The organism is Labrenzia sp. THAF187b, assembly GCF_009363375.1.
GTDB classification, from domain to species: domain Bacteria; phylum Pseudomonadota; class Alphaproteobacteria; order Rhizobiales; family Stappiaceae; genus Roseibium; species Roseibium algicola.
The window spans coordinates 970,662-1,027,414 of record NZ_CP045344.1; the positions used below are offsets into that span (position 1 = coordinate 970,662).

Genomic DNA, 56,753 nt, shown 5'->3' on the forward strand with positions numbered 1-56,753 from the left:
TGGAAAGGGGTTATGAAAAAAATTTGGATATTTTTTAGTCAGGCGCCGACTTAATATTTTGCAGCGCAGTATGAAGCCGTATTTTTTACTCAAGAAGAAGCGCCCGAAGAAAGAAATATCTTTCTCCGGGTTCGGCAATCTTTACTACACAACGATGTTCTTTGTTGTGCCTCTAGAAGAGTTTCGCGCAAGCCAACTTGCGCCAATAGCCGTAGAACGTCACGGAATGCTCTGGCTGCGTCATGCGAAAAATAGCGCGACAAGAGAGCCGCGTGCACCGCGCGGGCAACAAAAAACCCCGCCCGGCAACTGCCGGACGGGGCCTGACGCAAAGCATCAACCTTGCAGCGTATACGGCTTATTTGTAGTCGTACTGGCCGTCTTTCCACTCGTACCAGACGTAGCCCGGCAGGGTGACGTCGCCCTTGTCGTCAAAGGAGAGGTCGCCGAGAACGGTCTTGAAGTCGCCGTCGTTCAGGGCGCCGACAACGTCGTCATACTCGGTGGAGCCGGCAGCTGCGGCAGCTGCTGCCCAAGCCTGGATGGCGGCGTAGGTGTAGAGCGCGTAGCCTTCAGCGGTCTTGCCGGCGTCTTCAAGTGCCTTCACGACCGGAGCAGCTTCCGGGTTCTTGCGCGGGTCCGGAGAGAAGGTCATCAGAGTGCCTTCGCCAGCCGGGCCGGTGATCGACCAATATTCGTCGGTCACGAGTGCATCGCCGGAAACGAGAACGGTGCTCATGCCCTGGTCGACCATCTGACGCTTCATCAGGCCGGCTTCGGTGTGGTAACCGCCGACGTAGAGAACGTCGATGTTTTCCGACTTCAGCTTGGAAACCAGCGCGGTGTAGTCCTTTTCACCGGCGGTGTAGGCTTCGTAGAGGGTTTCGTTCTTGCCGGCAGCGTTCATGACTTCCTTGGTGGCATCGGCGAGGCCTTTGCCATAGGCAGTCTTGTCGTGAACGATGGCGATGTTCTTGTCGCCGAATTCCTCTGCCAGATAGGTACCGGCAACCTGACCCTGCTGGTCGTCACGACCGCAAACGCGGAAGGTGCCCGGGCCAGGACGTTCGTCGGTGAACTTCGGGTTGGTGGAAGCCGGAGAAATCTGGACGATACCTTCTTCCGCGTAAACGGCGGATGCCGGGATGGAAGAGCCCGAGCAGAAGTGACCGGCCATGAAGACCACGCCCTTGCCGACCATCTGGTTGGCAACGGCAACAGCCTGTTTCGGGTCGCAGGCATCGTCGCCCACTTCCAGCACCAGCTGTTCACCATTGACGCCGCCAGCTGCGTTGATGTCCGCCACGGCCTGCTCGGCACCGGCTTTCATCTGCGCGCCGAAGGAGGCGTACTGGCCGGTCATCGGGCCTGCAGTTGCGATCACGATGTCTGCAAAAGCGGCGGTGGACATGGCCACACCGGCAACTGCAGCAACGCTAGCCAAAAGATACTTTTTCATCATCAACTCCCCTGGTTCCAGTTATCTGGACCACTTGGAATGGAAGCCCGTGCTTCCGTTTTGGCCGGGCCAGGGACGATTCTTGTTGTTTTTCGTCCATTCCCAGCCGGTTCCCCATCGGCGCGGAAAACGCACCTCCGGAATTCTCAATCCTTGGCGTATTTGTCCGTCTGGCCGGTCTTCAACCGCCAACTGAAGGGACTCGTCTTTTCGTAAAGCCAGACATACTGCGTCGTCATCTGGTTGGTGCGTGTATACCGCCATCCCGCCAGACCGATTGCAAGCAGAATGAGATAGTCTACAACCAGATAGTGCACCGACAGTAGCGTTCCGTCGAACAGGGCGAAGGTCAGGAACCGGATCGCCAGGCTCAACAGGAACACGAACCAGAACAGCACATAAAGCGGCCGCCAGGTGTTGGCACAGGCACGTCCCGTCATCCAGGCCGCGCCGCCGCCAAGGCAGCACAGCAGGACGAGAAACACGCCGAAACTGGTCTGATAAAGAATACCCATAGCGCGCTCCTAGTGTCTTCCGCCTTCGAGGTAGGCCGCCTGCACGTCCTCGCGGGCAAGCAGTTCCTTGCCGGAACCCGACATGGTGATCTTGCCGTTCACCATCACGTAGGCCCGGTGTGCCAGTTTCAGCGCATGATAGGCGTTCTGTTCCACCAGGAAGACGGTGAGACCGTCGCTCTGGTTGAGGTCCCGGATAGCGTCGAAGATCTGTTTCACGATCAGCGGCGCAAGGCCGAGAGACGGTTCGTCCAGAAGCAGAAGACGCGGGTTGGACATCAGGGCCCGGGCGATCGCCAGCATCTGCTGCTCACCGCCCGAAAGCGTGCCACCGCGTTGGTTCCGGCGCTCCTTGAGGCGAGGAAACAGGTCGAAGGCGCGCTGAAGTCCGGCTTCCAGATCGTGGTTGCCGGCCATTTCCGCACCCATGATCAGATTTTCCATCACGCTCATGCGCGGGAAGATCCGCCGCCCTTCCGGAGACTGCGCAATCGACTTGCGCATGATCTGGTGGGTGGGCATGCGGGTGATGTCTTCGCCATCGTAGATGACCTGGCCGGAGCTGGCCTGCGGCGTGCCGCAGATGGTCATCATCAACGTCGACTTGCCGGCGCCGTTGGCCCCGATCAGGGAGACGATCTCGCCCCGGTCGACGGTCAGATCGACACCGCGCAGCGCGATGATCTTGCCGTAGTGGGTCTCGACGTTCCTGACTTCCAGGAGGTGGTTGGAGGTTGTCATATGCCGACCTCCTCTTCCACGGCGTCGACTTCCTCGTCCGGTACGCCCAGATAGGCGGCGATCACCTTCGGATCGTCCTTCACTTCAGCCGCCGTGCCGTCGGAGATCTTCTCGCCATAGTCCAGAACCACGACATGATCCGAAATTTCCATCACAACGCTCATGTCGTGTTCAATCAGAAGGATAGAGGTGCCGTGCTCCTTGCGGATGTACTGCAGGAGCGCGTTCAGTTCGCCACTTTCCTTGGGGTTCAGACCGGCAGCCGGTTCGTCCAGACACAGCAGCTCCGGACCGGAGCACATGGCCCGGGCAATTTCCAGACGGCGCTGGTCGCCGTAAGGCAGGTCAGCGGCCGGGGCGTCCGCCCGATCGATGAGCGCGGTCTTTTCCAGCCAGTAACGTGCCTTTTCGACTGCCTGACGCTCTGCCTTGCGGAAGGTTGCCAGACCGAAGATACCCGCAAGCGAATAGCCCGAAGCCAGCATCAGCGGATTGTGCTGCGCGACCATCAGGTTCTCCAGAAGGGTCATGCCGCCGAACAGGCGGATGTTCTGGAAGGTACGGGCGACCTTGGCTTTCGCAGAGATCTGGAAGTCCGCCATGCGCTCAAGCAGGTAATGCTCGCCGTTGGTGCGGTTCATCACGACCCGCCCTTCGGTCGGCTTGTAGAAGCCGGTAACGCAGTTGAAGACGGTGGTCTTGCCGGCGCCGTTCGGGCCGATCAGGGCAGTGATGTCACCGCGCCCGACATTGAACGACAGATCGTCGATGGCGACCAGACCGCCAAAGCGCATGGTCAGATGCTCGATCGTCAGGACGGGGTTTGTATCCCAGGAGCTCATCCGTGGCCCTCCTGAACGAGGTCGGCACTGATGCCCTTGGCCTTCTTGCCGCTGAGGGTTATCGACGGCATGCGGGTGGAGATAAGGCCGCGCGGTTTCCAGACCATGATGACGACCATCAGGAGCCCGAACACCAGCATGCGGTATTCTTCCAGTCCGCGGAAGAACTCGAAACCACCGATCATCACGACCGCGGCGATCACGACGCCAATCTGGCTGCCGAGACCGCCGAGAACGACGATCGCCAGGATGACCGCAGATTCGATGAAGGTGAAGCTCTCCGGCGAGATGAAGCCTTGCCGGGTGGCGAAGAACGAGCCCGCGAAACCGCCGAACATCGCACCGAGCGCAAAAGCGGTCAGCTTGGTGTTGGTGGTGTTGATGCCGAGCGAACGGCAGGCGATTTCATCCTCGCGCAGGGCTTCCCAAGCCCGCCCGACCGGCAGCTTGCGCAGACGCATGGTCACGAAGTTGGTGACCAGAGCCATGATCAGGATCAGGTAGTAGAGGAAGATGATGCGGTGAATGGAATTGTATTCCAGACCGAAGGTGTCGGCGAATCCGCCCGGGCCGCGCTCGAATTCGATACCGAAGAAGCTCGGCCGCGGAATGCCGGAGATACCGTCCGGACCACCGGTGAAATCGTACCAGTTGAGCAGGACCACCCGGATGATTTCCCCGAAGGCCAGCGTCACAATGGCAAGATAGTCCCCCCTGAGACGCAGCACCGGGAAGCCCAGGATGATACCCCAGAAAGCGGCCAGGATGCCGGCGAGCGGCAGACAGATCCAGAAGGAGAAGCCGAAATACTGGGCCAGCAGCGCGTAGGAATAGGCACCGACCGCGTAGAAGGCGACGTATCCCAGATCAAGCAGGCCGGCGAGACCGACCACGATGTTCAGGCCCCAGCCGAGCATCACGTAGGTGGTCACCAGAATGGCAAGGTCGAGATACTGGCGCGACCCGCGCGAGCCATAGGCCGACATCAGCAGGAACGGCAGGACCACAGCCAGGATCAGAAACACCGGCATCGCGAACTTGCCGAGTTTGGCCAGGGGCCTGGCGCTCGGCAGGAAACCTTTCGCCGTTTCGGTGACCGGCTTGTCGGCCTTCCAGACGAACAGGTTGAGGAGCAGCCGCCCGCCGAAGACGATGGCGACAGCTATGGCAACGGCTGCCCAGCGGTATTCAATGCCGAGCTGACCGCCAAGGCCGCTTGCGACCTCGGCTTTCATGCCGATCAGGACACCGAACAGCGCAAGCGCGATCGCACCCCCGGCCGCCGCATCCTTGAGCGACACCATGAAGAGGTTCTCAGATTTTGCTGACATGGATCAGACCTTCTCCACTTCCGGCTTGCCGAGCAGGCCTTCGGGCATGAAGATCAGCACGATCGCCAGGATCGAGAAGGCGGCAACGTCCTTGTACTCTACCGAGAAATAGCCGGACCAGAAGGTCTCGATGAGGCCGATCAGCAACCCGCCGAGCATGGCACCCGGCAGCGAGCCGATACCGCCAAGAACCGCAGCGGTGAAGGCTTTCACGCCGGCCAGGAAGCCGATGTAGAAGTCGATCACGCCGTAGTAGAGCAGGAACATCAGACCTGCGACGGACGCAAGGCCTGCACCCATGACGAAGGTCAGCGAGATCGTCCGATCGACGTTGACACCGACGAGCGACGCCATCTTGCGATCCTGCTCGCAGGCGCGCTGCGCACGGCCCAGAGAGGTCTTGTTGATCAGGAAGGTGAAGCCGACCATCAGCACGACGGTCACCACGATGATCAGGATCTGCGTGTAGGACAGCTGCACGATGAAGCCGGTTCCGTCCGGTCCGCCGTCGCTCAGCGTGAAGCCGCCGGAGATCAAGGGCTGCAGAGGCTTGTTGCGCGCGCCCTGCGAGATCTGAACGAAGTTCTGAAGCGTGATGGAAGCGCCGATCGCGGTGATCAGCGGTGCCAGGCGGAAGGAGCCGCGCAGAGGGCGGTAGGCGATCCGCTCGACCGTCCATCCCCAGGCCGCCGTCAGGGCCATCGAAATGACCAGGACACCGATCAGCGCCAGAATGAGGAGCGCCACTGGCAGGCCTGCCGTGATGCCGAAAGCGACGATGAAGATCAGCGCGATGAAGGCGCCGACCATGAAGATGTCACCATGGGCGAAGTTGATCATCCCGATGATGCCGTACACCATCGTGTAGCCAATGGCGATCAGGCCGTAGATCGACCCTAGCGTCACGCCGTTGATCAGCTGCTGTAGAAAGTAATCCATATTCTTTTTGTTACCCCCGGAAGCCATTGCTGCTTCTTTGAACGAGGCATTTTTGCCTTCATTAAAGCTTCATTAGCAAGTCACGCGAGGTGAGACAATTCCTCTCGTATCCGGCAAAAGATAAAAATAAAAGATTTCCTCTTTTCGAACTTTGAGGAAATTTATTCCACTTTTTAAAAAATCAGGTCAGAAAAATCCGGCCCGGGCGGTACGGTTTCCTTTATCCGTCAAACCGACCAGACGAAGTCTTTCCGGACAGTCTTGTCTCTCCGGAAGTTCCTCCGATAATGTCCCTCGAATCAATCATGGGCAACACCTTGCACGACACCGGCACACAGCAGCTTCAGTTCTTGACCACGAAGGAAGTGGCCGACCTTTTGCGGGTCAAGGAACGCAAGGTTTACGACCTTGCCGCCGCCAACGAGATCCCGCATCGGCGAATCACGGGCAAACTCCTGTTTCCCGCAGCCGAACTGCGGTCCTGGATCGAAGGTCCGACTGCCGCCGCGACACCGGAACGCCCGGGTGTTCTGGCCGGATCACACGACCCCCTGCTGGACTGGGCGGTTCATGCTTCCGGATGCGGACTGGCCATGCTGTGCAACGGCAGCGCGGACGGTCTGAACCGCTTTGTCGCCGGAGACGCCGCCCTTGCCGGCCTGCATCTGCCGGAAGAAAACGGCTGGAATATCGCGTCAATCAGCGAACTGGGCCTGAAGGACGCGGTCTTGATCAGCTGGGCATCCCGCAAACGCGGTCTTCTGGTTTCCCGGGAGGCTGCACCGACTGTTCGATCCGTTGCCGATCTGAAAGGCAGGCGCGTTGCCATGCGCCAGCCGGGCACCGGCACTGCCCTCCTGTTTTCCAGATTGCTTGCCGATGCCGGCCTGAGCGAAGCAGATCTGACCACCGGCCCTGCCACCGCCCACACGGAAAACGATGCGGCGTCGGCCGTTGCCGCCGGTGAAGCCGATGCTGCGCTCGGCATCGAAACCGCGGCAAGACCTTTCAAGCTGGCCTTCGTGCCGCTGGCCGAGGAATGCTTCGACCTGCTTATCGACCGGCGCTCCTTTTTCACCCCGCCGGTTCAGATGCTGTTCGAATTTGCACGAACGTCAGAGTTCCGGGACAAGGCCGCGGCGCTCGGCGGTTATGACCTGGCCGGCCACGGCGCCGTCCGCTGGTTGTCCGCTTGACCCGCGCCGCCTTCAGTGTTCCGGCATACATTCAGGAAAGACAACGATGAGCGATATCCGCCCGCATGAAATTTCGGTTCCGATCCAGGAACCGGACGATGCAAGGCTCTTCTTCATCGGCAGGATCCACACCCCTTGGAAGGACCGCAAGGATTGCCCGCGCCAGGGCAAGGTGGACGGACCGGAGTGCCGGATCGAGATTTTCGAGCCCTGGGTCCCGGCACTGAAGGGCATCGAAGAATACGACAAGATTGAACTGCTTTACTGGCTCGACAAGGCCCGGCGGGATCTCATCGTCCAGAACCCGGCACATAGCGACAACATTTTCGGTACCTTTGCCCTGCGCTCACCCGTCCGGCCGAACCCGATCGGTACCGTTCTGGCAAAACTCGTTTCCGTCGATGGTCCGAACCTGATCGTGCGCGGGCTTGACTGCCTCGACGGCACCCCGCTTATCGACCTGAAACCTGACCGCTGTGCTTTCACACCGAAAGCACCGCCCAAGGACTGAACACTTCACTTGCCCTCTTCGGTCACCTTGACAAGCTCTGCCCGGACCTGACAATCCGGCCCAAAATTCGCGCCCCGACTGGCGCACTGGGAGGAATTCATGCCTACGGAAACCCCTGCCGGCGAAACCGGTATCAACGACGTCGTCTCGATCGAGATCAACGGCTCTGTCGGCCTCATCGCTCTCGACAATCCGCCGGTGAATGCTGCCTCCCACGCGATCCGCTCCGGCTTGTGGCAGGCAGTGGAAACCCTGCAGCAGACCGACGGCATCGAGGTGATCGCGCTTTATGCGAAGGGACGGACCTTCATTGCCGGTGCCGACATTCGGGAATTCGGCAAGCCGCCGCTCGACCCGTGGCTGCCCGAACTGTGTAACTTCATCGAAAGCGCCTCCAGGCCGATCGTCTGCGTCCTGCACGGCACCACGCTTGGTGGCGGCCTGGAAGTTGCCATGTCGTGCCACGCCCGCGTAGCCTTGACGGGATCCAAGGTGGGCTTGCCGGAAGTGACGCTCGGCATTCTGCCGGGCGCCGGCGGCACCCAGCGTGCCCCCCGGCTTGCCGGCATCGCGACGGCTCTCGACATGATTACCAGCGGCAAGCCTATGGGTGCCGACGAGGCCCTGGCCAACGGCCTGATCGACCGGATCGTTGAAGGCGATCCGCGTGACGTTGCCGTCTCCTCCGCCAAGGATCTTCTGGCCGGTAATCTGCCGAACCGCAAGACGGGCGATCTGACCGCCGAACCGAATCCCGCCGCCATTGAGGCGATGCGGGCAAAGCTTGCCAAAAGCCAGCCGCTGCTGTTCTCGCCGCACAAATGTGTCGATGCCGTTGAAGCCTGCCACCTGCCGATCCGCGACGGCATGAAGGAAGAGCGCCGGCTCTACGAGGAATGCATGGCAAGCCCGCAGCGGGCCGGCCTGATCCACGCCTTCTTTTCCGAACGCGCCGTCACCAAGATCCCCGAAGCCACCGCAACCGCGCGCGAGATCAACTCTGTCGGTGTCATCGGCGGCGGCACCATGGGCTCCGGCATCGCAACTGCCATCCTGCTGGCCGGCCTGCCCGTAACCTTGACCGAACGCGACCAGGACGGACTTGACCGCGGTGTCGCGACGATCACCAGGAACCTTGACGGTGCGGTCAAACGCGGCAAGCTTTCGGAAGCTGGCCGCGACGACATTCTGGCCGCAAAACTCAGCACCTCGACGGATCTTGGTGCGTTATCGGATGCAGATCTCGTCATCGAGGCCGTTTTTGAGGACATGGGTGTCAAGCGCGACATCTTCCAGACGCTGGACAAGGTCTGCAAGGCGGGCACCGTGCTTGCGTCCAACACCTCCTATCTCGACATCAACGAGATCGCCGCGACGACCTCCCGTCCGCAGGATGTCATCGGCCTGCACTTCTTCTCGCCCGCCCACGTAATGCGGCTTCTGGAAGTGGTGGTTGCCGACAAGACCGGCGACGACGTGGTTGCGACCGGCTTCGCACTGGCCAGGAAACTGAAGAAGATCGCCGTGCGCTCGGGCGTCTGCGACGGCTTCATCGGCAACCGCATCATGACCTTCTACAAGAAGGTAGCCGATTACATGATGATGGATGGTGCGTCGCCGGAACAGATCGACACCGCCATGCGCGGCTTCGGCTTTGCCATGGGGCCTTACCAGGTGGCCGACCTTGCCGGGCTCGACATCAGCTGGGCAGCCAACAAGCGCCGCGCCGCCACCAGACCCGCCGAGGAACGCTACATTCCGATTGCCGACCGTCTTTGCGAAAACGGCTGGTTCGGACGCAAGACCGGTCAGGGTTTCTACATCTACGATGATAAGGGTTCCCGGCCGAACCCGGAAGCCCTCGCGATCATCGACGCGGAACGGGAGAAGGCCGGTGTCACACCGCGCAACTTCACGGAAGATGAAATCGTCAGCCGCTTCATGACCGCGATGATTTCCGAAGCCGTGCGCGTTCTGGAGGAAGGCATCGCCCTTCGCCCCATAGACATCGACGCCGTCTTCCTCAACGGCTACGGCTTCCCGCGTTTCCGCGGCGGCCCGCTGCACACGGCAGATGTCATCGGCGCGGGTGAACTGGTTCGCCGGATCGAAGAGTATGCCAGGGAAGACGCCTACTACTGGAAAGTCCCGGCTCTCCTGCGGCAGATCGCCGAAACTGGCGGAACCTTTGCGGAGATGAACGCGAAGGGGTGACCAAGAGCGGCAAGCCGCGCCGCTGCGCGTGGTGTTGATGGGTAAAAGCATACGCCACCACACAAGATGTCACCCCGGACGAGCTCTTGCGGCTTTCTGGAAGGTGTCTAGCCTTGTCGGGCCGCCTTCAAGCCGCCAGCGGCGTAGTGCGGAACGCTCTCGCCCAGCTTCAGGCCGAGCTCCGGATTGGAGGCATTTCCGTCGAGGGCGCGTTTCTTGACGCCCTGAAGGATCGCCCCCATGCGGAAGAAGGCGAAGGCCAGGTAGAAACCGAAACCCGGAATGCCGGTGAGCCCCATGCGGGCGCAGTAAGCGTCGATGAAGTCCTGGTCTTCCGGAATGCCCAGCGGCTTCCGGTGAACGCCGGCCAGCCCCCGGCCTTCGGTGCCGGGCGGGTGCTGCCACTGCATGATCAAGGCTGCCAGATCCGCAAACGGATGACCGATGGTCGACAGCTCCCAATCGAGCACGGCAACGCAGGCTGGCCCATCTACCGCGAACAAGAGGTTGTCGATGCGATAGTCGCCATGCACCAGTGTGCGCCGTCCATCGTCTTCGGGCACATTGGTGTCTAGCCAGGCGATGAGTTCGTCCATCGCGGGAATAGGGCCGGTTTCACTTGCCCGGTATTGCTTGGTCCAGCGGTCGATCTGGCGGCGGTAGTAATTCCCGCCGGGGCCGTAGTCGGCAAGCTCGCGCGCTTCCAGATCAATGCCATGGATGGCCGCCAGGACGCGGTTCAGCTCGTCATAGATGCCGCGCCGTGTTTGCGGATCCAGATCCGGCAATCGCGGTTCATCGAAATTCCGGCCCCGGACGAGATCCATGACGTAGAACGCAGACCCGATCACGCTGTCGTCCTCGCACAGAACATGCATGCGGGCGACCGGCACATCCGACCCGGCCAGCGCCTTTTGCACGCGGAACTCACGCTCGACGGCATGCGCTGATTTCAGCAGCACACCGGGTGGTTTGCGGCGAAGGACATAGTCACCAGACGCTGCGCTGAGCCGGAACGTGGGGTTGGACTGCCCCCGGTTGAACTTCTCGGCCTTGAGCGGGCCCCTGAAGCCGGGAAGGGACCGTTCCAGCCAGCTACTTAGGGCCGTGAGGTCGAGGTCCGTGCCCGGGGTCATGAGCGGGATGTCCGTGTGGTGAAACCCATTCCTTGAACCAGTCCATCGGCCGTTGTCTTCCTCACCTCCTCATCCTGAGGAAGCGCGCAGCGCTGTCTCGAAGGATGGGCGGCAAACACTGGAGCAAGGGGCCCATCCTTCGAGACGCCGCAAGGGCGGCTCCTCAGGATGAGGAAAGGGGTGGACGGGGTCTCTGTTTCGGAGAGCCGCTTCACCTGCAGCGGACACTCCATCCTCACAGCTTCCCGTTGGAATATTTCCGCAGCTCCGTGCGCGCAACCTGGCGACGGTGGACGGCGTCGGGACCATCGGCAAAGCGCAGGGTGCGCAGGTGGGTCCACATGGCCGCCAACGGAAAATCCTGGCTGATGCCGGCGGCGCCATGCACCTGCATGGCCTCGTCGACAACCTTCAGGGCGGTGAGCGGCGCCACCACCTTGATCTGGCTGATCCATGGTTGCGCGGCGCGGGTGCCCTGCGTGTCCATCACCCAGGCTGCCTTGAGGCAGAGCAGACGGGCCATTTCAATTTCCATGCGCGCATTGGCGATGATGTCGTAATTGGCGCCAAGATCCATCAGCTTCTTGCCGAAGGCCTCCCGGCCCATGGCTCGCCTGCACAGAAGTTCCAGCGCCTTTTCCGCCTGGCCGATGGCCCGCATGCAGTGGTGAATGCGGCCCGGACCAAGGCGTCCTTGTGCAACCTCGAAACCCCGACCTTCGCCCAGCACGAGGTCTTCCTGCGGCACCCGCACATTGGTGAAGCGGATGTGCATGTGGCCGTGCGGCGCATCGTCGGCGCCGAAGACATGCATCGGCCGCAGCACTTCAATGCCCTCGGCATCCGCCGGGATCAGGAACATGGAATGGCGGCTGTGCTTGTGGGCGTCCGGATCGGTTGCGGCCATGACGATATAGAGCGCGCAGCGCGGATCGCCCGCACCCGTTGCCCACCACTTGTCGCCATTCAGCACCCAGGCATCGCCATCGCGCACAGCCGTCAGCGCGATGTTGGTGGCATCCGAGGAGGCAACATCGGGCTCTGTCATCAGATAGGCCGAGCGGATATCGCCCCGAAGCAGAGGCTTCAGCCACTTTTCCTTGTGCGCCTCGGTGCCGTAGCGCTCCAGCACTTCCATATTGCCGGTGTCGGGGGCATTGCAGTTGAAGACTTCCGCGGCAATGCCGACCTTGCCCATTTCCTCGGCCAGATAGGCATATTCCACGGTCGTCAGGCCGAAGCCCTTTTCGCTGTCCGTCAGCCAGAAATTCCAGAGCCCGCGTTCCTTGGCCATGGCCTTGAGGCTGTTCAGAATTTCAAGCTGGCGATCCGTCATCCGGAACCGATCACCGGACGGGTGACGCCCGACTTCCTCGTGATATTCCCGGTCGAGAGGAGCGATTTCGGTTTCCACCATCTGGCGCACCTGCTCGATCAGCGGCCGCACCCGGTCGGTCATTCCAAGATCCATCACTTCCCCCTAACAGATATCGGCGCGCAGCCGCTCAATGGCGGAGCGGTATTCGGTTTCCAGGCGCTCGACCACGGCGGCTGCCGGCCCGACGGACTTGATCGCTCCGATGCCCTGGCCAGCGCCCCAGATTTCCCGCCAGGCCTTCGGCTTGGGACTGTCGTCCGGCACGACGCTGACATCCCACTCGTCCGGCAGATGATCGGGATCAAGACCGACCTTGCGAATGGAGCCTTTCAGGTAGTTGGCAGGATGCCCGGTAAAGAGCGAAGATGTCAGCACGTCCTCGGCCCCGCCTGCGACCATCATCTCCTTGTAGGTCCGGTCCGCGTTGGCTTCCTCCGTCGCAACGAAGGGCGAGCCGACATAGCCGAGATCGGCGCCCAGAACGCGGGCCGCCAGCAGGGCTTCGCCGGTGGAGATGGCCCCGCCCAGAAGCAGCGGACCGTCGAACCATTCCCGGATCTCGCGCACCAGCGCGAAAGGCGACTGCGGTCCACCGTGGCCACCCGCCCCTGCCGCGACCGCAATCAGCCCGTCGGCGCCTTTTTCGACGGCCTTTTTTGCGTAGGTGTTGTTGATGACATCATGCAGGGCGATACCGCCGCAGGAATGGGCCGCCTCGTTCACTTCGACCCGCGCGCCCATGGACGTGATCCAGACAGGCACCTTCCACCGCGTGCAGATCTCGACATCCCGCTCCAGCCGCTCGTTGGACCGATGGACAATCTGGTTGACCGCAAAAGGCGCGGCAGGCCGATCCGGATTTTCCTGGTTGTGCCGGTCCAGCTCTTCGGTGATCTCCTTCAGCCAGGCTTCCAGAACCACCGGGCCGCCGGGCTCGTCGCGCGCGTTGAGCGCCGGAAAACTGCCGACAATGCCGGCCTTGCACTGGGCAATCACCAGTTTCGGACAGGACACGATGAAAAGCGGCGCCGCGACGGCCGGAAGCCTCAGGTCCTGCAGCGCCTTGGGAAGGGATCTTGCCTTCAACATGATTTGTCTGCCTCTCCTTCCAGGTAGAACCGGTTGAGCCATTCGGCGACCAGCGCAGGCCGCTTGCCGTTCTCGATCTCCACCGTCGACTGCCAGACGATATCGACCTCCTGCGGTTTCGGCCTTGAAAGACGGGCGAGGACAAACCGCCCGCGGACCCGGCTGCCTGCTTTGACGGGCGCAAGAAAGCGCACCTTGTCGAAACCGTAATTGATGCCCATCGTGGCGCCTTCGATCTTCGGCTGGGCTTCGACAGCCATCGCGGAAAGCAGCGACAGCGTCAGAAAGCCGTGCGCAATGGTGCCGCCGAACGGTGTTTCCGCCGCCCTTTCAGGATCAACATGGATGAACTGGTGGTCCTGCGTCACTTCGGCAAAAGCGTCTATCCTGGCCTGGTCGATCAGGTACCAGGAGGACACGCCAACCTCCGTTCCGACAAGCGTTTCCAGCTCGCTTGCGGCAAGGGTGCGTGGCAACGTATCAGCGCTCACTCAATAGGCCTCCTGGAAGAGGTCAGGCCCGGTTTCCACATTGATGCCGCCGCTGATGGGCAGAATGGCACCGGTGATATAGGCCCCGCCTCGCCCACACAGATATTGCATGGCGGCTGCGATATCCTCCGGTCGGCCGACACGGCCGAGTGGCACCTGGGCTCCCACGCGCGAGCGAACATCCTCGTCCGCCGTTGCAAAGGCCGTCATGTTGCTGACGAAAGGTCCCGGGGCCAGCGCATTGACTGTGATGCGCCGTGCCGCCAGCTCCTTGGCGAGGATCCGCGTCAGATGATGAACAGCAGCCTTGGAGGCCGCATAGCTGTAGGCCCTGTCGCCATGGGCCGTTTCCCCCATGACCGAGCCGACGTTGACAACCCGTGCAGGATCGTCGTCGCTCGCGCCAGCTTCCAGAAGCGGCAAAAGGCCTTGCGTCAGCTGGAACAACCCGGTGACATTGACCCGCATCACCCGTTCCCAGGCATGATAGGGAAAGTCGCCAAGCGGCTGGCCCCAGCTTGTGCCGGCATTGTTCATCAGAATTTCCAGACTGCCTGCGCGCTTGCCGATTTCGCCCACCAGCGCTGCAACACCTTCTTCCGTTGCAACGTCTCCGGCAAAGCCTTCCGCCTTTCCGGAATAGCCGAGCGCGTTCAGCTCTTCGGCAGCCGCTTGGCAGGCTTCCGGCTTGCGGCTGGCGATCATCACCCGTGCACCGGCTGCTACCAGCCCCTCGGCGGCCATGCGGCCGACCCCGGTCGCGCCGCCCGTGACCAGTGCCGTTTTGCCGCCAAGGCCGAACAAGCGATCAGGCGTCATGCGGTGCCTCCGGAAACTGTTTTCTTAAAGTAAGTTTCGACACCTTGCCCGTTGCCGTCATCGGCAACGCATCGACGAAGACGACGTCATCCGGCACCTGCCATTTTGCGACCCGTTCCGCCAGATGGCAGAGGATCTCCTCCTTCTGCGGCTGCGCTTCGTCCGACGGCTGAACGATGAGCAGCGGACGCTCGTCCCACTTGGCGTCGGGTACCGCGATCACCGCGCAATTCGCCACGCCCGGATGGGACATGACGATGTTTTCCAGATCGAGCGAGCTGATCCATTCGCCGCCCGACTTGATGAGATCCTTGGAACGGTCCGTGATCGTCAGGAAACCCTCGGGACTGATGGCGGCGATATCGCCGGTGCAGAACCAACCTTCCTTGTCGAACACGGGTTTCGAGGCTTCCGGATCCTCGTAATAGCCGGAAGTGATCGTGTTGCCGCGCACATAGAGATGGCCCGGGGTCGTTCCGTCATGCGGCAGGCGATTGCCGGCATCATCGACGATCTTCATGTCGACACCAAAGATCCGCCGCCCCTGGCTCTGCTTCCTGTCGATGCGCTGGTCGAACGGCAGATCCGCCATCTCCGGCGGCAGGTTGCACTGGGTGCCGAGCGGGCTCATTTCCGTCATGCCCCAGGCATGGCAGACGTTGATGCCCTGTTTTTCGAAGGCCTCGATCAGAGAGCGCGAGGCAGCCGATCCGCCAACGACGATATCGCCGAAGCCTTCGGGAATGCGGCCGCGCTGGCGGATCTCGTTCATGAGACCTATCCAGACGGTCGGCACACCCCAGGCGGAGAAGACCTTTTCGCGGTCCATCAGGTCGAACAGGCTTTTGCCGTCCAGTGCGCCGCCCGGAAAAATCAGGCTGGAGCCGGAAAGCGGCGCGCCATAAGGCAGGCCCCAGGCATTGACGTGAAACAGCGGCACCACCGGCAAGATGCGCGAGCCCTCGTTGAGGACCCGGGGAATGGTGACGCACATGTCGTAGGCATGCAGCACCGTGGAGCGATGCGAATAGAGCGTGCCCTTCGGATTGCCCGTGGTGCCGGACGTGTAACAAAGCCCGGCGGCCTGGTCCTCGTCGAAATCCGGCCAGTCCATTTCACCCGGCTGTCCGTCAAGAATTTCCTCGTAACAGAGCACACCTTCCAGTGTCGTTTCGGGCATATGCGCACGATCCGTCATGATGACGATGCGCAGATCTGCCGGAAAATGCGGCCGCAGCTTTTCCACGATCGGCACGAAGGTGAGATCAACGAACAGCACCCGGTCCTGGGCGTGATTGACGATATAGATCATCTGTTCCGCCGAAAGACGCGGATTGATGGTGTGGCAGATGGCGCCGATGCCGGAAATTGCATAATAGAGCTCGAAATGGCGGTAGCCATTCCAGGCAAGTGTCGCCACCCGGTCGCTTTCAGCGATGCCGAGTGCCTTCAGGCCATGAGCCAGCCGGGCGATCCGGCCGGCGGTTTCCTTGTAGGTGGTGCGGTGAATATCGCCTTCCGTCCTCACGGACACGATCTCACCGGCCGGATAGGTATCCGCTGCAAAGGTGATGAGGTCCGCGATTTTCAGCGGACGGTGCATCATCATTCCCTTCATGTGTTTCCTCCCAGAACACGGCCGCTTCATACGGTCCCTCAAAGGGTTGAAGGGGAAGCCTAGCGCGCGGCTGACGCGCTGGAAAGGTCAATTTCCTCAGATGGCTTTTCCCGAAACCCTTTGACAGCGGCAGGCACATGCGCCAAACCCTGCCCAACCCAAGAGGAATGGTTGAGACCCCTTCATGACCCAGAAACTGGTCATTGCCGTTTGCACCGCGCAGCGGCCGAAAATGCTGCAGGCGTGCCTGGATAGCCTCGACAATCTGATCGCGCCCGCGAACACGCAGATGGCGATCGTCGTTGTGGAAAACGATCCCGTGCCGCATTTCACAGGTGCTGCAGCAGAAGATGTGAAGAAGAGGCTGTCTCTACCGGTTTTCTTCCATCACGAAAAACGCAAGGGCATTCCCTTTGCCCGCAACACGGCCTTGGACGCGGCGCTGGAACACAATCCGGACTGGGTGGCGCTGATCGATGACGACGAACGCGCAGAACCGGACTGGATCGAAAAACTTCTGGCCGCCTGCCTGGAACACAAGGCCGAAGTCGCCAACGGGCCCGTGCGCCGAATTTATGAAAAGCCGGCCCCGCACTGGTGGAAATCGCAGCTCCTGAAGCCGCGGCCGACCGGCTCGATCATCACCGAAGCACCGACCAACAACGTTCTGCTGAGCGGCCGTATCATCGCGCGGGACGGCCTTGGCCTGCGGTTCGACGAACGCCTGACCTTCGGCAGCGAGGATATCGACTTCTTCCGCCGCACCCATGCGGCCGGCGCAAAGATGATCTGGGTGGATGATGCCTTTGTCGAAGAGGACATTCCGGCCTCGCGCGTCACCACCGGCCGCCTGCTGAGCCGCATGCACATGGCGGCAACTTCCGGCGCGTTCAACATCGTGCTGCGCGAAGGCCGGCTGAAGGCCGCCCTGCATTTCATTCCCAAAAGCCTGCGGCGCATGTTCTTCGGCCTGCTGGCGACAATCGTCGGTTTCGTCTTGAAACCCTTCGCCAGAAAGCGCGGCGAGAAACTCTTCTACTATGGCCTGATCCGTCTCATGAAAGGCTCCGGCAACCTGCGCGGACTTCTGGGCCGGGCGCATAACTACTACGATGTGATCGATGGTCACTGACACGCAGATGCAGCCGAAAAAACTCGCCCATATTCATCTTGGCGTTGATGGCGGGGCAGAACGGTTCTTCGTGCGCCTGACAGGCGCCCTTGCCCGGCGGGGCGTGGAGCAGATCGCCTTCATTCGAAAGGACCGGCCCTGGCGCGATGACCTTGCCAGACACTGTGATGTGCGCGAGATGACCTTCAGCCGCTCGCACCTGAAACGCCATGTCATCCGCTGGGACATTGCCCGCCAGATCAAGGCATTCGGTGCGCGTACCACCATGGGCTGGATGAGCCCGGCCAGCAAATGGATGCCGAAACCCGGCCCCAGCATGCGCACCTTCCTGCGCCTTGGCGACTGGCCGGACGGCTTCCACACCTATGGCAATGTTGAGGACCTGATCGGCAACACGCCGGAGATCATCCGCCAGGCCATCGAAATGGGCTGGCCTGCGGAACGTGCCCATGTGATCAGCAACTTCGTCGATCCGTTGCCCGCGGATCTGAAGCCGGTCAACCGGGCGGACCACAACACGCCGGAAGACGCCACGGTGCTGATCCACCTCGGCCGTTTCGTCGAACGCAAGCGCTTCGACCTTGCCATTCAAACGGTCGCCGGCCTGCCGGAGACCGTTCATGCCTGGCTGATCGGCGACGGTGAGCTGATGTCCGACATGAAGGCACTGGCATCAAACCTCGGCGTTCAGGACCGCGTCCACTTTCTCGGCTGGCAACGCGACCCCTCGCCTTTCCTGAAAGCTGCCGATATCCTGCTGTGCCCGACCGACGAAGAACCGCTCGGCAATGTTGTCCTGGAAGGCTGGACCGCCGGGCTGCCCGTTGTCGCCACCGCCTCGCCGGGCCCAAGCTGGCTGATCGACCACGGCAAGACCGGGCTATTGTCCCCCTGCGGGGATGTTGACGGGCTGGTGGGGTCGGTCAAACAGCTGCTCGGCAAGCCGGATCAGGAAAATGCATTGGTTGACGGTGGCAAACGCCGCCTTGAAGGCCAGTTTTCCGAAGACGCCATTTGCGAGACCTATTCCACACTGCTTTTCGAGAGCTGATACCGATTACCGCAAGGCAACCCACGCAGGCGCGAACATGAAAAAGAAAAAAAGATTATACAATTTCATCGTCCGTCACCCGAACCGGCGCACCTTCGCGAAGCTTTTCAATTGGTATGTCACCTTCTCGAATGCGCTGCGGAGCAAGAAGCGCTGGAACATCAAGGTTGTTTCAGATGAGCCGGTCTTCCGCGTTCGGGACGACAAGGGCCAGGAGATCTCCTTTCTTCATAGCGAGCGCGTCGGCTTCTACCGTTACGGTGTTCAGCCGAGAACCAAGGGCCTTCTGGACGACTATTTCATCGACCCGGCAACGATTTCAGACGGCGACGTGGTCATCGATTGCGGTGCGAACATAGGCGAAATAGGCCTCGGATTGCGCCTTGAAGGCAAGTCCATCCGCTACATCGCCTTCGAACCCGGCCGGGACGAGGCAGCCTGCTGCCAGCTCAACAACCCGGATGGCGTTGTCGAACAACGGGCCCTCTGGCACGAAAAGACGACGCTCAAATTCTACGAAAAATCGGACACGGCCGATTCCTCTCTGATCGAGTTTTCAGGCTACGGCTCTGTTGTCGAGGTCGAAACGACCACACTCGACGACTACTGCGAAGAAAATGACATCCGTTCAATCAAACTGCTGAAGATCGAAGGCGAAGGGGCAGAACCCGAAATTCTCAAAGGTGCTGCAAAGATCCTGGACCGCGTCCAATACATCTGCGTCGACTGCGGCCCCGAACGCGGCCTCACCAAAGAACCCACACTGCCAGCCGTGTGCCATTTTCTGGTTGAGCGGGGGTTCAGGTTTGAAAAGATTTCAACGAAGAGACTGACGGCGCTGTTTGTGAGACATTAGCATTAAGATAAATAGATATTGAAGTATACAGTAGAAATGACATCTGATCTAAAGGCGTTCCCAGCCAGCTGGGATCAAGTCTATGGTTTTCATCGATTGGGAGTTAAACCATTTGTTAGGCACAATTACGCGCTTATCCTTATTAGGGTTTAGCCACGCGCCCCACCAGCTGAATGTACTATTTGCAGTAATGTGGTTTTGGCAGACTGACATTAGGTACATGTCCTCGAAGTCATGACCGTCTTCATCGGGCTCAACCCAAATGACATTGCAATCTAATTCAATATTTTTCTTAACCCAATCAATGTCATCGGAAAAAACAACTGGTGTAATCTCCACTGAATTTTTTCTAATTTCTTGTATTGCCTTAGCGTACCATTCAGGTTCGCACGTTCCATGAAATGCGTTTGCCTTCGCGTTGCTAACGTAATCACCCCGTCTAACGTGAATAGAGACAGGTTTTCTGGAGGCCAGTATTTCTTTAAAGATTTTCTCTCGGCTTTGAGCAAGTTCTTTTTTAAGCACAAACTCCTTTCGGATATGGGTTTCGATATTTTTAAAATATTTCTCACTTTGCCAATATCCAGAAAAATAAGTCGATGTTTTCAATTTCAACACTTCGGGATTGAATGTGAAGCCCTCTTCTTTCACATAATTTATTGATCTGCGATTTGTAAATGGAAACTTAAATTCTCTCTTTTTCTTTTTTACTTGATTAATTTCTTCTCTGGAAGCAATCTCAGCTTTTATGTTTAACCTATCAAGTAAAAATGAATGAGGTTTATAATTCTCGTAACTTGAAATATCCAATTTCAATGGCATGCTAGACTGCTCAGACAGTGATCGTCCCATAGCATACTGAAACATCTGATTGCCAAGGCCACCAGTTATTTGAACAATAATCAACTGACTTATACTTTCCTTGATACGTCTCTTTCCAGATATTTAGAAAAACTATTTATGTTTCCAACGGCCTATATATGGAATGTTTACAAAAAATCGCCACAAAGAGTCATTCAAACGAATGAAGCGAGTATTTTTCTTAAATTCTTTTGGACGACTACCGCGCCGTTTTCCTTGCCAAATTTCGGAGTCAACCTCCGAAGTAGCACCGTGCGAGACAGGGAAGGGTTGAATCCCGAAACTCTCAACGCCGTGACTCCAAAACCTATCCAAATGAACATCAACCGGTTCGTACCAAACTTCAGCCTTACTAATCAGCTTCTTTGCAGCAAGTGGTGAAAGAGCATATGACGATGTCCCGTGCGGACCTCGCTTAAAACGAACGATTTTCAGTTCTCCTATTTGCTCGCAGATCGCATATTTTCTGATTTTGTGTCCGGAAAAACGGAGGAGACCGTATTCGTGAATTTTTTGAACAGCAAGCTCATATGCTGAATTGAAATTAAAGTTGAACTCAATGTCATCTTCTAAAATCAGAATTGGCTTATCTTTTTCAACGCAGAGCTGCCAAAGAAGGAAATGACTAGCATAACAACCAAGTTCCCCAGGTGCGAGTTCGAACCCATAATGCTTTAGCGCAGAACGCTCACTATATCTTACAAACAGGGGGTGATTTTCGATTCGACCATCAACCGCATCAAAAAACTCGTAGGGAATGTTCAATGCATCAAGTTTCGTAGACATTTCAGATCTACGTTTTTCTGATCGCTCCAAGTTTACAACATATGTGTCTATTGTTTTGGGCTGTTTCATTCGATGCGACCGTGCCATTTCGTTAATTGCTACCAACTAATACCTGTCGACAACGGCTCATACATACCACTTTCTTCACACAAAGGTTACACTGAAATATGGATGTCACCAAATAGCGTTCGTATCCGAAACATTTGTTGAAAACGCCATTTTAACGTGTCGGAGAATGGATAGTCGATCATATTTCTTGGTTTTGTATAAAATTTGCAGTCGCGCTAAGGCCTAGTCTAGGAAATTGCTTCAGGCGTTAGTTGTGTGTAATCATCCTCCAATAATAACATCAAGCTCAACGCTAGGAAGATTTTTCGCAATGCTAAGCTGGATAAAACGTCTATTTCTTATTCGTAAACAATCTTCACTTCAAAACTCGGAGAATGAAGCGCCGCTTACAGAAGTAAAACGGTGGTTTCGAGATAAGGGAGATGAGACATTGAGATTATCATATCCACTTAATGAGGATTCAACCGTATTTGATTTGGGAGGGTTTCAAGGTGACTTTGCAAACCAAATCAACATTCGGTACCGTTGCTACGTTTATTTGTTCGAGCCTAGTGTTGAGTTTTTTGAGAAATGTGAAAAAAGGTTTACTCAAAACTCAAAAGTACATTGTTTTAATTTTGGACTATCTGACGAGAACGGTCGATTTAACCTCTCCAATGAAGGTGACGGCTCATCCATACTACATAGATCTGACGCGAATGGCATCGAAACTGTGACTGTTAAGAAATTTTCAGATGTTTTCGACTCTTTACATATCAAGAATGTCGATCTTATCAAGATAAATATAGAAGGCTCTGAATATCAACTCCTAGATCACATGATCTCGTCGGGATTGATTGGAAAATTTGAAAATATACAAGTACAGTTTCATGACTTTGTAGATAATGCAAAAGAACTGCGGAACACGCTCACAGAGAAACTTTCGAAAACACATCATAGAACATGGTGCTATGAGTTTGTTTGGGAGAATTGGCAGAAAAATTCCAACTAATCCAATCGAACTGTTTTTCTGTAAACAACAATTGGCTACTCGCCTAATAAATTTACAATCCTACGCGATAGGCGTTTACGATATCGTTTGAGAGTTGAGGTATTCTTTATGAAAAACTTTTCCGACTCAAGTTTTTTGTAACCTCCGGATTCATCTTGATTTAAAGAGATAGCTATCTTTGCCAGAACAGAAAACAAATTGTGTTCAAACAAGACTCTTCGCCTACTTTCTTTTAATAGATTTTCGGATTCTTCGGCTAAACTCGAGTTAATAATACGCTCTATTTTCGAAATAGATTCTTCCGTATCTCGAATGTCGATTTTTGATAGTGCGCCTTCTGGGAAGTAGTTATCTACGTTTGGACAACCGTGATATATTGGGTATGTCAGAGTTAAGAAAGGGTCTGAGAGTTTTTCGGTCCAATAATCTAAGATTGCGCAGTTTTCTAATGAGATATGATATTTATACTGTGAAAGAGCTTCCATTTTATCTGTAAACGAGCAAATGTTCCGGCCAAAATAGTCAATTCTATCTCCGAAATGAGACTTAAGAGCGTCCACAAAGCGCAATCTCGCTCTATGTTCCTCCGTAAACGCCTTATCTGACGAAATTACAGAGATCAATTTAGATTTCTTAGGTTGGTAGTCACTGAAAAAATCGAAGGTAAGTGGAACATTACTTAATCGGTTGAATTCGCTCCAAACACCAACATGCCAAGGCAATCCAGGCTGCTGATAGACAGCATTTGGGTGTTGGCTAGTCTTGTCAGTCGTCACGATGAGATCAAATTGTCTCAAAAAATTTGAAGAATATACTTTCACGTTCTGAGGTTCTGAAGCTATAAACACGCATTTTCGAGCTTTAATTTTACCGCAATATTTTATTGGCAATGCATCAAACACAAAAAGTATATCACAATTTTCCAAATTATTGGAAAAATCAAAATAAACATTGTTCCAGATTGGTTCTAGATTGGGAAATTGACGCGTCCAAACCCATTTTTCCGACGAAGACACAAAAGCTGCTTTTATCAACAATATCTCCGCAAAAGTTTGAGGACAAAACCGCTACGATAGTTCGCGGACACTTCGATTAGCTGTTTAATATTACGATTCTCAAAAATATCTAGAGAACCAAATCTCATTTCTTGAATTGCAAATTACAACCCTCTGCAAGAATAAACTAAATTTGACCGTTAACAACCGCAGTTAGAACCCGATCCAAGACTTCAAATTCATCCGATAGCGAGAAGTGATGATTCCCAATGAAGAAACCATTTTGGTCAAGATCATTTGCATTTTTGAGCTCGCCATGAATTGAATAATCAAACCACTTCATCGTTTGGTTTTTTGTAAAATTACCGGCGACGATAGGGCGTACTTCGATACCTGACTTGTTCATTGCAGCAATGATCTGCCCTCTATCATAGCCCATGTCTGATTTGACGGTGAATGCGAACCCAAACCAGCTGCTCTGGCCAATTTCCCGTTGAATTCTCAGGAATGGGTATTTTTCCATCAAATCACGAAACTTTTCAGCATTCCTCCGACGCTCAAGCACCATATCTGGAAGCTTCTTAAGTTGTTCGAGCCCTATTGCGCCACTCATCTCCAAAGGGCGTACATTGTAACCAGGTAAAATGAACCGGAACGATTCCTCGAAAGGATTATCGCTCATTGGGGCGACATGATTTTCTTTAGGTAAGTTACGCGTCCAACCGTGTGCACGAAGGCAAAGAAGAATATGATACAATTCTTCGTCGTCGGTTGTGATCAAGCCACCTTCCATTGTGGAGATGTGATGGCTGAAGAACGAACTGTAACTTCCCATTAGTCCGAACGTACCAGCTTGTTTACCGTCAAACAGTGCACCTAAAGACTCGCAGTTGTCCTCTAGTAGCAAGATGTCCCTGCCTTCGACAATTTTGTTTATAGCTGCGAAGTCATTGGGATTTCCGAGTAGATTTACAACCATGATGACTTTAGTTGCGGGCGTGATTGCCTCTTCCAACTGTGCCAGGTCGTAATTTAGAGTTTCGGCATCGACGTCAACGAACCTAAGTTTCAGCCCATACTGATAAAGGGGATAATAGGTGGTACTCCAGGACACTGCGGGGACAATTACTTCCGTGCCCGGCAGAATGGGTGCGTTCGACCTATATCGCAACGCTGCAACCATGAGCAAATTTGCAGAAGAGCCGGAATTGACCATGACTGCATGATTGCTGCCTACAAACCTTGCAAATTCCTGTTCAAACTCAGCGACTTTCTTCCCCATTGTGAAAATGCCGGACTCAATTACTCGCTGAAGCGCCTCATATTCACGCTCGTCCCAAGTTGTACTTGCAAGTGGGTAATTCATTTCATTCTCCAAGGGACAGGAAATATTCGTAGGCCTGGCGAATACCGTCATTCAGGCTCGTCCTGGGCTTCCAGCCCATTTCGGACTGCAGGCTGACATCTAGCAATTTTCGCTTCATGCCTACCGGCTTGGTCAGATCATGCGTAAATTTGCCGGAATAGCCTATAACATTAGATGCTATTTCGTAGTATTCATTAATGGTGAAGTCTTTTCCAACACCAACATTTGCTACCGTTGGCAGCTTCTCAAACTTCCCCAAGAAGAAAACGATTGCGTCCGCCAAGTCCTCTGCAAACATGAATTCTCTGCGCGCTTCTCCTGTTCCCCAGATCTCAACCGTTTTGTTTTTGGCAAGTGTTGCCTGATGAATTTTGCGTATGACAGCAGGAACCAAATGGGAGACAGCAGGATCAAATTTATCGAAGCGTCCATACAAGTTGCATGGAATTATTGTTTTATATTGAAACTCTGGCGTTTCACGAACGATGTATTCGCAGAGCCTTGCAACGGCACACTTGGCAAGAGCGTAGCCCTCGTTGGTGGGTTCCAATGAGGCGCTGAGAACTTGAGATTCTTTGAGGGGCGCGTCCTGATCCTTGGGATACATACAAGAACTGCCGATATTCAGGAGTTGAGGAACCCCTGCAGACCGAGCAGCCGTAACCAAGTTGCTGCCCATATTCCAATTGTCGGTCAAAAAGCGGACTGGGCTCGCGATATTGGCTTGAATCCCGCCAACGACGCCGGCGGCGTGCACAATGATGTCCGGCTTCTCTCGCTTCAGAAAAGCTTCGGTTTGGTCGAAATTCAGAAGATTGAGTTTCGAGCTGTCGGGAGCAATAAATTCAAAGTTGTCGAGGCGCTCATGTGCGAGCAAATTCTTCCCAACCATACCGGAACCGCCGGTCAGCAAAACTCTTGGCATTATAATCCGAATCCCTGAAGCATTTAAGGCTAAGGCTTCATTTCCCGCAGATCGCTTGTAACCATTTCCGAAATGAGATCGCGAACACTTCGATCATGCTTCCAGCCCAGTTTTTCGAATGCTTTCGTGGCATCACCAAGCAGTAGATCGACTTCGGTCGGACGGAAGTACCGAGGGTCGATCTCAACAACAACCTTTCCGGTTGCCGCATCGACCCCTTTTTCATCTACCCCGGAACCTTGCCAATCTAACGCAATATCCACTTCAGAGAATGACCAATTAACAAAATCACGCACCGAGGTAGTCTTGCCCGTCGCCAGAACATAATCATCCGCCTTGTCCTGCTGCAGCATCAGCCACATGCCACGAACATAGTCTTTGGCGTGTCCCCAGTCGCGTTCGGCGTCCAGGTTGCCGAGGTAGAGCTTGTCCTGTAGGCCCAGTTTGATCGCGGCGGCAGCGCGGGTGATCTTGCGGGTCACGAAGGTTTCGCCGCGGATCGGGCTTTCGTGGTTGAAGAGAATGCCGTTGCTGGCGTGCATGCCGTAGGCTTCGCGGTAGTTGACGACGATCCAATAGGCGTAAAGCTTTGCCGCGGCATAGGGGCTTCTTGGATAAAAGGGAGTGGTCTCCGACTGCGGAACTTCCTGTACCTTGCCGTAGAGCTCAGACGTGGATGCCTGGTAGAAGCGCGTTTTCTCGCTCAACCCGAGAAGCCGGATGGCCTCAAGCAGGCGCAGGGTACCGAGGGCATCCGCGTTTCCCGTATATTCCGGTGTTTCAAAGGATACCTGAACGTGGCTCTGCGCGGCGAGGTTATAGACCTCGTCCGGCTGCGTTTCCTGCATGATGCGGATGAGGTTGGTAGAATCCGTCATGTCGCCATAGTGCAGATGCAGCTTCACATCACGGTCGTGCGGGTCCTGATAGAGATGATCGATCCGTCCTGTGTTGAACGACGACGACCGTCTCTTGATGCCGTGAACCGTATAGCCTTTCTCGAGCAGCAGTTCTGCGAGATAGGCGCCGTCCTGGCCAGTAATCCCGGTGATGAGAGCTGTTTTTTGCATCGGACTCTTTTGTCTCAATCCAGTTCCGTTAGAGCTTCTTCAAGAAGCAATGCGGACGGAGTTTCATTTTTGCGGCGCAAGTGATTGGCAGTGTTGGCAACCGGTGGGTCATTCGCTGGCGTCCGACCGGCACCTCAATTCGCACCGAAGATTCCGGCGTTATAGTCGGTTCCAAAATCAAAAGAAAGAGAACCCTGACCTCCGAGTGCTTTGAACATGTACTGGCAACAGCAAAAGTCATAATGATATAGCGGCGCGCAGATCAAAGATTGCTGGCGTTCAGGCTGATGGCTTGGCATAACCGCGGCGGCAACGAACCGCCAGGTGCATTCAGGCGATTTCAAGCACGGGTGGATTATCGGTGGTCACTTCCGGCTTCATTTGCAGACAGGTTTGATGACAGACGCAGTGAAAATCGACGTACTCCTCGTTTCGGGGGCAAGGCCTGCTCTGTTGGAGAAAACTCTTGCAAGCTTTTCACAGCGATTGTTCAGGCATTTCGAGATCGGCACGCTTTACGTCAACATCGATCCCTTTGAAGGCGGACCGGTGGAGGTTGAGGCCTGCAAGGAGATCTGCAAACAGCATTTCGCCAATGTCGTCGTCAATAAGCCGGAAACGCCCCATTTCACCAGGGCGATCCGCTGGCTCTGGCGACAGCCGGCTGCGGACTGGTGCTTCCACCTGGAAGACGACTGGGTGCTGAACCGGGAGGTTGGCCCCGAAGAAGTCAGTAAGGCAATGACACGCAACGTTCGCCAGATCAGCCTGATGACGCGGGAAAAGAACTGGGGCTACCGGTCCTTCTATCATTATGAACCCGGCCGCAGGACATTCCTCGGAATGGATCTTGGCAAGGGTCTCAACAAGAAGCGGCCGATATTCGGAACCAGCCCCTCCTTCCTGCGCAGCGATTTCGCCGCAAGATGTGCCGAACTGATGGATGAGACACTCGATCCGGAAAAACAGCTGAACTACATGAACCCAGACCTGAATGCCTTTACCGCTCAATTCAGGAACAGGTTCATTGGCGCGCGGCGGGAATATGTGGCTGTCGACATCGGCCGGGAACACCGAGACGCACTTGGGATAACCAAGGAAGTTATCGATGGAAACAGCGTCTGGAGCCGGACAGAGTAACGCGCATCTTCAAGCCCACAAAATACTCTCGCACTGAGGTCAGCTGAAAAAGACGTTCCGTGTTGCCGGCGTATCGAAATCGAAGCCGAACAGCTCGATTTCGGTTTTGTACCAGTCGGCGACGATCCCGATATTCCTTTCGGTGTAGAATTCTCCCTGATCGGCACGGGCATTACGGGAGATATTGCGCTGTTCGAGCGTGTCATCTGCCCCGAGGTATCTTGCCAGTTCCGGGCCCAGTTTTTCCTGACGCAGGATATTGACCGCCACCTGCCCCCTCTCGTCGATCACATAGTCGCTTTGCGGGTACCAGCCGAGCGAGGCGCGGTGCCAGAAGAAATCAACCTTGCCCCACTCGTGGCGCGTCTCCAGAAATTCCTCGAACCCCCTCACTGTCAGATCGAATTCCGCCTCGTGGGATCCGCTTGTCTGCAGGTAGAACTTGAATCTGGAAAATGTCCGTGCCCAGGGATTGCGAACCACCGCAAAAGGCACCGTGCCAGCACGCACCGAAAGGTCGATATCCCGCAGTCGGGCATGTTCGTAGCCCGGATGAAGCCCACGATCCTTCATGAAGGTCATCAGCGCGTTTGCATAAGCCTTGCTTTTCAGGCGGCGCCGATTGGCGAGAACCAGATTGCCTTCCAGCGCCTTGGCATGGCGCACCGACATGCCGCCGTTCTTGGGAATGTGGACGAGCAGGTGTTTCTTCGGCACCAGCCCCAGCCTGGCAGGCGCGAACTTGAGGAAATTCTTGAGCTGGTATTCGTCCATGCTGTCCGTCTCTTGAAAGCGGTGCCCTGCGCCTTCCCGCACCTTGCTCGGCTGACGGACAGACGTCGTTTCAGCCTGCTGCCGGGCGCGGCGACCGTCAGCGCCTGAGGTCGATCTGGTGGTGCCTTATCCCAATCTGCCAGGACTGTCCATTCATCGGCTCGCCGTCCAGATTGAACTGCACGGGCTGCTGGGTCTCGATTTTCAGCTTGCGCACCTTGCGCTGGATCGGGCCGCCGTTGATATCGTCAACGCCGCTGTCCAGCAGCACCGACAAAAGGTCGATGACCTTGCCCGACTGCGGGAAGGGAACGATGGTGAGATCGAGGAAACCGTCATCGAGCCTGGCATCGGGGCACAGCCGAATGCCGCCACCAGCGCGGCGGCCATTGCCCACGGCGAGGGCCAGGAACGAGCCCTCCCAGGAGAAATCATCCGCCTCGATACGTGCTTCACAGGCCGAAAGTTCCGAAAACCGCTGCAGACCTGTGAAGAGATAGGCAGCCCCGCCAAGAACGCGCTTCAGGTTCGGGTCGGTCTGTGATGTCACCTGTGAACCGAAGCCGCCAGTTGCCATGTTGACGAACACACAGCCGTTGACCTCGCCAATGTCGGTCGGTTTGGCGGATGCGCGCACGGCAAACCGCAGGCAGGAGGTGATGTCCGCCGGGTCAAGGCCAATGTGATTGGCAAAATCATTCGCCGTCCCAAGAGGCAGAACCGCAAATGAAAAAGGAGGCTTTTCCCCTTCGGGCAAATCATGCAGGGCCGCATCCAGAACCTCGTTCAAGGTGCCATCACCTCCGCCGCTGACAAGCGTGTCGATCCGCTCGTTCTCGTGATCGCGCAGGGCATCGCGAACCAGTCTCTCGACATCGCCGGCCTCATAGGTCACGCGAACGGAGACATTGTGGCCCATGGACCGAACGGCCTCCACCGCACTGCGGACATCGTCGCGGCCGGCGGACTTGCCATTGAGGATCAGGCGCAGATGATGCTTTTCCAATTACGTCTCCTTGTCCCTGCTTCTTTCTTACACGAGCAGGGAAAAATGCCATCAGGCTTGGCAGCAGATCATAACCCGGGGCGGGAATACGGCAGTTTGAAAGCGGGACGGGTCTCTCCGAATGGTGCCTGTGAGCAAAACGCCGGTAAGGTGCAATCGTTCCGCTGAAAAGTGGGCCATGTGCCCGCCGGTTTCAATTTCTACCGATCACTAAAAAGTCGGGTCCAGGGGAACCGTCGTGCGGGACGCACTGTCTTGATGCCTGTTTCAGCCCGGCAGCATGGTTTCCCGGCGCGTCCGTGCGGTGCGGGCTTCCTCCATCAGCCATTTTCTAAAGGCAGACACCACCGGCCGCATCGTCCGCCCCTCCGGATAGACGAAATAATACGCTGTCTGCTGTGACAGGGAGAGGTCGAAAAGCCGGACGAGACGTCCTGAGGCCAGTTCCGCCTCGACGAAAAAACGTGGGATCAGCGCGGCTCCGGCGTGGTGGATCGCAGCCTCGGAGATCATGACGAACTGTTCGAAACGCGCGCCTTGGAAGGCGGCATCTGTTTCCACGCCTGCAAGATCAAACCACTGCCGCCAGGCAAGCGGACGTGTTGCAAGCTGCAGGCGCGGCACGCGGGCAAGATCGGCGGGTGTGCGGATCTGGTGCCGATCGCGAAAGACGCGTGAGGCAACGGGGATGACTTCCTCGTCGAACAGCCGCTCGGCGATCGCCCCCGCCCAGACCGGGTCGCCGTGGTGAATGGCGCCGTCAAACGGCTCCTCGTCGAAATCGAACGGCTGCAGGCGCACACTCAGATTGAGGCCAGCGTCCGGATACCGGCGCCCGAAATCGGCAATCCGCGGTGCCAGCCAGCGGGTGCCAAAGGTTGGCAGAACCGCAAGGTTGAGGACGTCCGCACTGCCGGCGTAGGACATCACCTGCCGCGTGGCCGCGGTCATCTGTTCCAGCGCCCCTCGGATGTCGTGAAGGTAGATCCGGCCCGCGTCGGTCAGGACAATGCGCTGGCGAACCCGCCGGAACAGCTCGACGCCCAGCCTGTCTTCCAGCTGGCGAACCTGCTTGGACACTGCGCCCTGTGTCAGGTGCAGTTCCTCCGCGGCGCGGGTAAAGCTCAGATGCCGGGCGGCACATTCGAACGCAATCAGCGTGTCTGCCGGCGGGACGAAGGCGCGCCGCATGGCAAATTCCCCTACTTCATTCCATTTCGTCATGAATGATGGACGAGGTTTCGCTTTTACGCAAACGGATTTGAGGCAAGACTAGAGGAAATAGAATGACCCTGGCCGTCAAACGGCCGCACATCATTGGCCGGATCACGGCCTGGGAGACACGACCATGAACGCACCCGCGAATGTTAAGTCCTCACCGGCCGGTGGCGGCTCCTTCGACTGGCAGGACCCGTTTCACCTGCGCGAACAGCTGAACGAAGACGAACAGCTGATCCAGGATACGGCTCGCGCATTTGCCCAGGAAAAGCTGCTGCCGCGCGTCATTGAAGCCTACCGCGAGGAAAAGACCGACCGGGGCATCTTCATCGAGATGGGTGAACTCGGCCTTCTGGGCGTTACCCTGCCGGAAGACTACGGCTGCGCCGGTGCATCCTATGTCGCTTACGGCGTCGTTGCCCGCGAGATCGAGCGTGTCGACAGCGGCTATCGCTCCATGATGAGCGTGCAGTCCTCGCTGGTCATGTACCCGATCTATGCCTACGGTTCGGAAGAACAGCGCCAGAAATACCTGCCCAAACTGGCAAGCGGCGAATTTGTCGGCTGCTTCGGCCTCACCGAGCCCGATGCAGGCTCCGATCCGGCCGGCATGCGCACCCGCGCGGAAAAGATCGACGGCGGCTACAAGCTGACCGGCTCGAAGATGTGGATCTCGAACGCTCCGATCGCAGATGTCTTCGTCGTCTGGGCGAAGTCGGAAGCACATGACGGTGCCATCCGCGGCTTCGTGCTCGACAAGGGCATGAAAGGCCTCACCGCACCGAAGGTCGGCGGCAAGCTTTCCCTGCGCGCCTCCATCACCGGTGAAATCGTCATGGACGGTGTGGAAGTGGGTGAAGATGCCCTGTTGCCGAATGTTTCCGGCCTGAAAGGCCCGTTCGGCTGCCTCAACCGCGCACGCTACGGCATTGCCTGGGGCGCAATGGGCGCTGCAGAAGACTGCTGGACCCGCGCCCGTCAATATGGCCTCGACCGCGAACAGTTCGGCCGCCCGCTGGCACAGACCCAGCTCTTCCAGAAGAAGCTGGCGGACATGCAGACCGAAATCACGCTCGGCCTGCAGGCAGCGCTGCGTGTCGGCCAGCTGTTCGACGCCGGCAAGGTGGCGCCGGAAATGATCTCGCTGATCAAGCGCAACAACTGCGGCAAGGCCCTGGATATCGCCCGCCAGTCTCGTGACATGCACGGCGGCAACGGCATCCAGGAAGAATACCACATCATGCGCCATGCCCAGAACCTGGAAACGGTCAACACCTACGAAGGCACGCATGACATTCATGCGCTGATCCTCGGCCGTGCACAGACCGGCCTGCAGGCGTTCTTCTAAGACCCTGAAGTCATGACATTTGACGCGGGCGGCCAAGCCGCCCGTCTCTCGTTCGGTTCTCTTGAAAAGGGTTTGCGTCAGCAGGCCCGTTGTTTTTCCTGACAGCGCTTGAGGAGGCTCCATGGCGGACCAGACTGCGGATGTCGTCATCGTAGGGGGAGCCGTCATGGGCTCGTCCGTCGCCTGCCACTTGGCCATGCGCGACGATTTTTCCGGACGCATCGTCGTTATCGAGGCGGATCCCGCCTATGAAACCTGCGCTTCCGCGCGTTCGGCAGCGTCCATTCGCCAGCAGTTCTCCAGTGCCATCAACATCGAGATTTCGCTTTACGGCATCCGCTTTCTGCGGGAGATCGGAGCAGCGCTCAACGTGAACGGCGACAGGCCCGCTATCGACCTTCACGAGGGTGGCTACCTTTTTCTGGCGACGCCCGACAAGCTCAATATCCTTCAGGAAAATCACCGCCTGCAGCAGCAGCTTGGCGCGGATATCGCCTTTCTTGACCCGGACGGTCTCAAGGCGAAGTTCCCCTGGCTGGAGGTTTCCGACCTTGCCGCAGGCTGCCATGGCGTCACAGGCGAAGGCTGGTTCGACGGCTATGGCCTGATGCAGGCCTTCCGCAAGAAGGCCCGGTCGCTGGATGTTGACTACATTGCCGCAAAGGCCAGGGTGGCATCCGACGGCAATGGAGGCTGGAGCGTTGAGCTATCGACGGGCGAGAGACTTTCGACATCTGTCGTCGTCAACTGCGCCGGTGCATCCGGCGGAGCCGAGCTTTGCCGTCAGGCCGGAATGGACGTGCCGATCGTTTCCAAAAAGCGCTGCGTCTTTACCTTCGAATGCAAGGACAAGCTGGAGCGTTTTCCGCTGCTGATCGATCCGAACGGCACCTATGCGCGTCCGGAAGGTACCGGCTATATCTGCGGTTCGGCGCCGCCTGAAGATCGCGATCCGGACTGCCACGATTTCGACGTCGATTATGGCCTTTTCGAAGAACATATCTGGCCGACACTGGCAACGCGCGTTCCCGCTTTCGAGGCAATCCGACCGGGAGCCGCCTGGGCCGGCTGCTATGACATGAACCTCTTCGACCACAACGCCTTTGTCGGCGCAGTGCAGGGGCTGGACGGGTTCTATCTGGCACTCGGGTTTTCAGGACATGGTCTGCAGCAGTCACCCGCGGTTGGGCGCGGCCTTGCGGAACTGGTCGTGACAGGCGGCTATCAGACACTGGATCTCTCTCCGCTGGCGTTCGACCGGCTGGCTGCCGGAACACCGATTATCGAAAAGAACGTGGTCTGACCGTCTGAAGCTTACTCGGCCACCAGCAAGGGCGTGACAGGTCCGTCCTCGACCTTGCTCGTCTGGGCGCTGGATACCTTGGGCAGGGTCAATGGATTGGCGGGGCTGATCTCCGCCTTTTCCGGTGCCGCGTCAGGCGTTTCCGCCGAAATATCGTCCGGAATTTCTGCCGCGCCTTCCGTCAACGCTTCGGCATTGTCGGTGACCGGACCAGCGTTGCTGCCGCTGTCTTCAGCGTCCGCCGTCTCCACCAGTGGCTCTTCCACCGGTAAGGGCTGGCTCTCAATCTGGTTCTGGCCAGATGAAGCACCGCCCACCGACGTCCAGTCCACCAGCCGGGTCATTGCATCCTGCAGGACAGCCGTCAGACGGGCCATTCGCACCTTGTCCGGCTCGAAAGGCGGTGATTCATGGCGCAGGTAAGAGCGTTGTGCCAGCAGCAACGTCATCGCATGCAGGCCGCGGTCCGGTCGACCGAACGTATGGGTGATGAAACCACCCCGGGTCTGTTCGTCGACGCTGACCGTATACCCTTCCCGCCCCTTGAACGAGCCGACCAGCACATTGCGCAGGTCCGGATCACATGACGTTCCATCCGCTGTGCCGATACTGACCAGCGGCAGTCCATTTTCGGTCACGCCCTTGATGTTCGAGCGCATGGACTGGCAATCGAGCACGATCACCTTGCGATGACTGCGCAAAAGCCGGTCGATCTGGCGGCGCAGGGCCTTGTGGAAGGGTGTATAGAAAAGCAGCGTGCGTTGTTCGATCTCGGTCGGGCCAGGCTCTTCGCCTTCCTGATAAATGCGTTTGCCATCCAGCGTGGTGGCGGGACACAAGGCGCGCGTTGGATCCTGCGCAGCGCTGACAGGTGTCTTGGGATCGCGGTCCAGATCGACAACGTAGCGGGAAATGGTGGAGCGCAGCACTGTCGCGCTCAACTCTCCGTGAAAGTCGAACACACGTTCCAGGCGCCAGGCAAGATCGGCCTGAAGACGGCCCGTAGCGTTCAGCCTTTTTTCGACAGCGTTCGGGATCTCCGTGCCCGAATGGGGCAGGCAGACAACCAGCGGGCTTTGTCCTTCTTCAACCAGGATCATGCTGCAACGCCTAAACGACGAGACCAAACGGTCTCTAACTTGGAGAATTTACTTAACGGAAACAAGACATTTTCTTTACAACCAGAAGACACGTAATCGCACCCGCAACAAGGCCCGGTCGAATAGATCATTGTTTCCAGCAGCTTGCCAACCCTTATTGCCTGCACCGCTTCTGGGTGAAAGCCGTTTCCGGTCTGAAGCTCTCTTTCCCACACTATTTCGCGGTCGCACAAACCGTCGTGTTGCGCATTTTAATCCAGCGGGCTGCCCAACCGGCATCTTGACGGATGCCTGCAGGCGGGCAATTTTCACATCAACACATCTTTCGGCGGCCAAGGCCGTCCCATCCCCTTCCGTTCAGGAACTGCCTTCAAACGAGGACCCCGCCATGACGCTTCGCAATGGCAAAGAATTTCTGATGATTCCAGGACCGACCAATGTGCCGGAGGAAGTCCTGCGGGCCATGCACCGGCCGGCGGTGGACATTTACGAAGGCCCCTTGCTGGAAACGACCGGGTTCTGCCTGCACGGTTTGCAGCGTCTGTTCCGGACCGAAGGCAAGACCTACATCTACGCAGCCAACGGTCATGGAGCCTGGGATGCCGCCCTGTGCAACACGCTGAAGCGTGGCGACAAGGTGCTCGTGCTGGAGTCCGGCCGCTTTGCGCTTGGCTGGGGAGAAGCTGCCAACGTGCTGGACCTCGATATCGAGGTTCTGCCCGGCGCCTGGGACAAGGGTGTCGACCCTGCCCGCCTGCAGGAACGGCTGAAACAGGATACCGCCCACGAGATCCAGGCCATCCTGGTGGTTCAGGTCGATACGGCCTCCGGGGTCTGGAATGATATTGCCGCCTTGCGCAAGGCAATCGACGCAGCTTCACACCCTGCCCTGTTCATGGTCGACACCATTGCCTCGCTAGGCTGCATGCCGTTCGAGATGGACGCCTGGGGTGTCGATGTGGCGCTGACGGGATCGCAGAAGGGCCTGATGTGTCCGCCGGGCCTCTCTTTTGTTGCCGCCGGCCCGAAAGCCGACAAGGCACATGAAACGGCGGAGCTGCGGACCAACTACACCGACTGGACTTTCCGGCAAGGACCGGAGCACTACCAGAAATACTGCGGAACCCCGCCCGAGCACCTTCTGTTCGCCTTTCACAAGGCCCTCGATCTCATTTTCGAGGAAGGGCTGGAGAAGACCTGGCACAGGCATGCCCTTCTGGGTGAGGCAACCCGGCAGGCCGTTGCGGTCTGGGCGGAAAAGGGCGCGATCGACTTCAACATCACCGACACGCATGCCCGCTCGAACTCCGTCACCGTTGTGCGGTTCAATGAAGGCGACGTGGCGGCGCTCAGAAGCTTCACCAAGGAAGTCTGCGGCGTCACCATCGGTGGAACGATCGGCGAATTGTCCGGCAAGGGCATCCGCATTGCCCACATGGGCCACGTCAACGCCGTCATGCTGCTCGGCACGTTGTCAGCCATTGAACTCGGCTTCCAGAAACTGGGCATTCCCCATGGGCGGGGCGGAGTGCAGGCGGCGATGGATTACCTGGCAGGAGCCTTGTAAAGCTTTGGAGAAATAACGGCTTTAATATTGAAGCAACTTTTCTTTAAATCACCTCTCAGACTACAAAACAATAAGTGCATTTAGAATAAAAAATTTACTCTACCAATGGAGAGAATGTTGAATATTATTAAATTCGCCAAAATTATCCTTGAACGAGGCTCTCAACTCTTCGGTATTTTGGGTGGAATTGCTGCAGTTTACGCTCTTTTACAGCCAGGTGCAGCAATTGATTTTTTGGAAAAACTTCAAAACTCCAACTCCGAAATATCAGAAAACACAAATAAAATAGAGAAAAATACTAAATCGATAGAAGAAAATACAAAAGCAACAGCACAAAATATTCCCTATTGGCTGAATTTAAAAATTTTGAATACTAATAGTTTCGGCGGCTTTGACGTTACATACGAAAACCCTACGAATTTCAGTGTGAGAGAGGTAACTTTCAGATTTTTTCAAGGGGAACGAGAAGTCAAAGAACTTAAGACGATACTTCCTCCCAAAGAAACACTGACGACTAGTCTTACTACCTACAGTGAGTATCCTGCATCAGAGTATACTATTTGTGTTTCTGGAGTAATTGAAGCAACTGGTGACAAGGTATACGAACGCCGAGTGTACCCCTTTAGCGAACAAGACGTATTCATCCGCTACAATTCGATGAAAGACTACGTTTTTTCAGAATACCCGACAGGTATTTGCAGTTAGTTTTCGCGAGAAGGTTGCTGTAGCATCGTCACTTGAAGTTAATTCAACCAGATCAAATTCGCTGCCTATCCACCTTCTCAAAGCTTTTCCTCCAGCCGGTCGCAGATCGTTTTCAGAACCTTGATCCGGGCATGGCGCTTGTCCTCGGAGGAGACCAGCGTCCAGGGGGCGTAGTGAGTTGATGTGCGATCGATCATGTCGCCGGCGGCGATGGCGTATTGGTCCCATTTCAGGCGATTGCGCCAGTCGTCATCCGTGATCTTGTGCTGCTTGTAGGCCGTGTCCTCGCGCGCCTTGAACCTGCGCAGCTGCTCGTCCTCTGAAATAGCGAGCCAGAACTTGCAGACAATGTAGCCAAAGTCCGTGAGTTCCTGCTCGAACTCGTTGATTTCGTTGTAGGCGCGCAGCCAGTCGTCGTGTCCGGCATATCCTTCGACACGCTCCACCAGCACGCGTTCGTACCAGGACCGGTCGAAGATGGCGAAATGTCCCTTGGCCGGCACGCGCCGCCAGAAGCGCCACAGGTAAGGGCGGGCCTTTTCCTCGTCGGTCGGTGCCGAGATCGGGTGAACCTTGTAGATGCGCGGATCGAGCGGACGGATCACCCTGCGGATCGCACCACCCTTGCCGGCGGCATCATTGCCCTGAAACACCAGAACAACGCCCGTCTTGGACAGGGACTTCATGTCCGACAGATCGGACAGTTGCTTCTGGTACTTGTCACGAAGCTCTTCGTATTCCGACTTCTCCAGCTTTTCCGTCAGGTCGATGGTGTCGACCGCCGTCTCGCGCTTCAGGCCGCCGACCACGGGAGGTGCGGCAATCGAATGCGGTTCACCGTCCTCCAGCTTCAGCTTCATGGCATTGGCAACCGTTTGTGCCAGCGCGGCATCCCGGTACTCGGGATCCTGCGAGGGGATGACAAACCAGGGCGCGTAGCCCTTGCTGGTTTCCAGAATGATCTTTTCGCCGGCCTCGCTCGCCTTCTTGTGGTGCTTCAACGCCGCCCAGTCGGCCAGCACATGGCGCGCGGCATGTTTTTTCTCGATGTGCTTCAGCCGTTCTTCCTGTTCCTTCTTGGGCAGGTAGAACCAGAATTTCAGGATAAGCACATCCTCGTTGGCGAGCATTTCCTCAAACCGGCGGATCCGGGTCAGGGCCTTGTCGAAGGCGTCCTCGTCGATCTTCTTGTAGATCCAGTCCCGCAGAACGGTCTGATACCAGCTCCCGAACACGATGGCCGTCTCGCCCTTGGGCGGCAGATCGCGCCAGTAGCGCCACAGCGGCGGGCGCAGCCGGGCTTCGTCCATCAATTCGCCATAGGCGTTGCAGACAAGATGGCGCGCATCCATCCAGCCGTAGAGCCGGGCAACCGCTTCGCCCTTGCCCGCGCCATCCAGGCCATCAACCAGGATCATCGTCGAGAACGGCTGTTTCTCGACAACGGGCAGCTGGGCTGCCAGCAGCGCCTCGCGCAACTGCGGCTCCAGTTTCTTGAAGGTTTTCTTGTCCATGTTCTGCGGCAGGCGGGCGGATTCAAACATGAAGACCTCAAAAGAAAAGACGCACTGGCTGCATCTTGAAACAGCCGCACTTAAAAAACCATCTCTTGCTTCAATGTTCCCGAATGGCAGGAGATTCCAATTTTTCGCTATCGGATGGAAGAAGGCGCAACTATATGAAGCGGTAACCGTTTCCTTCACGTCTTTGAAGGCACCCGGCATTTGACAGTTTTTCACTTTTCTCGACCAACACGACCGACCCCGTGACCGAATTTCTTGATCCTGTTCTGACCTTCATCGCGGAAAACCCGTCCCTGGCAGGTCTGATCTGTTTTCTGGCCGCCATGGGCGAAGCGCTGTTCCTGATCGGCCTTTTCGTGCCGACGACGGTGGTGCTGGTGGGCGCCGGAACGCTCGTCGGGCTCGGCAAGCTGGATCCCGTGCCGCTGTTCATCTGGACGACCCTGGGAGCGACCGCAGGTGATGCGATCTCCTACTGGATCGGCTACACCTTCAAGGACAAGATCAAGACCATGTGGCCGCTGAACAAATATGCGGACATTGTGGAAAGCGGCGAGAATTTCTTCAAGAAACACGGCGGCAAGAGCGTCTTTATCGGCCGCTTTGTGCCTGGTGTAAAATCGGTGGTTCCAGGCATCGCCGGCATGGCCGGCATGAATTTCACCCGCTTTTCGGTGGTCAACGTCACCTCAGCCTTTGCCTGGACGATCGTGCATATCGCCCCCGGTATCATTGCAGGTTCCGCGCTTGATGCCATCGGCCAGATCAGCGGACGACTGGCCCTGGTGCTCGGCGCTCTCCTGGTCATCGTCTTTCTGGCGGTGATGCTCGGCCGCTGGCTGATCCTGATTGTCCTGCCGCTGTTTCCCAACACCCATGCGGCCATCGTCAAACGCTTCGCCAAGCGTCAAGACCGGGTATCCCAATGGATCGCGCGCAATTTCGACCCCGCGCATCCACGCTCGGCAGGCATGCTGGCCTCGGCGCTGATCCTGCTGATTTCCTTGCCGGCCTTCTTCTGGATCGTTGGAGAAATCGCCCCCGGCGAACCGATGGTGCGGGCCGACCTTGCCATCCTGAACCTGTTCGACAGCCTGCGCACGCCGGTCGGCGACCGGATCATGGTGTTCGTGACATCGCTCGGCGACGGGATCGTCGTTACCGCCGTCACCGTTGCGGTTGCCGCCTATCTGTTCCTGAGGAAAGCCTGGCGGCGCGGCATCGGCTTCGTCATCGCGATGGCCGGCACCGCCATGTTCGTGCCCCTGTTCAAGCTGATGCTGCATCGCTCGCGGCCGATCGAGCTTTATGCGGGTGCCGACGCCTACAGTTTTCCCAGTGGCCATGCGACGCTGAACGCGGTGCTCTACGGCATTTGCGCGGTGTTGATCGCCCACGATCTCAGCCGTTGGGCCAAGGCCAGCATTTTCACCATCACCGCGACACTGGTCATCACCATCGGCTTTTCGCGCGTCTACCTTGGCGCTCACTGGATGTCGGACGTCCTGGCCGGACTGTTGTTCGGCATTGGTATGGTCTCCGCCTTCGCCTTCGTTTTCGGCCCGATCCACAACGAGAAGATCGGCCGGACGACACTTGCCGTCATCGTCGTCGCTACACTCGGCATCTTCGGCGCCTGGCACCTTTCAGGCACCTATGACAAGGCACTTCAGATCTATGAGCCGCGCACCAACACCGAAGCGCTGACAGCAACGGGCTGGCTGGCAGGCGGGTGGCGGGCATTGCCTGCCCATCGGATCGAACTGAATGGCGATACCGAGGAACCGCTGGTGATCCAGTACACCGGGTCCCTGGACCGCTTTGCCCAGGCTGCCGAAGCCGATGGCTGGCAGAAACCGCCGAAATGGTCACTCTCGAGCGCAGGCGGGTTCGTGGAAGGCAAGACACCGCCGGATTCCCTGCCGATCCTGCCCCGAAGCCAGAACGGGCGCCAACCATCACTCGTTCTCATCCGCAAGGATCATTCCGCCGACGCAGACAAAAGCGGACGCTGGGTGCTGCGGCTCTGGCCGAGCCGCTATGCCATCCTGCAAGCGGGCAGCCTGCATCCGCTGTACCTCGGCAGCGTGGTACATGAAGATATCCTGCGACCGATGGGCGAGTTCTCCGGTCCAAAAACGGATATCGAAACTCCGGACCCGACCGACAATCCGGCCCATCTGCTGCCTGGCGCGATAACGCGAAAACGAGCGGACGGTACCGAAGTCGTGCTCGGCTTCAGCTTTGGTCCGGTACCTCCGGCTGCGTCCGGGGTTCCTGCAAAAGATACGCCCGAGGCTGCACCGCAGGCTCAGTAATCTCGCCATCGCAGCGGTTCGGATCTGGTGCCTGCAACACTTTCCGGACCAGCCCCTTGCGCTGGTTTAGAGACGGTTGATCTGTTGAGCCTTCACACAACGCGGTCCCAAAAATGTCCTATTGGGCCACCATTCTCTTGCAGAACCTCTTCGGATCCAGGCTTCACTTCACGCTGCACGATGTCGTTATTTCAGTGGGTTAGGCACCGGTGGCGGAGTTTGTTTTTCGCGTGTCAGATCCCCATTCCCGGAAGCCCGATCGAAAATTACCCCTTGATACTTTTTTCGTATATTCATATATTTGAATATACGAAAAAAGTATCAAGGGCACATCATGACTGACTTTACACCCCTTATGAGTTTCCTGGGTGGAACGCTGATCGGCGTTGCCACGGTTGCCCTGATGGCTGTGCTCGGGCGCATTGCCGGCATCAACGGCATTGCCAGCGGCTTTCTGACAACGCAGTTCAACCAGGACTGGGCCTGGCGCGCCGCCTTTCTGGCCGGCATGGTCGCCAGCCCGCTGATCATGCTTGGCCTAACCGGGCAACTGCCGGAAATCACCGTGCCGTCCTCCCCGCTGCTGCTGGTGGCCGGCGGTTTTCTGACCGGTATCGGCACGACCTATGGCTCCGGCTGCACGAGCGGCCATGGTGTCTGCGGCATCTCGCGCCTGTCGGCACGGTCCATCGTGGCAACCGTCACGTTCATGGCAACCGCGGGTGTGACCGTCTACCTGACCCGCCACGTCTTTGGAGGATAACGGCATGAAACTTCTTTCCGCTTTTGCCATTGGCCTCCTCTTCGGCTGCGGCATCCTGATCTCGGGCATGGGCGACCCCGCCAAGGTCCTGAACTTCTTCGATGTGGCCGGCACCTGGGACCCGAGCCTTGCCTTCGTGATGGGCGGTGCGCTGCTTGTCACGGCCATCGGCTATCGTCTGGTCTTCCGGATGAACACGCCGCTGTTGGCACAGGGCTTCAACCTGCCTTCGAAAACCGATCTCGACGCCAAACTGATCGGCGGCTCCGCGGTTTTCGGCATCGGCTGGGGCCTGAGCGGTTTCTGTCCGGGTGGTCTTGTTCCGGTGCTGGGCCTGGGCATGGAGCCTCTGCTGACCGCCGGTGCTATCGTTGCCGGCATCTTGACCGCAAGATGGATGATCGCCCTCGGCCATCGCCAGCAACCCGCAAAAGCCTGACCCGGCTCGGCCGGCAAAAACAAACGGGAGACTGTTATGAGCAACTCAAACTATCCGGTCGACATGGGTGTCAAACCTGACGTCACACCCTTTTTCGATCCGGCCACCAACACGATCAGCTACGTGGTCAAGGACCCGGCTTCCAACGCCTGTGCCGTTGTCGACAGCGTGATGGATATCGACTACGCCGCCGGCCGCATCACCTATGACCATGCCGATCAGATCATCGCCTATATCCGCGAGAAGGATCTCAAGCTGGAATGGCTGATCGAGACACATGTTCATGCCGATCACCTGTCGGCAGCGCCGTATATCCAGCAGAAACTGGGCGGCAAGCTGGGCATCGGCGACAAGATCACCGTCGTCCAGGAGACCTTCGGCAAGGTGTTCAACGAAGGCACGGAGTTCCAGCGCGACGGCAGCCAGTTCGACCGCCTGTTCCGTGACGGAGACGTCTATCAGATCGGCGAGCTGACCGCCTTTGCCATGTATACGCCCGGCCACACTCCGGCATGCATGGTGCATGTGATGGGCGATGCCGCCTTTGTCGGTGATACGCTGTTCATGCCCGATGGCGGCTCGGCTCGGGCCGATTTCCCGGGCGGTGATGCGGCAACACTTTACGACAGCATCCAGAAGGTGCTGGCCCTGCCGGACGACATGCGCCTGTTCATGTGCCACGACTATGGCCCGAACGGCCGCGACATCCAGTGGGAGACCACGGTGGGTGCCGAGAAGGAACACAACATCCACGTCGGCGGCGGCAAGACGAAAGAAGAATTCGTCAAGTTCCGCACGGAACGCGATGCCCAGCTCGACATGCCGAAGCTGATCATCCCCTCGCTGCAGGTGAACATGCGCGCCGGCAAGCTGCCGCCCGCGGATGAAAGCGGCAAGACCTTCCTGAAAGTGCCGGTCAACGGCCTCTGATCGAGGCCAATGAACGGCCCCTCTAGCAGAACCGAAGCAGGCGGCTGATCCCCGTGAATCCACGCGGGGAGGGCGTCTGCAGAAAATCGGTCGAGACTTCATCGCCGGGAGGAGGCGGACAGGACCCATGAAAGCAATCAATTCCCAGATATCGGTAGCTCCCCAGGTAAAACCCGAGGACATGGCCGACTTTGCACAACAGGGCTTTCGCTCGGTGATCTGCAATCGCCCCGACGGAGAAGGTGCCGACCAGCCCTCGTTCGAGGAAATCGAAGCGGCTGCCGGCAAGCTCGGAATGGAAGCGCGGTATCTGCCCATCGTTGCCGGCAAGGTGGGCGATACGGATGCCGAAGAATTCGGACGGTTGATGGAAAGCCTGCCGAAACCGATCCTGGCCTATTGCCGGACCGGTACGCGCTCGGCAACGCTCTGGTCGTTGTCCCAGGCCGAAAAGCTGCCACTCTCCGACATCCTCTCCAAAACCAAGGCCGCCGGCTACGACATGGCTGGCGTGGTGCGGCGCATCGCCAACGGCGGCCGCACGCCGACCGAGACTGCCGAGGATGCGCGTTTCGACGTTGTCATCGTGGGCGGTGGCGCTGCCGGCATCTCGGTGGCTTCCAGTCTGCTTTCCCGCAAGTCGGACCTGGAAATCGCCATCATCGACCCGGCAGACGTTCACTACTACCAGCCCGGCTGGACGATGGTCGGCGGCGGCATCTTCGAGGCCTCGGACACAGCCAAGACCATGGGCTCCCTCATTCCGAAGGGCGTTCACTGGATCAAGTCGGCTGTCGCTGCCTTCGAACCGAAGGACAATGCCGTCGTTCTGGACGGCTGCCGTGTGGTCAAATACGGACGGCTGGTGGTCTGCCCGGGCCTGAAGCTCGACTGGCACAAGGTCGAAGGCCTTGTCGACACGCTCGGCAAGAACGGCGTGACGTCCAACTATCGATACGACATGGCCCCCTACACCTGGCACCTGGTGCAGACCATGAAGGCAGGACGGGCGCTGTTCACCCAGCCGCCCATGCCGATCAAATGCGCCGGTGCGCCGCAAAAGGCCATGTATCTTTCCGCAGACCACTGGCTGAAGTCCGGCACTCTGGACAAGATCGACATCCAGTTCATGAATGCCGGCGGTGTGCTGTTCGGCGTGAAGGACTATGTGCCTGCGCTGATGGATTACGTGAAGCGATACGATGCCGGCCTGAACTTCTTCCACAATCTGGTTGCCGTCGACGGGCCCGGCAAAAAGGCCGTCTTCGAGGTGAAGGAACCGGAAAAGGATCCACGCCAGGTGGAAGTCGAGTTCGACATGATGCATGTGACGCCGCCGCAGACGGCGCCCGATTTCATCCGCGTCTCGCCGCTGGCGGATGCCGCCGGCTGGGTCGATGTCGACCAGTCCACGCTGCGCCACAAGACCTTCGACAACATCTGGTCGCTCGGTGATGTGATGAACGCACCGAACGCCAAGACGGCCGCAGCCGCGCGCAAACAGGCACCGGTGGTCGCGGAAAACATCGTTTCCGATATCGCAGGGCACAGCGCGACAGCCCAATATGACGGCTACGGATCCTGCCCGCTCACCGTTGAACGTGGCAAGATCGTCCTGGCCGAGTTCGGCTACGGTGGAACGCTGTTGCCGAGCTTCCCGCGTTGGCTGGTGGACGGGACCAAGCCAACGCGCACTGCATGGCTCCTGAAGGAGCGCATCCTGCCTCCCATTTACTGGCGTGCCATGTTGCGCGGCAAGGAATGGCTGGCCAAGCCGGAAAAAGTATCGGCAGCATAACAAGCCCGGGAAACGGGCCCGTCATACCAACCTGCAACTCGAGCCGGCTTCCCGGCTCGAGTTTTTACCAGCCCCGACAAAGGCCAAGAAAAATGATCCGCCTAAAGCGCTATCTGCCCATTCTCGACTGGGGCAAGAGCTATGACAGGGAAACGGCGACAAACGATCTCGTTGCGGCGGTGATCGTGACGATCATGCTGATCCCGCAGTCTCTTGCTTATGCGCTTCTGGCTGGCCTGCCCCCCGAAGTCGGCCTTTATGCATCCATCCTGCCGCTTGTCGCCTACGCCCTGTTCGGCACCAGCCGTGCGCTGGCCGTCGGGCCGGTTGCCGTGGTCTCGCTGATGACGGCTTCCGCCGTTGGCGAACTGGCCAGGCAGGGCACCCCGGAATATCTGGGTGCCGCCATCATTCTCGCTTTCCTCTCGGGCCTGATGCTGATCGCCATGGGCCTGTTCCGGCTCGGCTTCCTGGCGAACCTCCTGAGCCATCCGGTGATTTCCGGCTTCATCACCGCGTCGGGCCTGCTGATTGCTTCCAGCCAGCTCAAGCACATCCTCGGCGTCAAGGCGAACGGGCATACGCTTTACGACATCCTGGGCTCCATCCTGCAGCACCTTGGCGAGATCAACTGGATCACCTTCGCAATCGGCGTATCGGCCACGGCCTTTTTGTTCTGGGTGCGCAAGGGCCTGAAGAAACTGCTGCTCGGCATGGGACTGAAACCGTTCTTTGCCGATATCCTGACCAAGGCCGGGCCAGTGGCAGCCGTAGCGGTGACCACGATCCTGTCCGCCGTCTTTCAACTCGGCGAGAAAGGCGTGCGTGTTGTCGGGGACATTCCCTCCGGCCTGCCGGTGCCGCATCTGCCAGCCTTCGACAGCGAATTGTGGCTGGCGCTTGCCGGTCCCGCGCTGCTGATTTCGGTTATCGGTTTTGTGGAATCCGTTTCCGTAGCGCAGACGCTGGCAGCCAAGAAGCGTCAGCGGATCGAGCCGGATCAGGAGCTGATCGGCCTCGGCGCCTCCAACATTGCCTCCGCCATTTCCGGCGGCTATCCGGTCACCGGCGGGTTCGCCCGCTCGGTCGTCAATTTCGATGCCGGGGCGGCAACCCCGGCGGCCGGTGCCTTCACCGCCGTCGGCATTGCGCTGGCCACCTTGTTCCTGACCCCGCTGCTGACGCATCTGCCGCAGGCAACTCTGGCCGCCACCATTATCGTTGCCGTGCTGTCGCTGGTCGATCTCGGCGCGATCAAGCGGACGTTCGCCTATTCGAAGAGCGATTTCGCGGCCATGGCCGCGACGATCCTGATCACACTGTTCTTCGGTGTCGAGCCGGGCGTGGTGACCGGCGTTGCCCTGTCGATCGCGCTTTATCTTTACCGCAGCAGCCGGCCGCATATGGCAATTGTCGGCGTCGTGCCGGGAACCGAGCACTTCCGCAATGTTGACCGGCACGCCGTGGTGACGGGTGACCGGGTGCTGACGCTACGGGTCGATGAAAGCCTGTTCTTTGCCAATTCGCGGTTTCTGGAAGACCGGATCTATGCACTGGTGGCCGAAAAGCCCGATATCGAACACGTGGTGCTGATGTGCCCGGCCGTGAACGAGATCGACGCCAGCGCCCTGGAGAGCCTTGAGGAAATCAACCACCGCCTGTCGGATTCCGGTGTTTCCTTCCACCTTTCGGAGGTGAAAGGACCGGTGATGGACCGACTGAAGCGGACCGATTTCCTGAAGCATTTGAGCGGGCAGGTGTTCCTCAGCCAGTATGACGCCCTGTGTACGCTCGACCCGCTGACGGCGCATATTTCGGAAAGCCGCACGCCGAAGAAAACTGCGAAGTCGAACCTGTGGAGCGGGCCGGAGATCTGATCCAGCTCCGGCGCCCTCTCGGTTGACGCCCTGGTTTCACCGACCTGAAAAATCACCTTCGACAGATCTGGTACGTCCCTCGAAAAGATCCTTGAGGGACCTGAATTCACGAAACAGGAAATCCGAAAGGACCCTGATCCTGGCCGTTTCCCGTAGTTCCCTGTGTGTCAGGAACCAGAGATCGCTGGCAAACTCCTCAATCGGCGCCGTCAAGCGGACCAATCGCGGATTGAGATCCGCCAGGTAGCAGGGCAACAGCCCGAGACCCACGTTGTTGGCCACGGCCTGTTCCAGTGTATGGATGCTGTTGACCTTGAGTGCAGGTTCCACGAACCGCTTCCGGTCCGCAAGCCATTTTGCCGTGGCAAGGTGCTGAAGGTCACCGTCCGGCAGGCAGAACGGCAACCGCTGCCGGGCAAGACATGCGTGAAGGGCTTCCAGGTCGGAGATCGGGTCCGGATCTACCTGGCTTAACGCCGACGGGTTGCCCGACTTCCGAAAAAACTCAGGGCCACAATATAGCGCGACCGCGATCCGGCACAGGCGCCGTCCCACGAGGCTTTCAGGCGGCTCGCCTCCCGCTCTCAATGCGGCATCGGCTTCCCGCTGGCCGATGTCAGCCATTCCGACGCCTGATCTGATATCAAGGCAAAGGTCCGGATACTGCTCCCGGAATCTTGACACCAGCGGCATCAGCGGTCCGGCAATGAGTGTATCGACCGTGGCGAGGCGAACCGTACCAGCCAGTTGCCGGTCTTCATTCGCGATCCGCGTCTCCAGAGACGCGATTTCCAGTTCCATCGACTTTGCAAGCGTCGCGGCATCATGGCCCGCAGCCGTCAGGGTCACACCGGTGGTATCGCGCCTGAACAACTGCGTACCAAGCCGATCCTCCATATCCCGCGCTCTCCGGAACACGGTCGGCGTGCTGGTTTCCAGTTGTCCGGCAGCGCCTGCGAACGAACCGGTCCGCTCCACCGCAAGGATAAAGCGCAGATCGTCCCATTTCAGTTTTAGCGGATTGGAATGCTGCATTTCATTTTTGTTACTACAAGCATTTCAGATCAGCAACTACTGTCCTCTCGTTCAACGGTGGTGAAGGGCACGGCAATCATGCATCCGGCGATCGGCAATCGGCCGTTTCCCCTTGCAACAGACCAACCCCGTTCCATCCCCAGACCTTGAGGAATTGCGATGTCCAAGATGATTTTTGTGAACCTGCCTGTTGCGGATCTTGCCGCTGCCACGGAATTCTACAAAGCAATTGGTTGCTTCCGAAACGACCAGTTCAGCGACGCCCAGGCGTCCAGCATGGTCTGGTCGGACACGATCACGTTTCAGCTACTGACGCGGGAGTATTTTGCCAGCTTCGTATCGCGGAAAATTCCGGACGCCCATCAGACTTGCCAGATGCTGCTTGCCCTTTCCCACGACAGCCGGGAGGAAGTCGACAATGTCATCGCGGCCGGGTCGGCAGCGGGGGGCGACGCGAAAGTACGGGACGTCATGGATATGGGCTGGCTTTACAACTGCGCGATAGCAGACCCGGACGGTCACATTCTGGAAATGACCTGGATGGACCCGGCTGGAATGCCGTCCGAAACTGAGTAAGAAGGCTGTTGCGGGAGCACTGGAACGCCTTGTGGACTTTGCTCTCCACCTGCCTGCGCCTGTTTCACGTCAAAGAGCGTCTGATAAACCGCCTGGAACAGGTTGGAGACCTGAGCCGGCCTGGCGACAAATGCGAAATATTGCCTGACGCCCCACTGGAAGATGGCTTTATCCTTGCCACCAGCCTCATTCTTCGAGACGCCGCCTTGCGGCTCCTCAGGATGAGCGTTTTGCACTCAGGCTCCTGGCTTCCAACCCAACCAGCAAAAGGGGGCATCAGTTGCTGTTTGACGACTGCAGGATCGGCACGATCTTCTCGCAGAAGCGGAAATGGACCGGCGGCTTTTCGCCTTCCTGAACCATGAGCCCTTCCGTACCACGGGGCCGAACGGTGACCAGTTCGATCGCCTCGCCGCCATCCGTCAGCAGGCAACTGATTGCCGCACGCTGGGTCATCTTGCCGCTCTTTTCGGCCCCATACACCTGACAGATGCGCCCCGGGGTTTCCAGAAGACCGCGGTAGATGGCCAGCGTGGAACCGGGCGCGCTTCGGTCGATCCGCGGAGCAGGACAATCCTGCAGTTCCCGCACCCATATGCCTTGCGCGAAATCCGCAAAACGCAGATCCAGTGCCCGCCCTTGCAGAAGGGGTGCGGATTTCGGCACCTGGAACATCAGGTCTCCCTTGCCTGCAAGCGCAGGCCCGCACGCAAACGCCAGTGCAACGCCCAACAAGGCATTTCGTGTGAAACCGTTCAACCGCTACCCCCTCCCGGAGTGACAAGATCCAACCGGATTATCCGATGCGCCGAAACATCGCGCAAGTTGGCAGGAAAGGTCAATGTCGCCAACGGCAAAACTTGCAAAAAACGAACAAATGTGGAACAAAATGCGCATGGAACCCGATCATCAGCCACTAGCGGGGCGGATTCAGCTGGATGACCCGCTCAAGGACGGACGTCAGTCGGAAACCGCGCTGAAGGTCTGGCGCGGGGCCGCGCGGCTGTTGCGACAGCTCGATTTCGCCTGCCTGCCGGAAGTCACTCTTGCCTCCGCCCGGCGGGCGGATCTTCTGGCGCTTGGGCCGAAACATGAGCTCTGGATAGTCGAGGTCAAATCCTCGATTGCCGATTTCCGGGCGGATACCAAGTGGCCGGACTACCGCCTTCATTGCGACCGGCTCTATTTCGCGACGCATCCGGACGTCCCGCTGGAGATCTTTCCCGAGGAAGCCGGGCTGATTGTTTCCGACGGCTTCGGGGCGGAGATCCTGCGCGAAGCACCGGAACACAAGCTGGCGGCGGCCACCCGGAAATCGGTAACCCACCGCTTCGCCCGCCATGCCGCACACCGCCTGCACAACCTGTCAGACCCGGACGGCGTTCGGTTGTTCCAGAGCTACTAGGGCCGACTTTCGTCTCACGCCCTTGCAACGGTTTCCCTGCGCCGGAGGCGAAGCACCAGGATCAGTGCGAGCAGCACCAGGACAGGAGCGGACACCGCAGCCAGACCCGTCCAGCCGATCCCCGCAAACAGCACGCCGGAGAGAAGCGAGGCTCCGGAGGACGAAACCGCAAGAAGCGTATCGTTGACGCCTTGGACCAGCGGCCTTTCCTCGTCGCTCAAGGCTGCCTGCAGCAAATGCGTTCCTCCGATGAAACCGAAATTCCAACCCACGCCCAACAGGACGAGGGCACCGTAGAATTCGAGCAGGCCGATGCCGGACCATGCCGTCAGCGCGGAAGCGAACAGGAGAACGAGCCCCAGGACGGCGATCCTGGTTCCACCGAAGCGGCGGATCAGAAACCCCGTGAAGAAACCGGGCGCGAACATTGCGACCACGTGCCAGCGAATGACATCCGCGGCCTGGCCTTCGGCGAACCCGCAACCGATCATCGCCAAGGGTGTCGGGGTCATCAGAAGAACCATCATCGCCTGTGACAAAGCTGCAAGCCCGATCGCTCCGACCGCCCCAGGATTACGGCTCAGGATCCGTACCGCGCTTTCCGCGCGCCTGTGGGCCACCTTGAGTGGCGATGCCGGCATCCTTAACCACCAGACCGGCAACGCCCCCAGAACTCCGAGCATGGCGATTGCAAGATAGGCTCCTGCCAGCGGTATCGGCGCCAGTGCGTCCTTTGCTTCATTGAACAGTTGCGGCCCCAGCAACGCGGCCACCAGTCCGGAAGCCAGTGTGAAGGAAATCGCCTGGGCCCGATGTTCGGCGGGAACCGCCTCGGAGGCCGCAAACCGGAAATAGTTCACGCTGATCAATGCGGCCCCAAGAGCCGCATGTGCCAGGCAGAGCAGGATGAAATTCTGCAGAACAAGCGCCAATGCCGCGAAGATACCGCCGAAGACCAGCATTGCCGCGCCAAGCAGGAAACCTGCTCGCCTGCCGAAGCGCCCCATGAAGAGAGATACCGGCGTTGCCACGATGATGCCGACCAGCATCTGCGTCGACGGCGGAGCGGTTGCGAGCCACACGTGGGGAGCCAGCCACCCTCCTGCCAGACCGCCAAGGATGATCAGCATCGGCATTGCCGAGCCGAGCACGATATTCGCAAGGAGAATGAGGAGAAAGTTTCTCGTGAGCATGAGGCCGTCCGTACCGGTTACGCCAGGGATCACTCCTGTTTACCGGTTGAACCGACTGTCTATAATGACATAGTGTCGTCAATTATGGACAAAACGCTTCGCCAGATCGACATCCTGCTTTTCGACGGCCTGAACATCCTGGATGTGGCAGGTCCCGCGCAGGTTTTCAGTTCGGCAAACGAAGACGGCACCGAACGCTACAGGTTGCGCTTCGTTTCCATGGACGGGATGGGGGTCACCTCTTCCTGCGGGCTCAGATTGCAAGTGGACACGACCGCTTCGACAAACGGGCGGCGGGATCTCCTGATACCGGGCGGGACTGGTGTCGATCAAGCGATGCATGACCGGATGATCCTGGATTTTCTTGCAACATGGCCTTCGGAAATGGAGGACAGACGGGTAATCTCGATCTGCTCCGGTGCGCTGGTCCTGGCCAATGCTGGCCTTTTGAATGGCCGGAAAGCCACGACCCACTGGCGGCGCGCCCGACAGGTGCGACGGCAATTTCCTGAGGTGCGCTGGTCTACCGACGAGCTGTATCACATCGACGGCAATGTGATGACGTCCGCAGGCGTGGCCTCAGGCATCGATCTGGCGCTGGAGATCATCAAGAGGGACCATGGTGGAGCCCTGGCTCTTGCCGTTGCCCGCGAGTTGGTCGTCTATCTGAAAAGAGCCGGTGGCCAAACCCAGTTCGCTGACTTGCTTGAAGCGCAGTTTTCCGGCGACCGCGAACTTGGCCGGCTGCTTGACGCCTTGCAGGACAATCCCGGACGCGACTGGACACTGGAGTTGATGGCTGAGGTTGCCGGTCTGACCCCGAGGACCTTGAGCCGACGGTTTTCCGCAAGCGCGGGGCTAACGCCCGTGAAATATCTGGAACGCTACAGGCTCAAGCGGGCAGCGGATGTCCTGTCAGGCGGTGCGCCGGTGGGAAGCGCTATCCGTGTTTCCGGTTTCTCCGATTTCCAGCAAATGCAGCGGGCGTTCAAGAGGCATCTCAATACCACCGTCGGCGAGTACCGGGAAAAATTCGCGGATAGCTGAAACCCTGTGGCGACAGATCGCGGATGGCACCTGCCGGACATCAGCTGAGATGCCATCCGGAGCGCTGCAACCAGCGCCCCGGATGCAGTTTGCATCAGACGAACAGGTTGACCAGGCTTTCCAGGTATTCCTGCTTGCCGGATTTCGGCTGCGGTTCCAGGTCGGCCTTGTGGACGCGCTCGGCCAATGTCTCGAGCGAGGAACCACCCTTGAGGATGTCGGCGTTTTCCGGCTTCTGCCAGCCGGCATAACGGTCATCGACGAAGCCCTTCAGCCGGCCGTCCTCGATCATGGCTGCCGCGGCCTTCAGTCCGCGAGCAATTGCGTCGGCCGAGCCGACATGCGCCTGGATCAGATCGACCGGGTCGAGTGACTGGCGACGCAGCTTGGCATCGAAGTTGGTGCCGCCGGTGGTGAAGCCGCCCGCCATCAGGATCTCGTAATAGGCGAGCGCCAGTTCCGGCACGTTCATGCCGAAGTGGTCGGTATCCCAGCCGCACTGGTAGTCGTTGCGGTTCATGTCGACGGACCCGAAGATGCCGAGCGAACGGGCCATGTGCAGTTCGTGCTCGAACGAGTGACCGGCCAGGATGGCGTGGCCCTGCTCGATGTTCATCTTGACGTCGTTTTCCAGCCCGTAGGCCTTCAGGAACCCATAGACGGTGGCGACGTCGTAGTCGTACTGGTGCTTGGACGGTTCCTGCGGCTTCGGCTCGATCAGGATCGTGCCCTTGAAGCCGATCTTGTGCTTGTATTCGACCACCATGTTGAGGAAGCGGCCGAACTGGTCCAGCTCCTGTTTGATGTTGGTGTTGAGCAGGGTCTCGTAGCCTTCGCGGCCACCCCAGAGCACATAGTTCTCACCGCCGAGGCGATAGGTGACGTCCATTGCGTTCTTCACCTGTGCGGCGGCATAGGCGAAGACGTCCGGATCCGGATTGGTGGCCGCACCGCCCATGAAGCGGCGGTTGGAGAACATGTTGGCCGTGCCCCAAAGGAGCTTGATGCCGGTGTCGGCCATCTTCTTTTCGAAGATGTCGGCAATCGCGTTCACGTTGGCATTGCTTTCGGCGAGCGTCCGGCCTTCCGGCGCAACGTCGCGGTCATGGAAGGTGAAGAACGGCATGCCCAGGATCTGGAACATCTCGAAGGCAACGTCTGCCTTCAGTTTGGCCTGTTCCATCGGATCGCCGCCAGCCGCCATCCAGGACCGGTTGAAGGTTTCGCCGCCAAACGGATCGGACCCCGGCCAGCAGAAGCTGTGCCAGTAACACACGGCAAGACGCAGATGGTCTTCCATGCGTTTGCCAAGGACGATCTCGTCCTTGTTGTAGTGGCGATAGCTCAGCGGCTCGGTGCTTGCCGGCCCGGTGTATTGGATCGGCTGAAGATCGCCGAAGAACCCAGTGCTCATGTTGTCATCTCCTTGAATATGTTTCCTAAAAGCCGGCTTGCTTGAGCGCCGGATAAAGCTTGTGCCAGCGCTCGTAGCCTTCGGCATATCTTTGTGTGAGGGCCGGCACCGGATCGATGCTGGCCTTGAGGGCCGGCTTGGTGAAAATGCCCTCGGTGCTACCGAGCGCGGCGGCCTGACCGAGCCTTGCCGCGCCAAGCGAGCCGCCGAAGTCGCCATCCACCGGAACGTCGACCGGAACATTGAGCAGGCTGGCGATGATCTCCAGCCAGACTGTGGAGCGAGACCCGCCGCCGACCGCCAGAACGCGTTCGATCCCGGTGCCGGCAACACTGAGCGCTTCCAGGCAGTCCTTGAGCGCAAAGGCGACACCATCCAGCACGGCGTGGCAGAGTTCGGCGTCGTCGGTTCCGTGGGAAATGCCGAAGAAGCCGGCGCGGATGTCGACGTCGTTGTGCGGCGTCCGTTCGCCGCCGAGATAAGGCATGAAGGAAACGGGCGAAGGCCCTTCCACATTGCCGACCAGACCGGTGAGTTCACCCGGATTCCGCTTCAGTACCTTCGCCAGCCAGTTGAGGCTGTCGGTTGCTGAAAGGATCACCCCCATCTGGTGCCAGGTGTCCGGCACGGCATGGCAGAACGCATGAACCGCGCTGTCGACGTTGGGCGAGAAGCGGTCGTTGGTCACGAACAGCACGCCGGAGGTCCCGAGCGAGACAAAGGCCGAGCCCGGATCGACCGCGCCGACACCGCAGGCAGATGCGGCATTGTCGCCGCCGCCGCCGGCCACCACCGGAGCTGCGTCGAAACCCCAGCGGCCACAAAGATCCGCCTTGAGTGTGCCCGAGCTTTCGGAGCCTTCGACAAGGCGCGGCATGTTCTCACGAGTGAGGCCCGTGGCGGCCAGAAGCGCGTCGCTCCAGTCGCGTCTGGCGACATCCAGCCAGAGCGTTCCGGCGGCATCCGACATTTCGCCGACGTACTCGTCCGTCAGCTTGAAGCGGACATAGTCCTTGGGCAGCAGAACCATGGTGGTTCTGGCGAAGATTTCCGGCTCGTTCTCGCGCACCCACTGCAGCTTCGGCGCGGTGAAGCCCGGCATCACCCGGTTGCCGCCGAGCGTCAGGAATTTCGGCTCGGCCGCTTCCAGGTCCGAGCATTGCTTGCCCGACCTGCCGTCGTTCCACAGGATGCAGGGGCGCAGCGGCTTACCGGAGGCATCCAGAAGCGTGGCACCGTGCATATGGCCGGACAAGCCGATGCCACGCACTGCAGCCATGGCCTTCGGCGCTTCCGCCTTGAGCGCGTCCAGAACGGTTTCGCAAGCGCGCCACCAGCTGTCCGGGTCCTGTTCCGACCAGCCCGGATGGGGACGCTGGACGGTCAACTCCGCGGTTGCCGATGCGATCAGAGACTGGTCTTCACCAAGAAGAATGGCTTTGACCGAACTGGTACCGATATCGAGGCCGATATACATGAGGTGCGTTCCTCAAAAACAATCAAAAAGAATGCCGATGGCCCGTGACCGGGTGTCGGCATGAGTGTCCACACCGTCCGAACAGGGCCAGGCCATCTGTTCAAACCATGAGGAAGCCCCGCGGGCAAGAGCCCGCGGGTCCCGTCGGTTTATCCGACCACTGTATCGTCCACAAGGGCACCTGGACCCGGGATCGCCCCTTCCGGGCATTTACCCAGGATGATCATGCCAAGCACGTCGTCATCAGTGACGTCGGTCGTGCGGGCGGTGCCGACAAGCTGACCGTTTTTCATGACCGCGATACGGTCGCAAAGCTGGAAAACGTCGTGGATGTCGTGGCTGATCAGGAAGATGCCGAGACCCTGTTTCTTCAGTTCCTGGATGAGTTCAGCCACCATCTGCGTTTCATGCACGCCAAGCGCGGCGGTCGGCTCGTCCATGATCAGGATCTTGGCATTGAAGTAGACCGCGCGGGCAATGGCCACCGACTGGCGCTGACCGCCCGACAGGGCTTTCACCGGCGCATGGAACTTTTTGAAGTTCGGGTTGAGCCGGCCCATGATCTTGCGGGTTTCCGCTTCCATGGCATCATCGTCGACAAAGCCGAGCGGCGAGGTCAGTTCACGGCCGAGGAACAGGTTGGACGCGGCGTCGAGATTGTCCGCCAGAGCAAGCGTCTGGTAGATGGTCTCGATGTTCTGCGCCCGCGCGTCGCGCGGCGAGTGAATGTGCACTTCCTTGCCGTTGATGCGGATTTCGCCGCTGTCGGCCTTGTAGGCACCGGAAAGGATCTTGATCAGGGTCGACTTGCCGGCACCGTTGTGGCCAAGCAGACCCACGACTTCACCCGGATAAAGATCGACAGAGACATGATCCACGGCCTGCACCCCGCCGAAGGAGATGCACATGTCTTTCATTTCTACGAGAGGCGCGTCCATGTCTCAGTCTCCCGTGCGCTTGCGATAGATGATGTCGACGAGGACGGCGATGACGAGCACCGTGCCCACGACAATGTTCTGCAGCGGGGCGTCGACGCCGACCATGGCCATGCCCGACTGCAATGACTGCATGATCAGCGCGCCCAGGATGGCGCCGTAGATCGTGCCGACGCCGCCGGCAAGCGCGGTGCCGCCGATCACTGCCGCGGCAATGACCCGGAGTTCGTCCAGCGTGCCGATGTCGTTGGTCGAAAAACCGAGGCGTGCGGCCGCGACAGCGGCTGCGAGCGCGCTGAGGCCGCCCATGATGGCAAATACCTTGACGGTCAGGAACCTGGTGTTGATGCCGGAGAGCTCCGCGGCATCCGGGTTGCCGCCGGTTGCGAAGATGTAGCGTCCGAGACGGGTGCGGCGTGCGACGATGGTCATGACGACGGCAACCACGATCAGGAGCAGCACCGAGTAGGGAATGCCGTAGCCCATGACCAGGCCTTCCGGCATGGTTTCGCCCCGGGCCTCGAAGATCCGCTCAAGACGGGCCGTGGGAATGTCATAGGCATTCAGCACCCAGACGAACCCGAGAATTGCCCCGGTCGTGATGACACCCATGGTGACTTCCGCCCAGCCGGGTTTGACCGGGAACCCATGCGCAGCCTTGCGGCGGCGCGAGGAGACCTGCATCCACAGCGCAACGGCGACGGCCAGAACGCCAAAGATCCACGACCCCGTTTCGCCCATGGTGCCGCCGATACCGCCGATCATGGTGAAGGTTTCATCGAGCGGGCCGATCGTCTGACCGGAGGTGATGAACCAGGCAACGTTGCGCCAGACCAGGAGGCCGCCGAGCGTCACGATGAAGGCCGGAATGCCGAGATAACCGACCATCCAGCCCTGGAAGGCACCGATCAGCACACCAACAACCACACCGGCCAGAATGGCCAGGATCCAGATAGCCGGATTGCCGAGACCGAGCAGCGGCGGCAGGACATCGGTCTGGACAACCGCCATGACCGCCGCGACCGTCGCCAGAACGGAGCCGACAGACAGATCGATGTGGCGGGTGACGATAACAAACACCATGCCGGTGGCCATGATGGCAACGGACACGGTCTGGATCGTCAGGTTGAAGATGTTGCGCGGCGTCAGGAACCGGCCATCCGTAATCACATTGAACACCAGGCACAGGACGATGAACGCCCCGATCATGCCGAGAAGCCGTGTGTCCAGCTGCAATGCGGCAAACAAGTTTCGTGCTGTCGGGCTTTTGGGCCCTGACAGTGCGGTGTCAGACATAGAGGTTACTCCTGCTTGGAGACCATTACGCTTACGCATCGGGTGGCCCATCCCGGGGAGCGGCTTTCGCAGCAGCTGTCCCTGTTATTACGGCCCCGGTTAACAGTAACCGGGGCCGTACATTAAGCGTAGTGTTATTAGTTACAGGGAGCCGGGCCGTTCTCGACGCCCTGGCACAGATCATC

The 56,753-nt window shown here is 58.3% G+C and carries 53 protein-coding genes (1 of these 53 only partly in view); 22 read left to right on the top strand and 31 right to left on the bottom strand.

What is annotated here, in order from left to right; all coding sequences use genetic code 11:
* Positions 1-358 precede the first annotated feature (358 nt).
* The 6 genes from FIV03_RS04500 to FIV03_RS04525 all read right to left on the bottom strand — a co-directional run bounded on the left by FIV03_RS04500 (position 359) and on the right by FIV03_RS04525 (position 5,827).
* Positions 359-1,459 (bottom strand): branched-chain amino acid ABC transporter substrate-binding protein, encoded by a 1,101-nt coding sequence (locus FIV03_RS04500; RefSeq protein ID WP_031268732.1) that lies wholly within the window; start codon positions 1,457-1,459, stop codon positions 359-361.
* Between the two features lie 146 nt (positions 1,460-1,605).
* A complete protein-coding gene (locus tag FIV03_RS04505) occupies positions 1,606-1,974 on the bottom strand; it encodes a DUF6867 family protein (protein WP_022999205.1) in 369 nt (122 codons plus the stop codon).
* Positions 1,975-1,983: 9 nt separating this feature from the next.
* Positions 1,984-2,715: an ABC transporter ATP-binding protein gene (locus FIV03_RS04510; protein WP_022999206.1), complete on the bottom strand. Its 732-nt coding sequence runs from the start codon at positions 2,713-2,715 to the stop codon at positions 1,984-1,986.
* Complete coding sequence (locus FIV03_RS04515) at positions 2,712-3,557, bottom strand: ABC transporter ATP-binding protein (protein ID WP_152508805.1); 846 nt, start codon at positions 3,555-3,557, stop codon at positions 2,712-2,714. The genes FIV03_RS04510 and FIV03_RS04515 overlap by 4 nt, the downstream gene beginning before the upstream one ends.
* Positions 3,554-4,888 carry a high-affinity branched-chain amino acid ABC transporter permease LivM gene (gene livM, locus FIV03_RS04520; RefSeq protein ID WP_152508806.1) on the bottom strand — a complete coding sequence of 445 codons (1,335 nt, stop codon included), beginning with the start codon at positions 4,886-4,888 and terminating at the stop codon, positions 3,554-3,556. Before livM ends, FIV03_RS04515 begins: the two co-directional genes overlap by 4 nt.
* A 3-nt stretch (positions 4,889-4,891) precedes the next feature.
* On the bottom strand, positions 4,892-5,827 hold the full coding sequence (locus tag FIV03_RS04525) for a branched-chain amino acid ABC transporter permease (RefSeq protein WP_022999209.1): 936 nt from the start codon (positions 5,825-5,827) through the stop codon (positions 4,892-4,894).
* A gap of 287 nt (positions 5,828-6,114) precedes the next feature.
* On the opposite strand from FIV03_RS04525, the gene FIV03_RS04530 reads away from it, so the two are divergent.
* The 3 genes from FIV03_RS04530 to FIV03_RS04540 all read left to right on the top strand — a co-directional run bounded on the left by FIV03_RS04530 (position 6,115) and on the right by FIV03_RS04540 (position 9,748).
* The gene (locus FIV03_RS04530) at positions 6,115-7,023 is read left to right on the top strand and encodes a helix-turn-helix transcriptional regulator (RefSeq protein WP_209009853.1); all 909 of its coding nucleotides are present in this window, start codon (positions 6,115-6,117) and stop codon (positions 7,021-7,023) included.
* A 46-nt stretch (positions 7,024-7,069) separates the two neighbouring features.
* Entirely contained in the window at positions 7,070-7,534 is a 465-nt protein-coding gene (gene tsaA, locus FIV03_RS04535; RefSeq protein WP_152504921.1) for a tRNA (N6-threonylcarbamoyladenosine(37)-N6)-methyltransferase TrmO, read from the top strand.
* Positions 7,535-7,633: 99 nt separating this feature from the next.
* Positions 7,634-9,748, top strand: a complete 2,115-nt coding sequence (locus tag FIV03_RS04540) for a 3-hydroxyacyl-CoA dehydrogenase NAD-binding domain-containing protein (RefSeq protein WP_152508807.1) — start codon at positions 7,634-7,636, stop codon at positions 9,746-9,748.
* 107 nt (positions 9,749-9,855) lie between these two features.
* Here the strand turns inward: FIV03_RS04540 and FIV03_RS04545 are convergent, their stop codons facing one another.
* From FIV03_RS04545 to FIV03_RS04570, 6 genes are all read right to left on the bottom strand, one after another.
* Positions 9,856-10,884 (bottom strand): phosphotransferase family protein, encoded by a 1,029-nt coding sequence (locus tag FIV03_RS04545; protein ID WP_152508808.1) that lies wholly within the window; start codon positions 10,882-10,884, stop codon positions 9,856-9,858.
* 235 nt (positions 10,885-11,119) lie between these two features.
* Entirely contained in the window at positions 11,120-12,355 is a 1,236-nt protein-coding gene (locus tag FIV03_RS04550; protein ID WP_152508809.1) for an acyl-CoA dehydrogenase family protein, read from the bottom strand.
* Between the two features lie 9 nt (positions 12,356-12,364).
* A complete protein-coding gene (locus FIV03_RS04555) occupies positions 12,365-13,351 on the bottom strand; it encodes a nitronate monooxygenase family protein (protein WP_152508810.1) in 987 nt (328 codons plus the stop codon).
* The gene (locus FIV03_RS04560) at positions 13,345-13,842 is read right to left on the bottom strand and encodes a MaoC family dehydratase (RefSeq protein ID WP_152508811.1); all 498 of its coding nucleotides are present in this window, start codon (positions 13,840-13,842) and stop codon (positions 13,345-13,347) included. The genes FIV03_RS04555 and FIV03_RS04560 overlap by 7 nt, the downstream gene beginning before the upstream one ends.
* A complete protein-coding gene (locus FIV03_RS04565) occupies positions 13,843-14,661 on the bottom strand; it encodes an SDR family NAD(P)-dependent oxidoreductase (protein ID WP_152508812.1) in 819 nt (272 codons plus the stop codon).
* A complete protein-coding gene (locus FIV03_RS04570) occupies positions 14,651-16,279 on the bottom strand; it encodes a long-chain fatty acid--CoA ligase (protein ID WP_152508813.1) in 1,629 nt (542 codons plus the stop codon). Before FIV03_RS04570 ends, FIV03_RS04565 begins: the two co-directional genes overlap by 11 nt.
* 184 nt (positions 16,280-16,463) lie before the next feature.
* Between FIV03_RS04570 and FIV03_RS04575 the strand changes: the two genes are divergently transcribed.
* Genes FIV03_RS04575 through FIV03_RS04585 form a run of 3 tightly spaced genes read left to right on the top strand, consistent with a single transcriptional unit; the run spans position 16,464 to position 19,318 of the window.
* Positions 16,464-17,411 carry a glycosyltransferase gene (locus tag FIV03_RS04575; RefSeq protein WP_152508814.1) on the top strand — a complete coding sequence of 316 codons (948 nt, stop codon included), beginning with the start codon at positions 16,464-16,466 and terminating at the stop codon, positions 17,409-17,411.
* Entirely contained in the window at positions 17,401-18,462 is a 1,062-nt protein-coding gene (locus FIV03_RS04580) for a glycosyltransferase (RefSeq protein WP_152508815.1), read from the top strand. Before FIV03_RS04575 ends, FIV03_RS04580 begins: the two co-directional genes overlap by 11 nt.
* Before the next feature lie 37 nt (positions 18,463-18,499).
* Positions 18,500-19,318, top strand: a complete 819-nt coding sequence (locus tag FIV03_RS04585) for an FkbM family methyltransferase (RefSeq protein ID WP_173013770.1) — start codon at positions 18,500-18,502, stop codon at positions 19,316-19,318.
* A 48-nt stretch (positions 19,319-19,366) separates the two neighbouring features.
* On the opposite strand, the gene FIV03_RS04590 is transcribed toward FIV03_RS04585, so the two are convergent.
* Together FIV03_RS04590 and FIV03_RS04595 are read right to left on the bottom strand one after the other, a co-directional pair.
* Complete coding sequence (locus FIV03_RS04590) at positions 19,367-20,224, bottom strand: alpha-1,2-fucosyltransferase (RefSeq protein WP_173013771.1); 858 nt, start codon at positions 20,222-20,224, stop codon at positions 19,367-19,369.
* Between the two features lie 48 nt (positions 20,225-20,272).
* The gene (locus FIV03_RS04595) at positions 20,273-21,034 is read right to left on the bottom strand and encodes a glycosyltransferase family 25 protein (protein WP_173013772.1); all 762 of its coding nucleotides are present in this window, start codon (positions 21,032-21,034) and stop codon (positions 20,273-20,275) included.
* A 310-nt stretch (positions 21,035-21,344) separates the two neighbouring features.
* Between FIV03_RS04595 and FIV03_RS04600 the strand changes: the two genes are divergently transcribed.
* Positions 21,345-22,025 (top strand): FkbM family methyltransferase, encoded by a 681-nt coding sequence (locus FIV03_RS04600; RefSeq protein WP_152508819.1) that lies wholly within the window; start codon positions 21,345-21,347, stop codon positions 22,023-22,025.
* A 35-nt stretch (positions 22,026-22,060) separates the two neighbouring features.
* On the opposite strand, the gene FIV03_RS04605 is transcribed toward FIV03_RS04600, so the two are convergent.
* The 4 genes from FIV03_RS04605 to gmd form a co-directional block, all read right to left on the bottom strand.
* A complete protein-coding gene (locus tag FIV03_RS04605; RefSeq protein ID WP_173013773.1) occupies positions 22,061-23,059 on the bottom strand; it encodes a glycosyltransferase family 10 in 999 nt (332 codons plus the stop codon).
* 148 nt (positions 23,060-23,207) lie between these two features.
* The gene (locus FIV03_RS04610; protein WP_152508821.1) at positions 23,208-24,386 is read right to left on the bottom strand and encodes a DegT/DnrJ/EryC1/StrS family aminotransferase; all 1,179 of its coding nucleotides are present in this window, start codon (positions 24,384-24,386) and stop codon (positions 23,208-23,210) included.
* A gap of 1 nt (position 24,387) precedes the next feature.
* Positions 24,388-25,311, bottom strand: a complete 924-nt coding sequence (locus tag FIV03_RS04615) for a GDP-L-fucose synthase (RefSeq protein ID WP_152508822.1) — start codon at positions 25,309-25,311, stop codon at positions 24,388-24,390.
* Between the two features lie 29 nt (positions 25,312-25,340).
* On the bottom strand, positions 25,341-26,381 hold the full coding sequence (gene gmd, locus FIV03_RS04620) for a GDP-mannose 4,6-dehydratase (RefSeq protein WP_152508823.1): 1,041 nt from the start codon (positions 26,379-26,381) through the stop codon (positions 25,341-25,343).
* Between the two features lie 396 nt (positions 26,382-26,777).
* Between gmd and FIV03_RS04625 the strand changes: the two genes are divergently transcribed.
* Positions 26,778-27,521 carry a hypothetical protein gene (locus FIV03_RS04625; RefSeq protein ID WP_152508824.1) on the top strand — a complete coding sequence of 248 codons (744 nt, stop codon included), beginning with the start codon at positions 26,778-26,780 and terminating at the stop codon, positions 27,519-27,521.
* 39 nt (positions 27,522-27,560) lie between these two features.
* Here FIV03_RS04625 and FIV03_RS04630 read toward each other — a convergent pair whose 3' ends face one another.
* The 3 genes from FIV03_RS04630 to gcvA form a co-directional block, all read right to left on the bottom strand.
* Positions 27,561-28,295 carry a hypothetical protein gene (locus FIV03_RS04630; protein WP_152508825.1) on the bottom strand — a complete coding sequence of 245 codons (735 nt, stop codon included), beginning with the start codon at positions 28,293-28,295 and terminating at the stop codon, positions 27,561-27,563.
* 97 nt (positions 28,296-28,392) lie between these two features.
* The gene (gene yegS, locus FIV03_RS04635; protein ID WP_152508826.1) at positions 28,393-29,301 is read right to left on the bottom strand and encodes a lipid kinase YegS; all 909 of its coding nucleotides are present in this window, start codon (positions 29,299-29,301) and stop codon (positions 28,393-28,395) included.
* A gap of 267 nt (positions 29,302-29,568) precedes the next feature.
* The gene (gene gcvA, locus FIV03_RS04640) at positions 29,569-30,492 is read right to left on the bottom strand and encodes a transcriptional regulator GcvA (RefSeq protein WP_022999230.1); all 924 of its coding nucleotides are present in this window, start codon (positions 30,490-30,492) and stop codon (positions 29,569-29,571) included.
* A 157-nt stretch (positions 30,493-30,649) separates the two neighbouring features.
* On the opposite strand from gcvA, the gene FIV03_RS04645 reads away from it, so the two are divergent.
* Positions 30,650-31,867, top strand: a complete 1,218-nt coding sequence (locus FIV03_RS04645; RefSeq protein WP_152508827.1) for an acyl-CoA dehydrogenase — start codon at positions 30,650-30,652, stop codon at positions 31,865-31,867.
* A gap of 121 nt (positions 31,868-31,988) precedes the next feature.
* On the top strand, positions 31,989-33,170 hold the full coding sequence (locus tag FIV03_RS04650; protein ID WP_152508828.1) for an FAD-binding oxidoreductase: 1,182 nt from the start codon (positions 31,989-31,991) through the stop codon (positions 33,168-33,170).
* Between the two features lie 11 nt (positions 33,171-33,181).
* Here the strand turns inward: FIV03_RS04650 and FIV03_RS04655 are convergent, their stop codons facing one another.
* On the bottom strand, positions 33,182-34,270 hold the full coding sequence (locus tag FIV03_RS04655; RefSeq protein WP_152508829.1) for an N-formylglutamate amidohydrolase: 1,089 nt from the start codon (positions 34,268-34,270) through the stop codon (positions 33,182-33,184).
* A gap of 388 nt (positions 34,271-34,658) precedes the next feature.
* On the opposite strand from FIV03_RS04655, the gene FIV03_RS04660 reads away from it, so the two are divergent.
* Both FIV03_RS04660 and FIV03_RS04665 read left to right on the top strand, forming a co-directional pair.
* Positions 34,659-35,837, top strand: coding sequence for an aminotransferase class V-fold PLP-dependent enzyme (locus FIV03_RS04660; RefSeq protein WP_152508830.1), 1,179 nt, complete (start codon positions 34,659-34,661; stop codon positions 35,835-35,837).
* A 114-nt stretch (positions 35,838-35,951) separates the two neighbouring features.
* On the top strand, positions 35,952-36,542 hold the full coding sequence (locus FIV03_RS04665; RefSeq protein ID WP_152508831.1) for a hypothetical protein: 591 nt from the start codon (positions 35,952-35,954) through the stop codon (positions 36,540-36,542).
* A 77-nt stretch (positions 36,543-36,619) separates the two neighbouring features.
* Here the strand turns inward: FIV03_RS04665 and pap are convergent, their stop codons facing one another.
* Positions 36,620-38,086: a polyphosphate:AMP phosphotransferase gene (pap, locus tag FIV03_RS04670; protein ID WP_075283379.1), complete on the bottom strand. Its 1,467-nt coding sequence runs from the start codon at positions 38,084-38,086 to the stop codon at positions 36,620-36,622.
* On the opposite strand from pap, the gene FIV03_RS04675 reads away from it, so the two are divergent.
* The 7 genes from FIV03_RS04675 to sulP all read left to right on the top strand — a co-directional run bounded on the left by FIV03_RS04675 (position 38,085) and on the right by sulP (position 46,190).
* Positions 38,085-38,270: a hypothetical protein gene (locus FIV03_RS04675; protein ID WP_152508832.1), complete on the top strand. Its 186-nt coding sequence runs from the start codon at positions 38,085-38,087 to the stop codon at positions 38,268-38,270. The genes pap and FIV03_RS04675 overlap by 2 nt on opposite strands.
* 37 nt (positions 38,271-38,307) lie before the next feature.
* On the top strand, positions 38,308-40,383 hold the full coding sequence (locus FIV03_RS04680) for a bifunctional DedA family/phosphatase PAP2 family protein (protein WP_152508833.1): 2,076 nt from the start codon (positions 38,308-38,310) through the stop codon (positions 40,381-40,383).
* Between the two features lie 334 nt (positions 40,384-40,717).
* Complete coding sequence (locus tag FIV03_RS04685; protein ID WP_209009854.1) at positions 40,718-41,146, top strand: YeeE/YedE family protein; 429 nt, start codon at positions 40,718-40,720, stop codon at positions 41,144-41,146.
* Between the two features lie 4 nt (positions 41,147-41,150).
* Positions 41,151-41,585, top strand: coding sequence for a DUF6691 family protein (locus tag FIV03_RS04690; protein WP_152508834.1), 435 nt, complete (start codon positions 41,151-41,153; stop codon positions 41,583-41,585).
* Between the two features lie 36 nt (positions 41,586-41,621).
* Complete coding sequence (locus FIV03_RS04695) at positions 41,622-42,515, top strand: MBL fold metallo-hydrolase (protein WP_022999239.1); 894 nt, start codon at positions 41,622-41,624, stop codon at positions 42,513-42,515.
* Positions 42,516-42,642: 127 nt separating this feature from the next.
* Positions 42,643-44,313 carry a bifunctional protein tyrosine phosphatase family protein/NAD(P)/FAD-dependent oxidoreductase gene (locus tag FIV03_RS04700; RefSeq protein ID WP_022999240.1) on the top strand — a complete coding sequence of 557 codons (1,671 nt, stop codon included), beginning with the start codon at positions 42,643-42,645 and terminating at the stop codon, positions 44,311-44,313.
* A 92-nt stretch (positions 44,314-44,405) separates the two neighbouring features.
* Complete coding sequence (gene sulP, locus FIV03_RS04705; protein WP_152508835.1) at positions 44,406-46,190, top strand: sulfate permease; 1,785 nt, start codon at positions 44,406-44,408, stop codon at positions 46,188-46,190.
* A gap of 36 nt (positions 46,191-46,226) precedes the next feature.
* Here the strand turns inward: sulP and FIV03_RS04710 are convergent, their stop codons facing one another.
* Positions 46,227-47,225 (bottom strand): LysR family transcriptional regulator, encoded by a 999-nt coding sequence (locus tag FIV03_RS04710; protein ID WP_152508836.1) that lies wholly within the window; start codon positions 47,223-47,225, stop codon positions 46,227-46,229.
* A gap of 159 nt (positions 47,226-47,384) precedes the next feature.
* Here FIV03_RS04710 and FIV03_RS04715 point away from each other — a divergent pair, with 159 nt between their 5' ends.
* A complete protein-coding gene (locus tag FIV03_RS04715) occupies positions 47,385-47,801 on the top strand; it encodes a lactoylglutathione lyase (RefSeq protein WP_152508837.1) in 417 nt (138 codons plus the stop codon).
* Positions 47,802-48,077: 276 nt separating this feature from the next.
* On the opposite strand, the gene FIV03_RS04720 is transcribed toward FIV03_RS04715, so the two are convergent.
* Complete coding sequence (locus FIV03_RS04720; RefSeq protein ID WP_152508838.1) at positions 48,078-48,560, bottom strand: hypothetical protein; 483 nt, start codon at positions 48,558-48,560, stop codon at positions 48,078-48,080.
* 136 nt (positions 48,561-48,696) lie between these two features.
* Here FIV03_RS04720 and FIV03_RS04725 point away from each other — a divergent pair, with 136 nt between their 5' ends.
* Positions 48,697-49,206: an MmcB family DNA repair protein gene (locus FIV03_RS04725; RefSeq protein ID WP_077293228.1), complete on the top strand. Its 510-nt coding sequence runs from the start codon at positions 48,697-48,699 to the stop codon at positions 49,204-49,206.
* A 14-nt stretch (positions 49,207-49,220) separates the two neighbouring features.
* On the opposite strand, the gene FIV03_RS04730 is transcribed toward FIV03_RS04725, so the two are convergent.
* Complete coding sequence (locus FIV03_RS04730; protein WP_152508839.1) at positions 49,221-50,399, bottom strand: MFS transporter; 1,179 nt, start codon at positions 50,397-50,399, stop codon at positions 49,221-49,223.
* Between the two features lie 84 nt (positions 50,400-50,483).
* On the opposite strand from FIV03_RS04730, the gene FIV03_RS04735 reads away from it, so the two are divergent.
* The gene (locus tag FIV03_RS04735; RefSeq protein WP_152508840.1) at positions 50,484-51,446 is read left to right on the top strand and encodes a DJ-1/PfpI family protein; all 963 of its coding nucleotides are present in this window, start codon (positions 50,484-50,486) and stop codon (positions 51,444-51,446) included.
* Between the two features lie 94 nt (positions 51,447-51,540).
* Here FIV03_RS04735 and xylA read toward each other — a convergent pair whose 3' ends face one another.
* The 5 genes from xylA to xylF all read right to left on the bottom strand — a co-directional run.
* Complete coding sequence (xylA, locus tag FIV03_RS04740; RefSeq protein WP_062491089.1) at positions 51,541-52,860, bottom strand: xylose isomerase; 1,320 nt, start codon at positions 52,858-52,860, stop codon at positions 51,541-51,543.
* Positions 52,861-52,885: 25 nt separating this feature from the next.
* Positions 52,886-54,337 (bottom strand): xylulokinase, encoded by a 1,452-nt coding sequence (gene xylB, locus FIV03_RS04745; protein ID WP_152508841.1) that lies wholly within the window; start codon positions 54,335-54,337, stop codon positions 52,886-52,888.
* Between the two features lie 149 nt (positions 54,338-54,486).
* Complete coding sequence (locus FIV03_RS04750; RefSeq protein ID WP_006939086.1) at positions 54,487-55,254, bottom strand: ATP-binding cassette domain-containing protein; 768 nt, start codon at positions 55,252-55,254, stop codon at positions 54,487-54,489.
* A gap of 24 nt (positions 55,255-55,278) precedes the next feature.
* Entirely contained in the window at positions 55,279-56,568 is a 1,290-nt protein-coding gene (locus tag FIV03_RS04755) for a sugar ABC transporter permease (protein WP_152508842.1), read from the bottom strand.
* Positions 56,569-56,705: 137 nt separating this feature from the next.
* A protein-coding gene (gene xylF, locus FIV03_RS04760; protein ID WP_173013774.1) for a D-xylose ABC transporter substrate-binding protein crosses the window boundary here: on the bottom strand, positions 56,706-56,753 show its final stretch. The gene runs 984 nt beyond the window's last position; the window shows 48 of its 1,032 coding nt (coding positions 985-1,032); the start codon falls outside the window, past its right edge — the gene reads right to left on this strand; it ends in the stop codon at positions 56,706-56,708.

Excerpts from the sequence above, each read along its gene's own strand:
- FIV03_RS04570 (WP_152508813.1), bottom strand. The coding sequence starts at position 16,279 with ATGAAGGGAATGATGATGCACCGTCCGCTGAAAATCGCGGACCTCATC.
- sulP (WP_152508835.1), top strand. The coding sequence starts at position 44,406 with ATGATCCGCCTAAAGCGCTATCTGCCCATTCTCGACTGGGGCAAGAGC.
- FIV03_RS04515 (WP_152508805.1), bottom strand. The coding sequence starts at position 3,557 with ATGAGCTCCTGGGATACAAACCCCGTCCTGACGATCGAGCATCTGACC.
- FIV03_RS04725 (WP_077293228.1), top strand. The coding sequence starts at position 48,697 with ATGGAACCCGATCATCAGCCACTAGCGGGGCGGATTCAGCTGGATGAC.
- FIV03_RS04730 (WP_152508839.1), bottom strand. The coding sequence starts at position 50,399 with ATGCTCACGAGAAACTTTCTCCTCATTCTCCTTGCGAATATCGTGCTC.
- FIV03_RS04550 (WP_152508809.1), bottom strand. The coding sequence starts at position 12,355 with ATGGATCTTGGAATGACCGACCGGGTGCGGCCGCTGATCGAGCAGGTG.
- xylA (WP_062491089.1), bottom strand. The coding sequence starts at position 52,860 with ATGAGCACTGGGTTCTTCGGCGATCTTCAGCCGATCCAATACACCGGG.
- FIV03_RS04615 (WP_152508822.1), bottom strand. The coding sequence starts at position 25,311 with ATGCCAAGAGTTTTGCTGACCGGCGGTTCCGGTATGGTTGGGAAGAAT.
- livM (WP_152508806.1), bottom strand. The coding sequence starts at position 4,888 with ATGTCAGCAAAATCTGAGAACCTCTTCATGGTGTCGCTCAAGGATGCG.
- FIV03_RS04595 (WP_173013772.1), bottom strand. The coding sequence starts at position 21,034 with ATGAAACAGCCCAAAACAATAGACACATATGTTGTAAACTTGGAGCGA.
- FIV03_RS04710 (WP_152508836.1), bottom strand. The coding sequence starts at position 47,225 with ATGCAGCATTCCAATCCGCTAAAACTGAAATGGGACGATCTGCGCTTT.
- FIV03_RS04530 (WP_209009853.1), top strand. The coding sequence starts at position 6,115 with ATGTCCCTCGAATCAATCATGGGCAACACCTTGCACGACACCGGCACA.
- FIV03_RS04750 (WP_006939086.1), bottom strand. The coding sequence starts at position 55,254 with ATGAAAGACATGTGCATCTCCTTCGGCGGGGTGCAGGCCGTGGATCAT.
- FIV03_RS04685 (WP_209009854.1), top strand. The coding sequence starts at position 40,718 with ATGACTGACTTTACACCCCTTATGAGTTTCCTGGGTGGAACGCTGATC.
- FIV03_RS04565 (WP_152508812.1), bottom strand. The coding sequence starts at position 14,661 with ATGACGCCTGATCGCTTGTTCGGCCTTGGCGGCAAAACGGCACTGGTC.
- FIV03_RS04575 (WP_152508814.1), top strand. The coding sequence starts at position 16,464 with ATGACCCAGAAACTGGTCATTGCCGTTTGCACCGCGCAGCGGCCGAAA.
- FIV03_RS04755 (WP_152508842.1), bottom strand. The coding sequence starts at position 56,568 with ATGTCTGACACCGCACTGTCAGGGCCCAAAAGCCCGACAGCACGAAAC.
- FIV03_RS04735 (WP_152508840.1), top strand. The coding sequence starts at position 50,484 with ATGGACAAAACGCTTCGCCAGATCGACATCCTGCTTTTCGACGGCCTG.
- FIV03_RS04665 (WP_152508831.1), top strand. The coding sequence starts at position 35,952 with ATGTTGAATATTATTAAATTCGCCAAAATTATCCTTGAACGAGGCTCT.
- FIV03_RS04630 (WP_152508825.1), bottom strand. The coding sequence starts at position 28,295 with ATGGACGAATACCAGCTCAAGAATTTCCTCAAGTTCGCGCCTGCCAGG.
- gcvA (WP_022999230.1), bottom strand. The coding sequence starts at position 30,492 with ATGCGGCGCGCCTTCGTCCCGCCGGCAGACACGCTGATTGCGTTCGAA.
- FIV03_RS04545 (WP_152508808.1), bottom strand. The coding sequence starts at position 10,884 with ATGACCCCGGGCACGGACCTCGACCTCACGGCCCTAAGTAGCTGGCTG.
- FIV03_RS04650 (WP_152508828.1), top strand. The coding sequence starts at position 31,989 with ATGGCGGACCAGACTGCGGATGTCGTCATCGTAGGGGGAGCCGTCATG.
- pap (WP_075283379.1), bottom strand. The coding sequence starts at position 38,086 with ATGTTTGAATCCGCCCGCCTGCCGCAGAACATGGACAAGAAAACCTTC.
- FIV03_RS04700 (WP_022999240.1), top strand. The coding sequence starts at position 42,643 with ATGAAAGCAATCAATTCCCAGATATCGGTAGCTCCCCAGGTAAAACCC.
- gmd (WP_152508823.1), bottom strand. The coding sequence starts at position 26,381 with ATGCAAAAAACAGCTCTCATCACCGGGATTACTGGCCAGGACGGCGCC.
- FIV03_RS04695 (WP_022999239.1), top strand. The coding sequence starts at position 41,622 with ATGAGCAACTCAAACTATCCGGTCGACATGGGTGTCAAACCTGACGTC.
- FIV03_RS04655 (WP_152508829.1), bottom strand. The coding sequence starts at position 34,270 with ATGATCCTGGTTGAAGAAGGACAAAGCCCGCTGGTTGTCTGCCTGCCC.
- FIV03_RS04625 (WP_152508824.1), top strand. The coding sequence starts at position 26,778 with ATGACAGACGCAGTGAAAATCGACGTACTCCTCGTTTCGGGGGCAAGG.
- FIV03_RS04610 (WP_152508821.1), bottom strand. The coding sequence starts at position 24,386 with ATGAATTACCCACTTGCAAGTACAACTTGGGACGAGCGTGAATATGAG.
- FIV03_RS04660 (WP_152508830.1), top strand. The coding sequence starts at position 34,659 with ATGACGCTTCGCAATGGCAAAGAATTTCTGATGATTCCAGGACCGACC.
- tsaA (WP_152504921.1), top strand. The coding sequence starts at position 7,070 with ATGAGCGATATCCGCCCGCATGAAATTTCGGTTCCGATCCAGGAACCG.
- FIV03_RS04510 (WP_022999206.1), bottom strand. The coding sequence starts at position 2,715 with ATGACAACCTCCAACCACCTCCTGGAAGTCAGGAACGTCGAGACCCAC.
- FIV03_RS04505 (WP_022999205.1), bottom strand. The coding sequence starts at position 1,974 with ATGGGTATTCTTTATCAGACCAGTTTCGGCGTGTTTCTCGTCCTGCTG.
- FIV03_RS04645 (WP_152508827.1), top strand. The coding sequence starts at position 30,650 with ATGAACGCACCCGCGAATGTTAAGTCCTCACCGGCCGGTGGCGGCTCC.
- FIV03_RS04580 (WP_152508815.1), top strand. The coding sequence starts at position 17,401 with ATGGTCACTGACACGCAGATGCAGCCGAAAAAACTCGCCCATATTCAT.
- FIV03_RS04675 (WP_152508832.1), top strand. The coding sequence starts at position 38,085 with ATGAAGACCTCAAAAGAAAAGACGCACTGGCTGCATCTTGAAACAGCC.
- FIV03_RS04500 (WP_031268732.1), bottom strand. The coding sequence starts at position 1,459 with ATGAAAAAGTATCTTTTGGCTAGCGTTGCTGCAGTTGCCGGTGTGGCC.
- FIV03_RS04600 (WP_152508819.1), top strand. The coding sequence starts at position 21,345 with ATGCTAAGCTGGATAAAACGTCTATTTCTTATTCGTAAACAATCTTCA.
- FIV03_RS04540 (WP_152508807.1), top strand. The coding sequence starts at position 7,634 with ATGCCTACGGAAACCCCTGCCGGCGAAACCGGTATCAACGACGTCGTC.
- FIV03_RS04585 (WP_173013770.1), top strand. The coding sequence starts at position 18,500 with ATGAAAAAGAAAAAAAGATTATACAATTTCATCGTCCGTCACCCGAAC.
- FIV03_RS04555 (WP_152508810.1), bottom strand. The coding sequence starts at position 13,351 with ATGTTGAAGGCAAGATCCCTTCCCAAGGCGCTGCAGGACCTGAGGCTT.
- FIV03_RS04690 (WP_152508834.1), top strand. The coding sequence starts at position 41,151 with ATGAAACTTCTTTCCGCTTTTGCCATTGGCCTCCTCTTCGGCTGCGGC.
- xylB (WP_152508841.1), bottom strand. The coding sequence starts at position 54,337 with ATGTATATCGGCCTCGATATCGGTACCAGTTCGGTCAAAGCCATTCTT.
- FIV03_RS04525 (WP_022999209.1), bottom strand. The coding sequence starts at position 5,827 with ATGGATTACTTTCTACAGCAGCTGATCAACGGCGTGACGCTAGGGTCG.
- FIV03_RS04715 (WP_152508837.1), top strand. The coding sequence starts at position 47,385 with ATGTCCAAGATGATTTTTGTGAACCTGCCTGTTGCGGATCTTGCCGCT.